50 protein-coding genes are annotated in these 48,533 nt (G+C 61.0%); 13 read left to right on the forward strand and 37 right to left on the reverse strand.

The window, feature by feature from the left end; translation table 11 throughout:
* Window positions 1-191: 191 nt before the first annotated feature.
* Window positions 192-449 (reverse strand): hypothetical protein, encoded by a 258-nt coding sequence (locus HMPREF3172_RS08625; protein ID WP_070516819.1) that lies wholly within the window; start codon window positions 447-449, stop codon window positions 192-194.
* Between the two features lie 94 nt (window positions 450-543).
* Here HMPREF3172_RS08625 and HMPREF3172_RS08630 point away from each other — a divergent pair, with 94 nt between their 5' ends.
* On the forward strand, window positions 544-1,521 hold the full coding sequence (locus HMPREF3172_RS08630) for a potassium channel beta subunit family protein (protein ID WP_256173371.1): 978 nt from the start codon (window positions 544-546) through the stop codon (window positions 1,519-1,521).
* Between the two features lie 107 nt (window positions 1,522-1,628).
* Here HMPREF3172_RS08630 and HMPREF3172_RS08635 read toward each other — a convergent pair whose 3' ends face one another.
* The 18 genes from HMPREF3172_RS08635 to HMPREF3172_RS08720 all read right to left on the reverse strand — a co-directional run bounded on the left by HMPREF3172_RS08635 (window position 1,629) and on the right by HMPREF3172_RS08720 (window position 20,167).
* Entirely contained in the window at window positions 1,629-2,465 is an 837-nt protein-coding gene (locus tag HMPREF3172_RS08635; protein ID WP_070516823.1) for a poly(ethylene terephthalate) hydrolase family protein, read from the reverse strand.
* Between the two features lie 104 nt (window positions 2,466-2,569).
* A complete protein-coding gene (locus HMPREF3172_RS08640) occupies window positions 2,570-3,220 on the reverse strand; it encodes a phosphoribosylanthranilate isomerase (RefSeq protein WP_070516825.1) in 651 nt (216 codons plus the stop codon).
* Window positions 3,221-3,225: 5 nt separating this feature from the next.
* Window positions 3,226-3,639: a YchJ family protein gene (locus tag HMPREF3172_RS08645; RefSeq protein ID WP_070516828.1), complete on the reverse strand. Its 414-nt coding sequence runs from the start codon at window positions 3,637-3,639 to the stop codon at window positions 3,226-3,228.
* On the reverse strand, window positions 3,639-4,919 hold the full coding sequence (locus HMPREF3172_RS08650) for a dicarboxylate/amino acid:cation symporter (RefSeq protein WP_070516830.1): 1,281 nt from the start codon (window positions 4,917-4,919) through the stop codon (window positions 3,639-3,641). Before HMPREF3172_RS08650 ends, HMPREF3172_RS08645 begins: the two co-directional genes overlap by 1 nt.
* A gap of 179 nt (window positions 4,920-5,098) precedes the next feature.
* Window positions 5,099-6,604 (reverse strand): MFS transporter, encoded by a 1,506-nt coding sequence (locus HMPREF3172_RS08655; protein ID WP_070516832.1) that lies wholly within the window; start codon window positions 6,602-6,604, stop codon window positions 5,099-5,101.
* A 70-nt stretch (window positions 6,605-6,674) separates the two neighbouring features.
* Window positions 6,675-7,586, reverse strand: a complete 912-nt coding sequence (locus HMPREF3172_RS08660; protein WP_070424413.1) for a sensor histidine kinase — start codon at window positions 7,584-7,586, stop codon at window positions 6,675-6,677.
* The gene (locus HMPREF3172_RS08665; RefSeq protein ID WP_019175534.1) at window positions 7,583-8,302 is read right to left on the reverse strand and encodes a response regulator transcription factor; all 720 of its coding nucleotides are present in this window, start codon (window positions 8,300-8,302) and stop codon (window positions 7,583-7,585) included. Before HMPREF3172_RS08665 ends, HMPREF3172_RS08660 begins: the two co-directional genes overlap by 4 nt.
* Before the next feature lie 17 nt (window positions 8,303-8,319).
* The gene (locus HMPREF3172_RS08670) at window positions 8,320-8,835 is read right to left on the reverse strand and encodes an OmpA family protein (RefSeq protein WP_141741619.1); all 516 of its coding nucleotides are present in this window, start codon (window positions 8,833-8,835) and stop codon (window positions 8,320-8,322) included.
* On the reverse strand, window positions 8,835-9,470 hold the full coding sequence (locus HMPREF3172_RS08675; protein ID WP_061944227.1) for a hypothetical protein: 636 nt from the start codon (window positions 9,468-9,470) through the stop codon (window positions 8,835-8,837). Before HMPREF3172_RS08675 ends, HMPREF3172_RS08670 begins: the two co-directional genes overlap by 1 nt.
* 163 nt (window positions 9,471-9,633) lie before the next feature.
* On the reverse strand, window positions 9,634-10,362 hold the full coding sequence (locus HMPREF3172_RS08680; protein WP_070516836.1) for a type 1 glutamine amidotransferase: 729 nt from the start codon (window positions 10,360-10,362) through the stop codon (window positions 9,634-9,636).
* 5 nt (window positions 10,363-10,367) lie between these two features.
* On the reverse strand, window positions 10,368-11,408 hold the full coding sequence (locus tag HMPREF3172_RS08685) for a dipeptidase (protein WP_070516837.1): 1,041 nt from the start codon (window positions 11,406-11,408) through the stop codon (window positions 10,368-10,370).
* Between the two features lie 33 nt (window positions 11,409-11,441).
* A complete protein-coding gene (locus HMPREF3172_RS08690) occupies window positions 11,442-12,248 on the reverse strand; it encodes a serine hydrolase (RefSeq protein ID WP_019175539.1) in 807 nt (268 codons plus the stop codon).
* A 54-nt stretch (window positions 12,249-12,302) separates the two neighbouring features.
* Complete coding sequence (locus HMPREF3172_RS08695; protein ID WP_070516840.1) at window positions 12,303-13,478, reverse strand: DUF819 family protein; 1,176 nt, start codon at window positions 13,476-13,478, stop codon at window positions 12,303-12,305.
* A gap of 14 nt (window positions 13,479-13,492) precedes the next feature.
* Entirely contained in the window at window positions 13,493-14,464 is a 972-nt protein-coding gene (locus HMPREF3172_RS08700) for a S66 peptidase family protein (protein ID WP_070516842.1), read from the reverse strand.
* Window positions 14,457-16,214 (reverse strand): ABC transporter ATP-binding protein, encoded by a 1,758-nt coding sequence (locus HMPREF3172_RS08705; protein WP_070516844.1) that lies wholly within the window; start codon window positions 16,212-16,214, stop codon window positions 14,457-14,459. Before HMPREF3172_RS08705 ends, HMPREF3172_RS08700 begins: the two co-directional genes overlap by 8 nt.
* Complete coding sequence (locus HMPREF3172_RS08710) at window positions 16,214-17,176, reverse strand: ABC transporter permease (protein WP_083281488.1); 963 nt, start codon at window positions 17,174-17,176, stop codon at window positions 16,214-16,216. The genes HMPREF3172_RS08705 and HMPREF3172_RS08710 overlap by 1 nt, the downstream gene beginning before the upstream one ends.
* Window positions 17,177-18,241 (reverse strand): ABC transporter permease, encoded by a 1,065-nt coding sequence (locus HMPREF3172_RS08715; protein ID WP_141741620.1) that lies wholly within the window; start codon window positions 18,239-18,241, stop codon window positions 17,177-17,179.
* 117 nt (window positions 18,242-18,358) lie between these two features.
* On the reverse strand, window positions 18,359-20,167 hold the full coding sequence (locus HMPREF3172_RS08720) for an ABC transporter substrate-binding protein (protein ID WP_083281489.1): 1,809 nt from the start codon (window positions 20,165-20,167) through the stop codon (window positions 18,359-18,361).
* A gap of 330 nt (window positions 20,168-20,497) precedes the next feature.
* On the opposite strand from HMPREF3172_RS08720, the gene HMPREF3172_RS08725 reads away from it, so the two are divergent.
* Complete coding sequence (locus HMPREF3172_RS08725) at window positions 20,498-21,559, forward strand: 2,3-butanediol dehydrogenase (protein ID WP_070516846.1); 1,062 nt, start codon at window positions 20,498-20,500, stop codon at window positions 21,557-21,559.
* 107 nt (window positions 21,560-21,666) lie between these two features.
* Here the strand turns inward: HMPREF3172_RS08725 and HMPREF3172_RS08730 are convergent, their stop codons facing one another.
* Genes HMPREF3172_RS08730 through HMPREF3172_RS08745 form a run of 4 tightly spaced genes read right to left on the reverse strand, consistent with a single transcriptional unit; the run spans window position 21,667 to window position 26,965 of the window.
* Window positions 21,667-22,320, reverse strand: coding sequence for a sarcosine oxidase subunit gamma (locus HMPREF3172_RS08730; protein WP_070516848.1), 654 nt, complete (start codon window positions 22,318-22,320; stop codon window positions 21,667-21,669).
* Window positions 22,313-25,351 carry a 2Fe-2S iron-sulfur cluster-binding protein gene (locus HMPREF3172_RS08735; protein WP_070516850.1) on the reverse strand — a complete coding sequence of 1,013 codons (3,039 nt, stop codon included), beginning with the start codon at window positions 25,349-25,351 and terminating at the stop codon, window positions 22,313-22,315. The genes HMPREF3172_RS08730 and HMPREF3172_RS08735 overlap by 8 nt, the downstream gene beginning before the upstream one ends.
* Window positions 25,344-25,697 carry a sarcosine oxidase subunit delta gene (locus HMPREF3172_RS08740; RefSeq protein ID WP_061944200.1) on the reverse strand — a complete coding sequence of 118 codons (354 nt, stop codon included), beginning with the start codon at window positions 25,695-25,697 and terminating at the stop codon, window positions 25,344-25,346. Before HMPREF3172_RS08740 ends, HMPREF3172_RS08735 begins: the two co-directional genes overlap by 8 nt.
* 11 nt (window positions 25,698-25,708) lie before the next feature.
* Entirely contained in the window at window positions 25,709-26,965 is a 1,257-nt protein-coding gene (locus HMPREF3172_RS08745) for a sarcosine oxidase subunit beta family protein (protein WP_070516852.1), read from the reverse strand.
* Between the two features lie 190 nt (window positions 26,966-27,155).
* Between HMPREF3172_RS08745 and HMPREF3172_RS08750 the strand changes: the two genes are divergently transcribed.
* Window positions 27,156-27,854 (forward strand): GntR family transcriptional regulator, encoded by a 699-nt coding sequence (locus tag HMPREF3172_RS08750; RefSeq protein WP_070516854.1) that lies wholly within the window; start codon window positions 27,156-27,158, stop codon window positions 27,852-27,854.
* Between the two features lie 106 nt (window positions 27,855-27,960).
* Entirely contained in the window at window positions 27,961-28,803 is an 843-nt protein-coding gene (purU, locus tag HMPREF3172_RS08755) for a formyltetrahydrofolate deformylase (protein ID WP_070516856.1), read from the forward strand.
* A 275-nt stretch (window positions 28,804-29,078) separates the two neighbouring features.
* On the opposite strand, the gene HMPREF3172_RS08760 is transcribed toward purU, so the two are convergent.
* The gene (locus HMPREF3172_RS08760) at window positions 29,079-30,011 is read right to left on the reverse strand and encodes an acetamidase/formamidase family protein (RefSeq protein WP_070428584.1); all 933 of its coding nucleotides are present in this window, start codon (window positions 30,009-30,011) and stop codon (window positions 29,079-29,081) included.
* Window positions 30,012-30,068: 57 nt separating this feature from the next.
* Window positions 30,069-30,653, reverse strand: a complete 585-nt coding sequence (locus tag HMPREF3172_RS08765; protein ID WP_070516913.1) for a TetR/AcrR family transcriptional regulator — start codon at window positions 30,651-30,653, stop codon at window positions 30,069-30,071.
* Between the two features lie 107 nt (window positions 30,654-30,760).
* Between HMPREF3172_RS08765 and HMPREF3172_RS08770 the strand changes: the two genes are divergently transcribed.
* From HMPREF3172_RS08770 to HMPREF3172_RS08780, 3 genes are all read left to right on the forward strand, one after another.
* On the forward strand, window positions 30,761-31,222 hold the full coding sequence (locus HMPREF3172_RS08770) for a hypothetical protein (protein WP_070516858.1): 462 nt from the start codon (window positions 30,761-30,763) through the stop codon (window positions 31,220-31,222).
* 189 nt (window positions 31,223-31,411) lie between these two features.
* Window positions 31,412-31,756 carry a hypothetical protein gene (locus HMPREF3172_RS08775; protein ID WP_070516860.1) on the forward strand — a complete coding sequence of 115 codons (345 nt, stop codon included), beginning with the start codon at window positions 31,412-31,414 and terminating at the stop codon, window positions 31,754-31,756.
* 162 nt (window positions 31,757-31,918) lie between these two features.
* Window positions 31,919-33,832, forward strand: a complete 1,914-nt coding sequence (locus HMPREF3172_RS08780; protein WP_070516862.1) for an alkaline phosphatase — start codon at window positions 31,919-31,921, stop codon at window positions 33,830-33,832.
* Between the two features lie 121 nt (window positions 33,833-33,953).
* Here HMPREF3172_RS08780 and HMPREF3172_RS08785 read toward each other — a convergent pair whose 3' ends face one another.
* The 3 genes from HMPREF3172_RS08785 to HMPREF3172_RS08795 all read right to left on the reverse strand — a co-directional run bounded on the left by HMPREF3172_RS08785 (window position 33,954) and on the right by HMPREF3172_RS08795 (window position 37,386).
* Window positions 33,954-35,882 carry a heavy metal translocating P-type ATPase gene (locus HMPREF3172_RS08785; protein ID WP_070516864.1) on the reverse strand — a complete coding sequence of 643 codons (1,929 nt, stop codon included), beginning with the start codon at window positions 35,880-35,882 and terminating at the stop codon, window positions 33,954-33,956.
* Between the two features lie 98 nt (window positions 35,883-35,980).
* Entirely contained in the window at window positions 35,981-36,685 is a 705-nt protein-coding gene (locus HMPREF3172_RS08790; RefSeq protein WP_070516866.1) for an LptM family lipoprotein, read from the reverse strand.
* A 77-nt stretch (window positions 36,686-36,762) separates the two neighbouring features.
* Window positions 36,763-37,386 carry a hypothetical protein gene (locus HMPREF3172_RS08795; protein WP_061944155.1) on the reverse strand — a complete coding sequence of 208 codons (624 nt, stop codon included), beginning with the start codon at window positions 37,384-37,386 and terminating at the stop codon, window positions 36,763-36,765.
* A gap of 175 nt (window positions 37,387-37,561) precedes the next feature.
* On the opposite strand from HMPREF3172_RS08795, the gene HMPREF3172_RS08800 reads away from it, so the two are divergent.
* A complete protein-coding gene (locus HMPREF3172_RS08800) occupies window positions 37,562-37,879 on the forward strand; it encodes an amphi-Trp domain-containing protein (RefSeq protein ID WP_061944151.1) in 318 nt (105 codons plus the stop codon).
* Between the two features lie 312 nt (window positions 37,880-38,191).
* Window positions 38,192-39,601 carry an ATP-binding protein gene (locus HMPREF3172_RS08805; protein ID WP_061944146.1) on the forward strand — a complete coding sequence of 470 codons (1,410 nt, stop codon included), beginning with the start codon at window positions 38,192-38,194 and terminating at the stop codon, window positions 39,599-39,601.
* A gap of 114 nt (window positions 39,602-39,715) precedes the next feature.
* Here the strand turns inward: HMPREF3172_RS08805 and HMPREF3172_RS08810 are convergent, their stop codons facing one another.
* A complete protein-coding gene (locus tag HMPREF3172_RS08810; RefSeq protein WP_070516870.1) occupies window positions 39,716-40,294 on the reverse strand; it encodes a DNA-3-methyladenine glycosylase I in 579 nt (192 codons plus the stop codon).
* A 185-nt stretch (window positions 40,295-40,479) separates the two neighbouring features.
* On the opposite strand from HMPREF3172_RS08810, the gene HMPREF3172_RS10545 reads away from it, so the two are divergent.
* Window positions 40,480-41,268: a hypothetical protein gene (locus HMPREF3172_RS10545; RefSeq protein ID WP_070516872.1), complete on the forward strand. Its 789-nt coding sequence runs from the start codon at window positions 40,480-40,482 to the stop codon at window positions 41,266-41,268.
* A 117-nt stretch (window positions 41,269-41,385) separates the two neighbouring features.
* On the opposite strand, the gene HMPREF3172_RS08820 is transcribed toward HMPREF3172_RS10545, so the two are convergent.
* A complete protein-coding gene (locus HMPREF3172_RS08820) occupies window positions 41,386-41,715 on the reverse strand; it encodes an XRE family transcriptional regulator (protein WP_070516874.1) in 330 nt (109 codons plus the stop codon).
* A 175-nt stretch (window positions 41,716-41,890) separates the two neighbouring features.
* On the opposite strand from HMPREF3172_RS08820, the gene HMPREF3172_RS08825 reads away from it, so the two are divergent.
* Window positions 41,891-42,136: a ribbon-helix-helix domain-containing protein gene (locus HMPREF3172_RS08825; protein ID WP_070516876.1), complete on the forward strand. Its 246-nt coding sequence runs from the start codon at window positions 41,891-41,893 to the stop codon at window positions 42,134-42,136.
* A gap of 339 nt (window positions 42,137-42,475) precedes the next feature.
* On the opposite strand, the gene HMPREF3172_RS08830 is transcribed toward HMPREF3172_RS08825, so the two are convergent.
* From HMPREF3172_RS08830 to ychF, 7 genes are all read right to left on the reverse strand, one after another.
* On the reverse strand, window positions 42,476-42,730 hold the full coding sequence (locus HMPREF3172_RS08830) for a HigA family addiction module antitoxin (RefSeq protein ID WP_070516878.1): 255 nt from the start codon (window positions 42,728-42,730) through the stop codon (window positions 42,476-42,478).
* Window positions 42,731-43,024: 294 nt separating this feature from the next.
* Window positions 43,025-43,297: a hypothetical protein gene (locus HMPREF3172_RS10590; RefSeq protein WP_070516880.1), complete on the reverse strand. Its 273-nt coding sequence runs from the start codon at window positions 43,295-43,297 to the stop codon at window positions 43,025-43,027.
* A 67-nt stretch (window positions 43,298-43,364) separates the two neighbouring features.
* Window positions 43,365-43,592 (reverse strand): serine hydrolase, encoded by a 228-nt coding sequence (locus HMPREF3172_RS10785; protein ID WP_070516882.1) that lies wholly within the window; start codon window positions 43,590-43,592, stop codon window positions 43,365-43,367.
* On the reverse strand, window positions 43,502-44,449 hold the full coding sequence (locus HMPREF3172_RS10790) for a serine hydrolase domain-containing protein (RefSeq protein WP_083281491.1): 948 nt from the start codon (window positions 44,447-44,449) through the stop codon (window positions 43,502-43,504). The genes HMPREF3172_RS10785 and HMPREF3172_RS10790 overlap by 91 nt, the downstream gene beginning before the upstream one ends.
* Window positions 44,446-44,745, reverse strand: coding sequence for a HigA family addiction module antitoxin (locus HMPREF3172_RS08845; protein ID WP_070516915.1), 300 nt, complete (start codon window positions 44,743-44,745; stop codon window positions 44,446-44,448). Before HMPREF3172_RS08845 ends, HMPREF3172_RS10790 begins: the two co-directional genes overlap by 4 nt.
* Before the next feature lie 8 nt (window positions 44,746-44,753).
* A complete protein-coding gene (locus HMPREF3172_RS08850) occupies window positions 44,754-45,035 on the reverse strand; it encodes a type II toxin-antitoxin system RelE/ParE family toxin (protein WP_070516884.1) in 282 nt (93 codons plus the stop codon).
* A 40-nt stretch (window positions 45,036-45,075) separates the two neighbouring features.
* Window positions 45,076-46,161, reverse strand: a complete 1,086-nt coding sequence (ychF, locus tag HMPREF3172_RS08855; protein ID WP_070516886.1) for a redox-regulated ATPase YchF — start codon at window positions 46,159-46,161, stop codon at window positions 45,076-45,078.
* Window positions 46,162-46,241: 80 nt separating this feature from the next.
* Between ychF and HMPREF3172_RS08860 the strand changes: the two genes are divergently transcribed.
* Window positions 46,242-47,390, forward strand: coding sequence for a helix-turn-helix domain-containing protein (locus HMPREF3172_RS08860; protein WP_070428046.1), 1,149 nt, complete (start codon window positions 46,242-46,244; stop codon window positions 47,388-47,390).
* A 122-nt stretch (window positions 47,391-47,512) separates the two neighbouring features.
* Window positions 47,513-48,533, forward strand: a 1,021-nt coding sequence (locus HMPREF3172_RS08865) for a TIGR00366 family protein (RefSeq protein ID WP_256173373.1), incomplete at its 3' end; no start/stop codon positions are given.

A 48,533-nucleotide genomic window follows, 5' to 3' on the forward strand; every position in this document is an offset into this window, starting at 1 on the left:
TAATGCAGCGCATTAAAGCGCAAAGCTGCATTAAAGCGTGAGTCTGCGTTCAGGCGGCGCAGCGAGCGAAGCGCACATCGACGACTGACCGGCGCACCCCACAACACAAACGCGCAAGAGGAAATGAAAACAAAAGCACGAGGCGGAAATCGCCTTCCGCCTCGTGCCTTTGGTTTGTGGGCTGAGCCGACTCAGACAGCTGCCGCTGTCTGGCGGGCCCGGTTGTAGTTGAGGAGACCGCGCACCCAGGGTGCGTAGTCTTCGCGCGGGGTCTTTTCGGCAAAGACGTCCAGCTGCGCGTCATAGGAAAAGCTGTCGTTGAGAACAGCCAGGCGAATGAACTCTTCGCAGGCGCTCTCCGGGATGCCGAAATCTTCGGCGAACTGCTCAGAAGTGAGCGTTACGGGCGTGGTTTCGGTGAACGGGCGGATGTTTACATCTGTCTTCATCACCCCTCTATTGAAGCAAACAGCTTCAGCGAGCGTCCCAGCACCCCCGCTTTTGGGGCTGACATCCGCCCCGGCGCGGTCCTAGGCTGGGGGCATGAGTGAGAACACGCAGATGCAGTACAACCGTCTGGGCCGCGCGGGCCTCAAAGTGAGCGAACTGTCGTTCGGTTCGTGGGTCACGTTCGGCGATTCCATTGACACCGGTCTTGCCAAGGAGTGCATGCAGACCGCTGCCGAAGCCGGTGTCAACTTCTTCGACAACGCCGAGGTCTACGCCGGCGGGAAGTCCGAAGAGATCATGGGACAGGCCATTGAAGAGCTCGGCTGGAAGCGCAATTCCTATGTCATTTCGACCAAGCTGTTCTGGGGAATTGAGGACAACGTCAACCTCAAGAACACCCTCAACCGCAAGTACCTGATGCAGGGAATCGACGGTTCGCTTGAGCGTTTGGGCCTCGACTTCGTTGACCTCGTGTTCTGCCACCGTCCGGACCCGGACACCACGCTGGAGGAAACCGTGTGGGCGATGAGCGACATCGTCTCCAGCGGCAAGGCCCTGTACTGGGGAACCTCCGAATGGTCAGCCGAGGAGATCCGCGGCGCCTATGAGATCGCGGAGCGGCACCACCTGCACAAGCCGTATATGGAACAGCCGCAGTACAACCTGCTCAACCGCACCCGCGTGGAAGACGAATACGCGCGCCTTTACGAGGACATCGGCCTGGGTCTGACCACGTGGAGTCCGTTGGCCGGCGGGATCCTCACCGGCAAGTACCTCGACGGCGTCCCCGAAGGTTCACGTGCGACGGCAAAGGGCCACGGCCACTTGGCGGAGGAATCCACCAAACCGGAAACCGCTGACCGTGTGTGCCGCGTGGTCGACATGGCCCGCGACCTCGACGTGACTCCAGCACAGCTGTCGCTTGCGTGGCTGCTGAAGAACCCACACGTGTCGACGGTCATCACAGGCGCAAGCTCAGTTGCTCAGGTCAAGGACAACATGGGTGCGCTGATTGCCAAGGAGCGTTTGGACGACGGCCTCAAGGCCCAGCTGGACGAGATCTTCAGCTGACGACCCGCGTATCGAATCCCTGACTGAATCCACACGCGGGGCGGGCGGCACATACAGCCGCTCGCCCCGCTGTTTTCTGGGCCTTGGCACTCAAACGCTAGAAGCGTTTATGCCCCCGGTGCAGGGTCCATTTGCCAGCGAATCAGCGGCTCCGCTTGGGCCTTCAGCGCTGGCTGGTAGGCGGCTTCACCGGCGGCGTGGACTTTGATGAACGCCGTAATGCGCGAAAGGATGAGCGGGTCGTCGATGATTCCGCTGTTATGTCGACCGGCAATCCGTGTGAGCATTGCCCGCTGCCGCGACTTCTTCATGCTGGTGTAGATGGGTCGGGCGTGTTCGCTCATGGGCGCGACCGTGTCGTTGCTGCCGCCCACAATGAGCACCGGTGATGTGACTTTGCTGAAGCCGCGCTGTGCCCAGGGGTTGAGGGCAACAACAGCGGACACGTTTTCGCGCTCCGCAGCGGTAAGCGCCCCTCCGCCGCCCATGGAGTAGCCGACCAGCGCGGTTTTCGCCGGGTCGATGACGCTTGCCCATTCACCGCGACCGCGGACGTCATCGAGTGCCGCGAGCATCTGCTTGGCCCGGTACTCCGGAAATGCCTTCGGTTCGATTGATCCTGCGGCCAGAACAGCGCAGCCGTGGGTGGCGAGTCGCTTGGCGATCGTGTGCATTTCCTCGGCTTTGCCCGTATAGCCGGGGAATGTGACGACAACGGGGCAGCGCGCCTGCGGTTCGCGCGGCCAGAACAGGGTTGCGGCACCGTAGCCGGGGGTTCTGACCAGGCGCGACTGGAGGAGTTTGTGGGGTCCGGGAAGGCGGACGTCAGCGGCTGAAGCACTGACCGCACCGTACTGGGTGCGGGCCGCGGGCATGACGGTCAGAGCGGCGGCTGCGAGGCTGCCGAGCGCAAATGATCGTCGACTGACGAACCTGCCTGACATGGCACTCCTGGAATGTGGGGAAGACTCATTCAATGTACCGCCGCACAGCCCGTTTTCGGCTCAGGTGCCGACCGCGTGTTGGCTCCCCAGCGGTGCTGGGAGGCTCAGGACTGACGAGGTGCCGCCGGCTTCCGCACGGACCGCACCTTTTCGATGAAGGTCCGGATGAGGGCGTGGTCCTTCACTCCCCGACTGAATTCCACACCGGATGACACGTCGACGCCGATTGCCCCCGAGGATTCGGCGGCCTGGGCGACGTTGTCGGGGTTGAGGCCGCCGGCGAGGACAAACGGTCCTCGGTCGCGTTCGTGCAGCTGGGTTTGGTCCCACCGCTGACCTGCGCCCGGCGCGGGAGCATCAAGCAGCAGGAGGTCGTCGCCGAATGCGCCGGCGTGGGCTTCAGGGTCGTGGGCCAGAGACACAGCACGCCATAGCTTCAAGCCCGGTGCCGCAGCACGTGCAGCGGTGAAATCGGAGTGCTCGTAGTGGCCGTGCAGCTGCAGGGCATCAGCACCGATCCGCTGAGCCATGGAAGCAGCATCAGCCGCGTCCATGTCGAAGACCACAAGAACCGCGAGCGCTGACCCCGCCTCGTGAATCCAGGTGACAAGCTGTTCCGCGGCGTCTGCGTCGACGTGCCGCGGCGATGGCTCGTAGTGCATGATGCCCAGCGCGTCAGCGCCTGCATCGACGGCAGCCCGCACGTCGTCGCGCGTTCGGACACCGCATACTTTGACGAAAAGAGAGTCAGTCACTGTACTCAGCCTGCGCTTTCGTGTTCACCGTCAACGTAGAACCAGCGGCCGGCCCGGACAGCAAAAGACGAGCGCTCCCGCATGGTGCCGGTCTCGCCGCCAACACGATAGTGAGCCGCGAACTCGACGACCCCAGTCGTATCGCCCACTCCCCCATCGACCGTGTCGAGGATGTCAAGAGAAGTCCACTCCACCTCGGCATCCGGCTGTGTATCAGCCGGTCGCGTACGGGGATGCCACGTGCGGAACAGATAATCGGCGTTGCCTAAGGCAAAAGCCGTAAACCGCGAGCGCATGAGCGCCTCAGCTGTGTCGGCTGTGCGTGTGCCTTCCAGCAGCGGCAGGCAGCAGTCGCCCAGGCCGGCACCGGAAGGAAGGCCGCCGCAGGGGCACGTGTCAGAGGCTCTGCGGGGAATCATCAGGTCGCTTCGATGATGCGGTCGTTTTCGTCCTGCCCGGAGCCCTCCGCGGGACGGCCGCCGATCTTGTCGACGATCATGGCAATCGCGCCATCACCGGTGACGTTGGCGGCCGTGCCGAAGCTGTCGAGCGCAATGTAGGCGGCGAACATGAGGCCCACTTCCACCTCGCCAAAGCCGAGCATCTGCGTGAGCAGACCGGCCGCGGCGGCAATTGCGCCGCCGGGAACACCCGGTGCGGCAATCATCATGACGCCGAGCATGAGGATGAACGGCAGGTACGTCAGGAACGATGTGTCACCGCCGGTGATCATGAGGACGGCCATCGAGAAGCACGTGATCTTGATCATCGAACCCGACAGGTGGACGGTGGCACACAGGGGAACAACGAAGCCGGCCACGGTGTCGGATACGCCGTTTTTCTTGGCTGAGCGCAGGGTGACCGGGATCGTCGCGGCAGACGATGCCGTGCCAAGTGCGGTGAAGTAGGCATCGCGCATGTTCCACAGCGACTTCACGGGGTTGCGTCCGGCAATTGCTCCGGCCGCCGTGTACTGGATGAGCAACATGAAGAGGGTCAGCGCGAACGACACTATGACCACCAGCAGGAACTTCTGCACGACGATGACAGCCGCACCGCTGTGGGCAAGCTCTGCAAAGATCCCGAAGATGAACAGCGGCAGAGCTGGCACGATGACGTTGCGGATGAGGCTTTCGACAATTGAGCGGAACTCGATGGCTCCTCGGAAAAGAACACGGCTGCGGAACGCCGTCAGGCCCGCGCCGATGATGATGGCCAGAACGAGGGCGCTCATGACGCCGATGACGGGCTCCAGCACGATTTCGGTAGCCACGTCGGCCGCGGCCAGCGGGTCGTCGGGGTCAATCTCAGTGGCCTCGCTGACCACGGTGAAGAACGGGGCGAAGCCCTCGCCCTCCGCATCGGCGATGCCCTTGATGTCGGTGCCCTCAAGTGAGGAGCGGAACAGCCAGCTGGAGGTGAAATAGGCCAGCAGACCCGCAAGCAGGGTCGAGGTGTAGGAGATGCCCGCGGTCACGCCCAGCTGTTTGCCTCCCCCTTTGCCGAGTTCTGCAATTGCCGGTGCGACAAGACCGAAGATGATGAGCGGCACAACGAACGACAGCAGACCGGAGAACACGGAATTGTAGGTGGCGAAAACTCCGCCGAGCCAGGCCGGCAGGATCGGGCCGACGAGGATTCCGAGGACGATCGCGATGACGATCCACACCAGAAGCGGGAGTGAACGGATCAGCTTCATGAGTTGTTGTGCTTTCTGCGGTGAACAAAGAATGGCATTAAGGGAATACACAGGATTCTAGGGAAGCCCGGGGATGCCCGTGCACGCGGCGCACGAATAGGGGCCTTCGGTTCACTCCGGAGAGTGGACCGAACGCCCCTGTGCCGCCGAGGTGCCGTGCGGCTTTACGGCCTGTGAGCTCAGGTGTCGCTGGATTCGTCTTCTTCTGCGACCCGTTCAGCCTTTTCGACCATTTCGTCGTGTGTCATGCCGCGCTGGCCGGGCTGACGGCGCTCAGCCAGTGCCTTGTCCGTCGGCGACTGCGGCATAACGCGGGTGCCGACGGTGCCGGGCTGCTGGCGGCCGTGAATCGATGCACCAGCGGTTTCTGGCATGAACCATGTGGCCACCAGACCGATGACGCAGGCGAGGATCATGTAGTACGCCGGGAACAGGAGGTCGCCTGTTGCTTTGACGCCGGCTTCGTTGATCAGTCCGGCAGTGCCGCCGAGAGCCGACACGGACAGGTTGTAGGTGACCGAGAAGCCCAGCAGGCGCACGTGTGCGGGGAACATCGCCGGGAAAGTCGCCGAAATCGTCGCGAGCATCGGCACGTAGGCGATGCCGAGCACTGCGAAGCCCACGAGGGCAAAGCCGAAGCCGAGCGACATCATCTTGAACATGGGGATCGCGAGAACACCCACGGCGATCGTGGTGAAGAACCACAGCGGCCGACGACCGAACTTATCGGAAGCCGCACCGAAGATCGGCATGAACAGCACGATGAACAGCTCGCCGACGAGGATCACGATGAGCGAGGTCTGCGAATCCATGCCGATCTGCGCTTCGAAGTAGGACGGCATGTAGGTCAGCAGCGTGTAATTGACCATGTTGACGGTTGCGACCAGCGCAAACAGGATGATGACGTCGCGGCGGTACTCCTTGAACACCGCGCGGAAGCGGTCCATTGTCGAGGTGTCGTCCTCTTCCGGGTCTTCCTGGATTTCATTGAACACCGGGGTGTCTTCAAGCTTCGAGCGCAGGTACCAGCCGATGAAGCCCATGGGAAGTGCGATGAGGAACGGGATCCTCCAGCCGAAGGAGTCCATCTGCTCAGGGGTCACGGTGAACTGGATGATGAGCATGAGTGCCGCACCGATGACGTAGCCGGTCAGCGAGCTCGCCTCGAGGAACGAACCGAAGAAGCCGCGGCGACGGTTGGGCGCGTACTCAGCCATGTAGGTGGCGGCACCGCCGTACTCACCGCCGGTGGAAAAGCCCTGCACCAGGCGCAGGACAATGAGCAAAATGGGTGCCCAGATGCCGATCGTCTGATAGGTCGGCAGCAGTCCGATGAGGGTTGTTGCCCCGGCCATGAGCAGGATTGTGGCGGCCAGCACGCCCTTGCGGCCGATCTTGTCGCCCATGGGACCCCAGAAGAACCCACCCAGGGGTCTCGCCAAGAAGGAAATGGCGTACGTCGCCATGGTGGCCATGATCTGGTACTCGCCGAGTGCATCGAAGAAGTGATGGGCGATATACGTTGCGGCGATCGCGTAGACGCCGTAGTCGTACCACTCGGTCATATTGCCGATGGCCGATGCAGCTGTTGCCCGGCGGACAACTTTCGGATCAGCCGCGTGGTCTTCGGCTTCGCGTGCGTAGTCTGATGCGAGCAATTCTTCTGAGCTGCTGTCAGAACTCATACAAACCTTCCTGTTTCGAGACATCAATCACTGTAACGAAGAGCAGTGAGGATGGCTAAAACAGGAAAACCTACATGGCCGGCAGGCGCAGTGTGACGGTTGAGCCCTGGCCGTACCAGGACTGCAGCGAAGCGGTGCCGCCGTGGCGTTCGATGATGGCGCGGACCATCGGCAAGCCGAGCCCGCTGCCCTCAGTGCCGCGGACTTCGCGTGAACGGCCGAGCTCTTCCCACACGGTTTCGATCTCATCCGGCGCTATTCCGCGGCCGGTATCGGCGCACTCGATGACAACCCAACCACTCTCTTCGCGGCCGCGAACCTCAATGTGCGCTCCCGGCGGCGAGTACTTCACCGCGTTGCTCAGCACATTCGACACGGCCAAGAACAGCAGGTCTGAGTCACCCCGAACGTGCGGCAGGGGGCGCGGTGCCTGGGGCAGCGACACTTGGAACCTGCGTTCCCGGGCCCCCGGAATTTCAAGAACCGTCTGCACCGCCTCGTGAACGAGAGCGCCGATGTTGACCGCGGAGGGTTCGAGTTCAGCGTGTTCGACTTCGCTGATCTTGCGCAGGTTGCTGAGCAGACTGCTCAGACGCACGGCCTGAGCATCGATGCTGTCGCGCTGCCGCTGGGACGGTTCGTCGGCCAGGGCTGCACGAATGCCCTGAATGGGGTTCTTCAGTTCGTGGTCCAGACGGGCCAGCAGGCGCTGGCGGCGGCGAGTCTGCTCATCGCGCACCTGCGCTGAGGCCTTGACGGCACCGCGCCTGGCAAGGACGACAGCGGCGAAACCAGCCGCGAACAGGCCAGACAGCAGCAGGCCGAAAACGAGGGGCGCCCACGCTACCCGGGCCGTGATGACCGCTTGGGTTCGTGAGTCGACGAACAGCCACCCCACCGTCACGATCAGCCCGATGAGCAGGGGCGCAAGCAGCGCAGAGGCGATGACCAGCGGCGTGCGCTGCTGTTTCTGTTCGCTCATCCGCGATCCACTGCTCCAAGAAATCGATATCCTGCACCCGACACCGTCTCAATGTAAGCGGGATCGCTCGAATCGTCACCCAATTCCCTGCGGATTTCGGCAATTCTGTGATCAACCGCGCGTGTGGTCACAATCGCCTCGAAACCCCACACGGTTTCCAGCAGACGCTGGCGAGAGAACACCTCGTCGGGGTGGCTCATAAGGAATTCCAGAAGAGCAAAGGCCCGCGGTGTCAGCTGCCGTTCGCTTCCGTCGACAAAAAGTCTCCGGGCAGGCCGGTCCAGACGCAGCTCGCCCGATACAAGAGCTTGGGCTGCGCTCAGCGGCGTCTGGCCCCGCTGCGTGCGGCGCAGAACGGCACGGACGCGCGCCATGAGCTCAACCGGGTCAAACGGCTTGGTCATGTAATCATCCGCACCGTCATCAAGGGCGGCTGCCCGTTCGAAGGTCTCCCCCACCTCGGTCAAGAGGATGACGGGCAGCCATTCGTCGTCAGCCCTGATGCGGCGCAGGACCTCGCGGCCGTCGAGATTCGGCATGAGCACATCAAGGATGACCAGGTCCGGGCGGCGGGCCTCGATGGCCCGCAGCGCCTCGACACCGTCAGCTGCGGTTTCAGTGTCGAGGCCGCTGCGGCGCAGCACGGGGGCCAAGTGCTCGCGGATCGTGGAGTCATCATCGACGAGCAGCACATGCGGTCGTGTCTGGGCGGACATTGTGTTCCTTCGCGGGCTCAGCCGTCGTAGCGGATTTCAACCCGTCGGTTCTTTTCGCGACCCTCGGGGTTGTCTTTGCCGCCCTTTTCATTCGGTTCGACCGGCTTGCTGTCGCCAAAGCCCTTGACTTCGGTCTTGATGTCAGACCGGGCTTCCTTAATAGCCTTGGACACGGCTTCAGCGCGGCGCTTAGACAGAACGTCGTTGCCTTCCTTGTAGGGCAGATTGTCCGTGTGACCTTCAACCCGGACGGTGGCGTTCTGCGGCACCTTCTTGACCAGTTCGGCGATCTTCTTCTTCGCACCGTCAGACAGGTCCCATTTGCCGAGGTCGAACAGCACGTCTGAGGACAGCGTGACGACTTTTTCGCCGGCGTCTTCGCGCGTGTCATCCATCGGCTCGATGTTGTCTTTAAGCGGGATGATCTCGGCCTTGATCGGATTGATTTCCGCTTTCACGGCAGCTGCTGCGGGAGCGGCACCGAACGCCATGAGTCCGACCAAGCCGACGGCTGCGAGCTTGGTGCGGGCCATCACTGGATCTTCACGCCCTTAACCAGCGGCTCACCTTCCCACAGGAAGACGTCCATCGTGTCAACGTCTTCCGGCGGAGCACCGAAAGCGGCCTTGCTCCGAGCTTCCGTCCCCGGAGTCAATTTAATGTCGAAGTACGAATCACTGAGATCTCTGATCATCTTGTGCTTGTTGAAGTTCTTCGTATCTACCGCGTAAGGCTGAAAACCGGTACCGCGGGCACTATACAAATCGATCTGCTTATCGATCTGAGTTTCCAGGGTGAAGCCGTAGACTGCTTCTACCGTCTGCTGGTTGCGCTTGACGCTGATCAGTCGGACTTTGAGCTTGGCATCTTTATCCCCGTCCACCTTCGCCGGAACTTCGACTTCGGCCAGGACGTCACCCGAAGCAGCCGCTTCCGAACCGCTGCCGGAGTCCTCGGAGTCTGCAGTGTCTGAGTCCCCATCGCTCTGGGACGCCGCTTCGCCAGAACCGCTGCCGGAGCTGTCCGAACTGTCATTCTGCTCTGACTGTTCAGACGTTTCCTTTTTGTCGTCAGACCCGGTGTTGAAGTCAACCGAGCACCCCGTCAGACCCAGGGATGCAGCCACGGCCGCCGCGGCGATGACTGTTCGTACTTTTGTCGTGCGCATGTGAAACCTTTCGGTAGCGGACCGGGTGGGCCCTGTCGTGCTTGCTGACTCAAGACTACGAACGCGCAAAGCCCTGTTCGTCGCACAGAAGTCGCAAGAGTCCGGAAACTTGTACCAGCTTCGCGACATTCTGAGACACACAGGTGAACTCAGCGTGTACGCATCAGCGACGGCTTGCCTCAATCACCTCGCGTGCAAAGCCGTCGAACAGCGCCTGGGCATTGCGCCCGCTGTCCTCTTCAACCCGGTCCGCGTGTTCGACAAGCGTGTCCTTGTCAAAGCCCAGTTTGGCCAGGCCGTCGGCTTCCCAGCCGCGCACGGAATCAGCAGACGCTTCGGGGTGGAACTGCATGCCCCACGACCGACCGATGCGGAACGCCTGGATTTCGCACAGTTCGCTGCTGCCCAGCAGCTGGGCCGATTCCGGCAGTTGAGTGATGCGATCCACGTGGCTCTCAATGAAGTGGGTTTTCGGACCCACCTTGCCGAACACGGGGTCAGCAGCGGCATCCGCGGTGAACGTGATCTCGGTTGCGCCCTTTTCGGGTGCACCCGTTTTGGCTTTCACGGTGCCGCCGGCCACGTGGGCCAGCAGCTGTCCGCCCAGGCAGATGCCCAGCTGCGGTTTGTCGGCATCCCATGCGGCCCGCACGAGTTCCGCCTCGCGTTCCAGCCAGGGCGCCCGGTCGGTTTCATCCGGCATGTAGCCGCCGCCCAGGTAGACGAAGCCGTCGTAGTCGTCAACGACGTCCGGACCTGGGATGTCATTGAACGTGCCGTCCGGTCCCGGCCCAATGCGCAGGTCGAACTCGATGTGGTGGTCAATCAGGCGCGGCAGCAGTCGCCTGGGCTGTGAATCAACGTCATTGACGATGATGAGGATGCGGGCCATGGTTCTTACTCTCCTGAGCGCAGGAAACTGCGATAGCGGTCGTCGTGGGCTTCCAGCACGCGCAGCGCGTTGTCGAAGCCGAGTTTCTCAAGGTCGTCTTCCGACCACGAACGCGAGCGCAGTTCGTCAATGAGAGCCGGATAGGTGCTCGCATTGTCCAGTCCCGTGGGGAACGAGTCCGTTCCGCAGAAGTCCGATCCGATGCCCACGTGGTCAATGCCGATGCGTTCGCGCACGTAGTCGATGTGGTCGGCAACATCGCTGATGGTGACTTCTGGGGCTGTGCCTTCTTCTCCGTTTTTAACCCAGTCGTAGCGTTCCTGCGACACGAATGAGGGCACGAAGGTCAGCATGTGCACTCCCCCGTTTGCCGGCAGACGGTCGATGATGTCATCGGGCACATTGCGCGGGTGCGAGCACAGGTTCAGCGCGTTCGAGTGGGTGAAGAGCACCGGCAGGTCGGTCATGCCGAGCACCTGGTCCATAACGCTGGGGGCCACGTGAGACAGGTCCGGGATCATGCCGATCCGGTTCATCTCCTTGACCACTTCCCGACCGAAGTCGCTCAGACCGCCGTGCACTTCCTCGTCAGTTGCCGAGTCAGCCCAGCTGTGGGTGGTCGACCACGTCAACGTCATGTAGCGAGCGCCGAGCTTGGCGAACATCCGCAGCGCGCCGAGTGATTCGTTGATCTGGTTGCCGCCCTCAACACCCAGCAGACCGCCGATGCGCCCGGCAGCTCGCTCGGCACGGATCGCTTCCGCGGTTGTAGCCCAGGCGAGGTCATTCGGGTAGGTGCTGATCAGGCGGTCGACGAGGTCGATCTGTTCGAGCGTCCAGCGGACAGCTTCGTCGCCCTTGATCGCCGAGTCGACGAAGACCGACCAGAACTGTGCGGCCACTCCGCCGTCGCGCAGCTGCGGAATGTTGGTTTCGACAACCCCGTCGGGGCGGTCGAGGTCAGCGACGGAAGAGCTGCAGGTTTCGCGCAGCAGGTAAGGGAGGTCATTGTGGCCATCGAAAATGGGGATGAGTGGAGACGGCATCGCCGGTCCTTTCTTCAGTCCGGTTGGGGTGTGTCAGGCGTGCAGGTGGGCGCTGATGAGGCCGCCGGCTTCGCGCATTATCGGCATGACTTCGAGAACGCGGTCTTCGTCTGCGGCCCAGTTGGCGAAGACTGCGTAGGCCACGCGGCGTTCGCGTGTGAAGGCGATGCCGGTGTCGGCACGGACGCTGGAGTCGGTACCGGTCTTGTTCACAATCCATTCGCCGCGCGTGTAGTAGTAGTGCGCCAGAGGGTCTGGTTCGAAGTAGGAAGCCACCATCGAGGTGTCGGCTCCCGCACCGAGCCAGCGGCGCATCATTTCCGAGGTCATCGGGTCGAACAGTTCGTCGCGGGACAGCCGCGCCATGTAGTCGCTCAGTTCGTAGGCGGTGCCCGATGACAGGCGGCGGGGTGCTCCTGCTGGGCGCGGCCAGCGCAGGAAGTCGTGCAGCGCGGAGTCCTTGTAGCCCAGCGCTTCGACTTCTTTGGCTACGCGGTCCAGGCCGACACGGGAGATGAGCACGTTCGTGGCGAAGTTGTCGCTGAAGGCGCCGATCAGCATGCCGACGTCGTGGATTGTCAGATCCGGCTGGTCAAGCAGGTACCAGATGCCGGATTCGTCGACGCGCTCTGCCGCGTTGCGGGTCAGCCGCTCATCCAGGCGCAGTTCACCGTTGTTCTTCATCTTCAGCGCTGCGTGCAGCAGGAAGATCTTGGCGATCGATGCGGTGGAGAGCACGCGGTCGGGTTCGTGGCTGAACACCTCTTCGCCCGTGTCGATGTCGATTGCGCGTGCCGAGAATTCAACTCCGTCGAGACGTGTGAACAGGTCAGCTGTCATTGTTCTGCCTTTCTCCGGCGTTGTTCGCGGCCGGCTTCTGTTGCGAGATCAAATCTATGCGAAGAGGCTCATCACCTGGCCGGCGGCCAGACCGAAGAACGTACCGGCGAATGCGCCGATGAGCGCAAAGAGAACTCCCACGGGCACGAGCTCTCGGTTGAAGGCACCGGCGACCACGGGTGCGGAGGCAACACCGCCGATGTTCGCGGTCGAAGCGACAGCCAGGCTGAACAGCTCCGTTTTTGTGAGCTTGGCGTAGATGACCATGAGGACGAAGTGGATGGTGACAACCATGAGCCCGGCAAGCAGGTAGATCGGCGCTTCGACAAGCGATGTGAAGTCAGAACCTGCCGCAATGACTCCGATGATGATGTACAGCATGATGTACGCGACATCCGATGCGCCGGCCATCTTTCCGTACTTGGTCGAACCGATGATCAGGCCCACGATGCTGACGATGAGGATGGTCCAGGTTGTCGAGTTCACGACGACCCCGATTTCCGGCAGTTTTCCGCCGATCACGGTGGCCAGTGCTGAACCGAACAGGCCGATGGCCAGAACCCGGAACAGCGCCACGAGGCCCATTTTCTCTTCATCAGCGGAGCGCTTTTCGCCGCCTTCACCAGTCGAGGCTGCACGCGAAGACAGGGCCGAAGTGTCGGCTTTTGTCCACGCGTTGAATTTGTCAGAGATGCCGACGGACGAGAACATCACCAGCAGCCACACGGAGTACACGATGGTGTCGACGATGAGAACGTGACCGAAGATGTTCTCCGGCGGGTTGAGGATTCCCTGCACGGCCGCCATGTTCGCCGAACCGCCGGTCCACGAAGCTGCGAGCGCTGCCAGACCCTTCCACGCTTCGGCATCGAGAACCCCCTTGAGCACGGCGAATGTGATGATGAATCCCAGCATGATCGAAACGGCGGTGGCCGCGTAGGTCAGCAGCAGCTTTGGGCCCAGTTTGATGATCTTGCGGACATCGCACTGGAACAGCAGAAGCATGATCATTGCCGGCAGCAGAGCATCTTTCACTCCCCCGCCGACAGCATCGATTGAATCGGATTCGCCGAATACTCCGACGGTGTTGAGCAGCGCCGCTATCAGGTAGAGGAAGACGAAGCCGGGAACGTACCTGAAGACTGGCAGCCCACGGGCTTTGTCCAGGTAGACGAGTATCGCGGCTATTGCGATGAGCAGGCTGATGAACAGAAAACCGTCGGTGATCATAACTGTTTAGGGGTTCACTCCTCGTTCGGTTCGATTGTCACTGTCGGTGCGGTGCCGTCTGCCGGTGCGCTCAGTGTGGCGCGCACGCCGAAGGGCACTGAACCGGCGTGCGGGTGGTGGCCCAGTTCGACTTCCCACACGACCGGCACCTGGGCGTCGCCGAAGTATTCGCGCAGAAGCGCCCTGCGGTCGTCGTCTTCACCGCAGCTCTCCCACGAGCCCAGGACGACGGCGCCGGCCCGTTCGAGCCAGCCGATCCGTTTGAGCTGCAGCAGCAGATTGTCCAGCCGGTACACATCCTCGTCGACGTCTTCCAAGAAGAGGATGCCCGGCTCCTCGGGTGCTCCCGGCTGGAATTCCGGCGCCCCAACACCGGCGGCGAGCAGACTGAGGTTGCCTCCATAGGTGATTCCCGTGAACTCACCGGCAGTGAGAGTCTGCGCCGGTTCACCCAGACGCGCCTGTTCGTCTGACCACGGTGAGAACAGCCAGCGCTTGATGTCAGTGCGCACGCGCTCACTATCGCCGAAAACGGCGTTGCCGACCATGGGGCAGAACAGCGTGGGCACTCCTACGTGGTGCGCCCACGCCTGGTGCAGGGCGGTGATGTCACTCGAACCCGTCAGCAGCTTGGGACGGCCGTCAGGACGCAGCGCGTTCTCCGCCATGGAACCGAAGTCGATGCCGTCCAGCAGGCGCATGGCCCCGTAGCCGCCGCGCAGAGCAATGACAGCGGAGGCCTCGGGGTCGCACCAGGCGTTGACCAGGTCGCTGCGGCGTTCGTCATCGCTGCCGGCCAGGTACGAGGCGCGGGCATCGACTTTGCGAAGGTTCTCTCCGACCTGCACGTCGAGTCCCCACTCTTCCAGCGCGGCGATTGCCGGTTCAACAGTTCCCTTGGGTGCTGGTCCCGAGGGGGCTACGAGCCACACGCGGTCGCCCGGGGCCAGTGGGGCCTGCTGTGCGTAGGGGTTGCGGTCAGTCATTGACGGCGCCTCCGGTTTCTTTTGCGTCTGTTCTTCCGGCCTGTGTGGTGGTCGCCTGCGCAGCCTGACCCGGTACGGCCCGTTCTGAGCGGAAGCCGGGCACTGCGGCCAGCAGCTTGCGCGTGTAGTCGTGTTGAGGGTTCAGAAGAACATCCTCAACCGGACCGTGTTCAACGATTTCACCGCGGTACATGACGGCCACCGTGTCGGCGATGTTCCACGCCAGACCGAGGTCGTGGGTGATGACGAGTGCCGTGAGCCCAATGTTCTTCTTCAAAGCCAGGAACAGCGACAGGATCTCACCGCGCACCGAAGCGTCGAGTGAGGCCACGGGTTCGTCGGCAATGAGAACATCAGGTTCGAGCGCGAGCGCGCTGGCAATGACAACGCGCTGACGCTGCCCACCGGAAAGCTCCTGCGGGATCGGCTCAAAGAAGTCCTCGGCGGGAATCAGCTCCGCAGCTTCCAGGCTTTCACTCACACGCGCCCGTTCGTCGCCGGTGAACTTCTGCACGCGCAGGCCTTCTGCCACGGACTCATAGACCGAGCGCGAAGGGTTGAGCGAACCTGACGGGTCCTGCAGGATCATCTGCACATCGCGCCGGAATTTGCGCAGGCCCCGCTTGCTGGTCGGCAGAGGCTCACCCTGGAACAGCAGTTCGGATCCGGCGTCTGGCTGCTGCAGGCCAAGCAGCGTTCGCGCAAGCGTTGTCTTGCCCGAACCGGACTGTCCGACAACCGCAAGAACCTCCGAGCGGTGCAGTTTGAGATCAACGTTGTTGACGGCCTTTGTCAGCCGTCCCCGCGCCTTAAAGGTGACGTTGAGGTTCCGTGCCTCCAGCACCACCTCGTCAGTCATGGTGTGCGGAGTTTCAATATCTACGCGAGCTGGGTTGCGAGTGATCGGGTTGAGACGCGATTCAGGGTCGCCGATGGTGGGGAACGCATCCGCAAGCTGCTGAGTGTAGGGCTCCTCCGGCTGGGTGCAGATCTTTTCGGCCGGCCCGATTTCGACGATCTTGCCGTGCTTCATGATCGCAATCCGCTCACACGCTGTGGCCAGCACCGAAAGGTCGTGCGAAATCATCAGCAGCGAAATGCCGCGCGCCTCAACGAGCTCCCGCAGGCGGGTGAGGATCTGCTCCTGCACGATGACGTCAAGGGCTGTGGTCGGTTCGTCGGCGATGATGATGTCGGGGTCACAGGCCAGGGCCATGGCGATCATGACGCGCTGCTTCTGCCCACCGGAAAGTTCGTGCGGATACGCCTGCGCGATCTGCGCGTCGAGGTCCACCTGCTCCAGCAGGCTGAGAACTCGAGCTTTGCGATCAGCTTCGGAGCGCCATTCGTCTTTCACGTGCAGGTTGAGTGCTTCGAGGATCTGCTTGCCCACCGGGCGCACTGGGTTGAGTGAGTGCAGGGCACCCTGGAACACGATCGCGGCTTCCGACCAGCGGACCGCGCGCATCTGGCCGAAGTTCAGTTCGGCAATGTCGGTGCCGCCCAACAGCACGCGCCCGGTCAGCGTCGCGTTGTCCGGCAGCAGGCGCAGCACAGAGAGGATGAGCGTGGACTTGCCCGAACCGGATTCACCGGCGATGCCCAGTGTGCCGCCGGCTGGCAGTTCGAGGTTGACGTTCGACACCGCGGGGATGTCGCCTCGGGAGGTTCGCGACGAGTACGTGATCGAAACGTCGTCGAAGACAAGATCCTTGCCCGCGGCAGCGGCAGCTTTTTCTGCTGTACTCATCAGCGGCTCCTGAGGGTCGGATTGGCAATTGCTTCGATAGCCCGGCCCACCAGCGTAAACGCAAGAACCACAGCGACGATCGCAAGGCCCGGGGTGAGGATGAACCACCAGTAGCCGGAGGTTGCCGCCGAAACATCCATCGAGTTCTTCAGGATGGTTCCCCAGGACTGCTGAGTCGTATCACCCAGGCCCAGGAACGCGAGTGTTGATTCAGCGATGATCGCACCACCCACAGTCAGCGTCGTGTTGGCCAGCACGAGCGGCATGACAGCCGGAAGCAGGTGCGAGGTGATGATGTGCCAGTGACCGGCACCGAGGACTTTCGCGCGCTCAATGTAGAGGCGCGATTCCGCCGACAGCGTCTGCGCGCGAACAATGCGGGCCGTACCCGCCCACGAGGTCACACCGATCGCAATGACGATTGTGAAGACTCCGCGCTCAAGAACAGAGGACAGCACAATTGCCAGCAGCAGCGACGGCAGGACCAGGAAGAAGTCGATGACGCGCATGATCAGTCCGCCGACCCAGCCGGTGAAGTGGCCTGCGGCGATGCCCATGATCGTTCCGATGATCATCGACATGGCCGTGGCGGCCACACCGACGATGAGCGAAACTCGGGCACCCCACACCAGGCGCGCCCACAGTTCGCGGCCGTAGTTGTCTGTGCCCAGCGGGTGCTCCGCACTCGGCGGTGCGTAGCGCGGATTGTCGAGGTTCTGGGTGACGTCGAGCATGGAGCGGTCTGCAATGAGCGGAGCGAACACGGCTACGAGGATCACCAGGATGAGAACGATCGCACCGGCAACGCCCGCGCGGTCTTCCAGGAAGATCTTCCAGTTCTTCTTCCAGGCTTCTGCACGCCGGCTCCATGTGAGAGCGCGGGCGCTCGAGGGAACAGCCGTGCCCTGGTTTTCGCGGCCGGCAGCCGTCTGCTTTTCGGAGGAGGTGTTGTGGGAAGTCATTCAGGCCCTCCTGACGCGCGGGTCGAGCTGGCGGTACACAAGGTCAGCCAGCAGGTTCATGATGATGATGGCCGCTGAGAAGACCACGAACGTGCCCTGCAGCAGCGGGAGGTCGGGACCGGAGATCGCCTCGAAGGTCAGCTTGCCCAGACCAGGCCACGAGAACACGGTTTCGACCGTGAGGGCACCGGCAATGAGACCGCCGATGTGCATGAAGACGAGTGTCACGGTCGGCAGCAGTGCGTTGGGCACAGCGTGCTTAAGCCGGACGTCGTCTTCGCGCAGGCCCTTGGCGCGTGCGGTGGTCAGGTAGTCGGCGCTCATCTCCCCCAGCAGAGATGCGCGCATCACCATGAGGTACTGCGCGTAGATGACCGCGGTCATGGTGATGACGGGAAGAATGAGGTGCTTGGCTACATCGACCACGTATGTGAAGCTGCCCGGCTCAATCCCGGGTGAAACCATGCCGCCGGTGGGCAGCCACTGCAGCTTTCCGGCAAACACCATGAGCAGCAGAAGAGCAAGCCAGAAGGTCGGCACAGACCAGAAGACGAGGCTTGTGGAGGTTGTCAGCTTGTCGAAGAGGGAACCGCGCTTCCACGCGGCCAGCTGACCCATCCAGAGGCCCAGGGTGATGGCCAGAATCGCCGATGTGCCCGTCAGCAGCAGGGTCGGCCACGCGTATTCGGCGATGAGGCTGGCTACGGACTGCTTGTAGACGTAGCTGGTGCCGAAGTTGCCGCTGAAGATGCCCACCAGATAGTCCCAGAACTGGACGAGCACGGGCTTGTCGAGACCGTATTCGGCGCGTAGCTGAGCCATCTGCTCGGGGCTCATCTGCCTTTCGCGAGCGATCTTCTGCACCGGGTCACCCGGCAGAATCCGGAAGGCGAAGAAGCCCAGCACAACAACCATGAGCAGGCTGATGAGCGCTCCGCCCACTTTTCTCAGCAGGTAGCTGAGATAGGACTGGCCCGCCGGGGGCGCATCGATTTCCTCTGAACCGCCGGAAGCCTGATGTTTGAGCTTCTTGTTGGCGGGCTGTGTCTCTGCGTTCACAGACATTTTTCTGCTTTCTACGTACTGCTGAGGTTCTTCGGCAGTGCGTTAAAGGTGCTCGAGGCGCCGGTCACCACTCGTGTGTCCGGCGCCTCGAATCTGTGGGCTAGGTGTTTCGTGGTCTCACGCTCGGTCGTCGGCGCTTCGGCGGCGCAGGACGAGCGGGATGGCAACAGCGGCGATCACGACGACCGCACCGATGCCGATCCACAGGCCGGCCGAGGAGCCGCCCTTGCCGCCGTCCGCCTCGTCAGCGGGAGCCGCCGTGAGGAAGCCCCAGTAGCCTGACTGGTTGCCGATCACACCGCCGTCTTCGGGCTGCGTGGTGAAGCCGGCGAAGCGGTCAGAACGGTAGGCCTCGAGCTGCTTGGGGTACCACAGGGTGATCTGCGGAGCGTCGTCGTAGTGCTGCTGCAGTGCCTGGTGGACGAGTTCCTGGCGCTTGCCTTCGTCGAGTTCGGTGTGCTGCTTCTTGTACAGTTCGTCGAACGCCTTGTTGCAGTAGCCGTCCTGCGAGGTCGGGCCGTTGCCCTCCGAGTCAGGACGCGAAGCGCAGGTGTTGATCGACAGCTGGTATTCCGGGTCGGGAGTAACCGACCAGCCGGTCACGTAGATGTCGAAGTCGCCCTTCATCGTGCGGTCGGAAATCGTGTCGGAGTCACTGGACTCGGCCTTGATTTCAACGCCGATGTCCTTCAGCCACGGGGTGATGAACTCTGCGATGGACTGTTCCGTCGGGGTCTGGGCATCGATCAGCAGACGCAGGGAGAGCTTCTTGCCGTCCTTTTCGCGGATGCCGTCGGAGCCTTCTTTCCAACCGGCCTCATCGAGCAGCTTCTTGGCGGCTTCGGGGTCGTGGGAGACGATCTTGTCGGACTTCGGCAGGTGCCACTTCTCAAAGGACTCCGGAACGAAGCTCGTTGCTTCTGTCGCGTAGTCCTGCATGACCTGTTCACGCAGGGTCTTCATGTCGATGCCCAGGCGGAGAGCCTGGCGGACCTTGACGTCCTTCAGCGCTTCATTGCCGGTTCCGTAGGCTTCGCCCTCCGGGGTTTCAAAGCCGGGGTTGACGCCAAGGGCCGTGAAGCGGCGGGATTCACCGACATTGGTTTCGATGTTGTCGGCGTTTTCCAGTGCCTTCATCTGTTCGGGGCTCAGCCCGGTCACGAAGTCGACATCACCGGCACGCAGCGCCTGCACCATGGCGTCGCTGTTCGTGTAGTAGGTGTACTGGATGGTGTCGACCTTCGGCTTGCCCTTCCAGAAGTTCGGGTTGGCCTTCAGCGTGATCGACTGGTTGGCCTTGTAGCTGTCAAGCACGTAGGGGCCGGAGCCGACAACCTCAGAGTCGTTGTCGTCCTTCGCCGGGTCGTCCTTCTTTGACCACACGTGTTCGGGAACAACCGGAATTTCAACACCGGGGTTCGGCGCCTGCGGCGACTTGAGCTTGATGACGACGGTGGTGTCGTCGGGAGCTTCAACAGATTCGAAGTTCTCCACGAGCGATCCGTTTGCGGCACCCATCGCGGGGTCTTCCATCATCTGCGTGTAGGTGTAGACGACGTCCTTAGCAGAGATCGGTTCGCCATCAGACCACTTCATGCCGTCGCGAATGGTGAATGTCCATTCATCACCGGTGTCGTTGACGTCCCATTTCTCTGCCAGGCCTTCGGTCGGGCCGAAGTCCTTGGAGTCGTACTGCACGAGGTTTTCGTACACGTAGCGGTTGATGGCCGTTGGTGTGAGGTAGATCGAGGTGAACGGGTTGAAGTTGTCGACAAGACCCGAGGTGGCAATCCGCATGGTCGTGTCTGACGCCGCCTGTTCGGTCGACTGGGCTGCCGCGGGCAGCGCCGCACCGGTCGCCCCGAGGATCGTCATAGCGGTGGCAGCGGCCGCTGCCGTGCACCTCTTGAGAGCTGATCTGAACATATCTTCCTTCCGCCTGGCCTCTTGCCGCACCAGCCCCGTCGCGTGGTGCGTGGGACACGTCGAACGTGTGCCGATGCGACCGCCCCGCAGAAGCTGTTTCTGTAAGTTACATCACAAGCTCTTGTGTGTTCAAAACCACACGCTGAACTGTCTCAAAAGCAGCGGAAGACGAGTTCCCCATCATGCGCTCAAAACCCCCTCACCCACCCCTTATGGCCAGCAAACACGGGGAGTAACCTGGTAGTGAGAACGGCAGAGATTAAGGAGTCACAAGCCCCGATTCTCGAAAGTTCTCGCACATATACACCAAAGTGCTTGAGGAGCAGTGGTATGAAAGCCGCACGCTTTTATGACCGTAAAGACATCCGCATCGAAGACATCCCCGAACCGGAACTGAAGCCAGGCACCGTTGCCATTGACGTCGCGTGGTGCGGCATCTGCGGCACGGACCTCCACGAATACCTCGAAGGCCCCATCTTCGTGCCGCCGAAGGGCCACCCGCACCCCATTTCCGGCGAAGAGGCGCCGGTCACCATGGGCCACGAATTCTCCGGCACCATCACCGCCCTCGGTGAAGGCGTCACCGGCCTCGAAGTCGGCCAGAACGTCATCGTTGAGCCCTACATCATCGGCGAAGACGTCGACACGAGCGAAGGCCAGAACTACCACCTCTCCGAGAACATGAACTTCATCGGTCTGGGCGGCCGAGGCGGTGGCCTGTCCGAAAAGATCGTCGTCGAACAGCGCTGGGTCCACCCCATCGGCGACGTCCCGCTGGACGAAGCCGCTCTCATTGAGCCGCTGTCCGTTGGCCACCACGCATTCGTCCGCTCCGGCGCCAAGGCCGGCGACGTCGCAATCGTCGGCGGTGCGGGCCCCATCGGCCTGCTGACCGCAGCCGTTCTCAAGGCTGAAGGCCTGACCGTCTACAGTTCGGAGCTGTCGGAAGCCCGCAAGGAAATGGCCCGGAGCACCGGCGTGGCAGACGAGGTCTTCGACCCCCGCGAAGTCGATGTCGCAGCCAAGGTCAAGGAACTCACCGGCGGCAAGGGCGCAGACGTGGGCTTTGAGTGCTCGTCCGTCCCGGTCGTTCTCGACATGCTCATGGATGCTGTTCGCCCCGCCGGCGTCATCGTCAACGTGTCGATCTGGGGCTACAAGCCCGAGGTCGATCTGCCGAAGCTGGTTCTCAAGGAAATCGACCTGCGCGGAACCATCGGCTACGCCAGCGACCACCCCGCCACCATCAAGCTGGTGCAGGAAGGCAAGCTCGACCTGTCGAAGTTCATCACCGCTCGCATCAAGCTTGACGAACTGGTCGACAAGGGCTTCGAGCAGCTCATCAACAACAACGAGCAGCACGTGAAGATCCTCGTGAACCCCAACGCCTGATCAATTCACGGCTGAGCGGAGCTCAGACAGAAGATCCGGCCCGGTGGGAACCTCTGCGGTTTCCACCGGGCCGGATCTTTGTGTCAGGACTCCCGACGGCTTATCGGCTAGCCGCGGTCAGCAAACTCCCGCATAGCGTCGAGCAGCCAGTTGGCGGTGTGATCGGCAAAGGATGCCCGCGGCATAATCCAGTACGAATCCTCACCCGTTCGCCACAGAGCGGCCGAGGACCCTGCGACGAGTGTGAGGATCGCACTGCCGACCGGGAAGAAGTCCGGGTGCACGTCCACTTCGACCATTCTGCAGAGAACGTCGACGGCGTTCGGTCCCGACAGCTCGAGCACGGTCCGGTTACCTGAAAGGTCGACGGCCTGCCCGCGGTGTTCCCCTACCGCCTCGGCGAGGATCCCGGCTAGAGCGGAACACGACAGCTCCCTTTCCGCCTCGTCACCTGCAACCAGCAGGAAGTCATCCGGACCGAACCACAGCACGTACCCGGTGACCGGCGCCTCGACCTCGGAAACCTGGCCCACCTTCCGCGGAAGTGGTGCACCGAGCACGTTCTCCAGCCCGTCGGCGGCCGGCCCGCCCGGTTCGGCGCGCAGGCTGATCTGCGTGCGGAACGGAACTTCGCGCAGCCGCACCCGCGGCCCGCCAGCGGCGTCGAGTTCGGCGGCGCGTTCGGCAAGCGGGCTGCGGCGCAGACTGAGGACGTCCTGTCGCGAAACTTCGGCCTGAGAAACAGCGGTGTTGTCAGCCATCTCGGCGTTCTCCTTCCGGATCGAACAGTACGGTCGGCCCGACTTCGACTTCGGCGAAGCCGCCGTCGCACGTGGCCATGAGCTTCTGACCGATGAGCGACGGCCCGTTTTTGATCAGCGCAAGCCCGAACGTACGGCCCAGGGCCTGCGAATCGTAGCTGGAGGTCACGTGCCCCTGCATGGGAATCGGCGCCTTCGGCAGACCTTCGCCCGTGTAGTCGCCCAGGTCATCGGGGAATACCAGCTGGCTGCCCTCCGGCAGGCGCAGCTTGGGGTCGGTCGGCAGGACGCTCACCAGCTGTTTGCGGTTCTCATCGACGTTGGCAAGCCGTGAGTACGACCGCTTGCCGATGAAGTCCTTCTTCAGCTTCGATACGACCCAGTCCATGCCGAGGTCCTGCGGTGTGACGGTCCCGTCGGTGTCTTGGCCGACCACGATGTAGGCCTTTTCGGCTCGCAGCACGTGCATGGTTTCCGTGCCGTAGGGCGTGATGTTGAACTCCGCGCCGGCGTCGGCAACGTCTTCCCACACCTTGAGTCCGTAGTAGGTGGGCACGTTGATCTCATAGGCCAGTTCACCGGAGAAGGTAATGCGCACGACCCGGGCGTCGATGCCGGAGGCGAGTGTCGTGTTGCGGTATTCCATGAACCCGAATCCCTCTTTCGACACATCGAGGTCCGGGGCCATTTTGCGCATGACGTCGCGGGATTTCGGGCCGACAACAGCGATTGTGCTGTACTCCTCGGTCGCCGAGGTGAACACCACGTCCAGTTCCGGCCATTCCGTCTGCGACCAGTCTTCGAGCCATTCGAGGACATCGGCGGCTCCGCCGGTTGTGGTGGTCATGAAGAAGTGGTCGTCTGCCAAACGCAGGGTCACACCGTCGTCGAACACCATGCCGTCGGGAGTGCACATAACCCCGTAGCGGGCCTTGCCGACCTTGAGCTTGAGATAGCCGTTGGTGTAGATCCGGTTGATGAACTCCGCGGCATCCTTGCCCTTGATTTCGATTTTGCCGAGTGTTGTGGCATCCAGGAAGCCCACGGATTCGCGTACTGCCCGGCATTCGCGGGCAACTGCTGCGTCCATGTCCTCCCCGTCTTGCGGGTAGTACCACGGGCGCTTCCACTGGCCGACGTCTTCGAACACCGCGCCGCGGGCCACGTGCCACGGGTGAATGTTCGTCTGCCGGGCGGCGTCGTAGAGTTTGCCGACGCCACGCCCGGCAAGTGCCGCAAACGCCACCGGGGTGTAGGGGGCTCGGAAGGTTGTTGTGCCGATCTGCCCGGGGGTGATCCGCCTGTTTTCTCCCGAGGTGCCGCTCATCACAGTGTTGATCGGCTTCTGACCGGGCTGGCCGGTTGCCAGGGCGCTGACTTCAGCACCCGTGAGAGCTTCCGCGATGAGGCCGATGGTGTTGACTCCGCCGATCTTCCCCTGGTCCACACCCGTGGAGATCGAGGTGTAGCGCTTGATGTGCTCAACGGACAGCATGCCTGCACCGGAGGCTCGGATGATGTCGCGGACGGTGTTGTCGCGCTGGAAGTCGACGAAGTATTCAGCCAGTGCGGACAGCTGTTCGGGCTCAGTGCCCAGTTGCTGTTCGGCGTCTGGGCCGGGAATGAACCACAGCTGGTCAGCCTGGCCGGTCTCAGTCACGCGCGCGGCTGCCGTTTCGGGGTCGTAGAAGGAGCTGGCCTCCCCCGCTGCGGCTGCTGCTCCGGCGGCGGTTCCCTCGGCGAGCGCACGGGCCAGACTGTAGCTTCCGTTGAGGGCGCCGACGGTGTGCTGGCGTTCGACGGCGGCGGCCGGGATGAATCCGGCCAGCTGGTCGTCCCAGTACATGCGGCCCTGCCGCTGGGAGTGCAGGTGGACGTTGGGCGACAGTCCACCGGAGACTGCGAGCAGGTCGGCCTCTACGCGTTCCGCCTGGTGTTCCTGACCGCGCGGGGCGATCCACACGGCTTCGAGGCGGTCTTCACCTTCCGCTTGGACCACAGCACTGCCGGGGCGCACCTCGACACCGGCGGCTCGTGCCGTATCAGCCTGCGCGGAGTCGGCTCGAGAATCGACAATGGTGACCTCTGCTCCAGCACGTGCCGCATCGACTGCAGTGCGATAGGGGGTGTCGTGGGTGGTGAACAGAACAATCTTCTGTCCCGCCAGCACCCCGTAGCGACCCAGGTACCGCTGGACCGCGGAGGCGAGCATGATTCCGGGAAGGTCGTTGTCTGCAAAGACCAGCGGGCGGTCAAACGCTCCGGTGGCGAGCACGACTTCCCCGGCCACCACGTGCCACAGCCTTTGGCGCGACACTCCGTCATGGCGGGTTTCGCCCGCAGCCTTGTATGCCGAGTCGCGGTCCTCGAGCGCCACGAGGTAGTTGTTGTCATAGGAGCCGACAACAGTTGTGCGCGACAGCAGGCGGACATTGCCTGAGTCTCGCAGCTCCTGCACTGTCCGTTCGACCCACAGGGCTGCCGGCAGGCCGTCGATGACGCTGGTTTCATCATCCGGCGCGCAGTCCAGCAGGGTTCCCCCGAAGGCGTGGTCCTGTTCGAACAGCACGACGCGCTTGCCGGAGACCGCGGCGGCCTGCGCTGCGGCAAGGCCCGCGGGTCCGGACCCGATGACTGCGACTTCGGCGAAGATTGTGCTCTTGTCGTATTCGTCTTCATCCGGCCTCGGATCCAGCTGGCCGATGCCTTCGAGCAGCTCCACGGACATGCCCTCGGAGATTTCCACCCGCGTTGCCGGGAGCATGGATTCATTGTGTTCGCCTTCGACCATCACGAAGGCGTTCGGCTCTTCCGCACCGGCTGAGAGAATGCCGCGGGGGCGCCGCCGGTAGATGGAGTCACCCACGCGGATCCGCCCGTTCGCCAGCAGGGCCGAGGCAATCGTGTCGCCTGCCTGCCCGGTGCAGGTCTGGCCGTCAACGGTGAAGGTGATGGTTCGATCGGATGTGATTGAACCGGTGCGCACCCGGTGCGACGTGTGTGTCTGCTCAGCGTGGTTCTGCTCAGTCATTGTTCTTCCCTCCAGCAGTGTGCGGGCCGGATTCCTGCGGGGCAGCCATGGGAGTTACGGCCGGCGGCTGCGGAAGTTCGGGTTTGGGGTCCGTCAGACGGTAGGTGGTGGAAATCGTGTAGCTCTGGGTGTCGCGCAGGACGTTGAACCATTTGCGGCAGCCGGCGGTGTGCGCCCAGCGTTCGTAGAACGAGCCTTTGGGGTTGTCCCGATAGAACACATATTCGGCCCACTGTTCGTCAGTGAGCGCCTGGGGGTCTTCCGGGTAGTTCACGTGGGCTTGACCGCCGTAGGTGTATTCGGTTTCAGCGCGGGGCCCGCAGTACGGGCAGTCGATCATGAGCATGATGACTCCTCTCAGTGGGCGACGGCGGCAGCGCCGTGTTCGTCGATGAGCTGGCCGGTGACAAAGCGCTCAAGACTGAAGGGGGCGTTGAGCGGGTGAGGTTCGTCTTCGGCGATGGTGTGTGCGTAGGTCAGGCCGGCTGCGGGGGCGCCTTTGAAGCCGCCGGTCCCCCAGCCGCAGTTGATGTAGAGCTGGTCGACCTCGGTTTTCGACACGATCGGCGAGGCGTCGAGTGTCACGTCGACGATCCCTCCCCAGGTGCGCAGCAGGTGGGCGCGGGCGAAGATGGGGAACAGCTCAACAGCTGCTGACATCTGGTTTTCGATCACGTGGAATGAGCCGCGTTGGCCGTAGCCGTTGTAGGAGTCCACACCGGCTCCCATGACGAGTTCGCCCTTGTGAGCCTGGGACACGTACACGTGCACGTGATTGCTCATCACGACATTGGGGTGGACCTGTTCGTGCAGTTCGGACACGAGTGCCTGTAGCGGGTGAGACTGGATTGGCACTCGGATGCCGGCGAGCTCGGCCAGCACCGATGTGTGTCCGGCTGCGCACATGGCGACTTTGCCGGCTACGATTGTGCCGCGGGTCGTCTGCACTCCCGTCACCCTGTTGCCGTCGAAGAGGAAGCCGGTGACTTCGCAGTTCTGAATGAGGTCCACGCCGAGCTCGGCGGCGCGCTTGGCATAGCCCCAGGCCACCCAGTCGTGTTTGGCGATGCCGCCGCGCGGCTGGTAGGTCGCGCCCATGACGGGGTACCGAATGTCGTCGCTGATGTTGATGATGGGGCAGGCTTCTTTCACCTGCTGCGGATCGAGCCATTCGGAGTCGATTCCGTTGAGGCGGTTGGCTTCGACCCGGCGGATGGATTCGCGCATATCCCCCAGCGTGTGGGCCAGGTTGAGAACTCCGCGCTGCGAAAAGAACAGGGTGCAGTCGAGCTCTTCTTCCAGCCCCTCCCACAGTTTCAGCGAGTGTTCGTAGATCGCTGCGGATTCATCCCACAGGTAGTTCGACCGGATGATGGTGGTGTTGCGGGCCATGTTGCCGCCTGCCAGCCATCCTTTTTCCACGACGGCGACATTCGTGATGCCGTGGTTCTTCGCCAGGTAGTAGGCGGTGGCCAGACCGTGTCCGCCGCCTCCGATGATGACGACGTCATAAGACTTTTTGGGCTCCGGATTTCCCCACATGAAATCGGGGTGCTCCGGCAGTTCCCGCTGATTCGCAGTCAGAACACCGGTGTCGATGCGCTTAATGCTCATGGGCGGCTCCTTGCTATCGGCTCTGATGAGCAGGAATCGTTAAACGACGACTGATATATAAGTGTCATAGTAGAGTTGCTGAAGAGGTCAGGTCAAGAGAACCGCACACCGATTTTTACCTGATTTCTGCCAAGCCCAGACCGATCTCAACGCCACAGCGAGAAGACTCAACCACTGAAGGAGCCACACCATGAGTTCAGCCCCAGCCGAACTCCCCCAGTGGGGGCCGACCGGCACCTCGTTAGCCCAGACTGCCTATGAGGCGATCAAAGAGAAGCTCATCCTGCTGCGCATCGGCCCCGGTGAGCCGATCAGCGAAACCGAGCTCGCAGACGAACTGGGAGTCGGCCGGACGCCCATACGGGAAGCGCTCAAACGCCTGGAAGGCGACCACCTGGTGGTGAGTTACCCGCGGCGCGGGACTTTTGCAGCGGGCGTCGACATTGCCGAACTCGCAGCCGTGACAGAGCTGCGCAGAGCACTCGAACCCGTCGCGGCCAGCGCAGCCGCTGAACGCGCCAACGCGCAGCAGCGGGACGATCTGCGTGCCGCCATCGAGCGCATCCGCAGCTTTGTCGCAGAAGTCCCCGAGGATTCCGCCGGAGACGGCGGGGCCGCAGAAGCGTTTCTACGGCTGGACACTCTGGTCCACCACACCATTTATCAGGCCTGCGGCAATGCGCACATTGCCGACATCCTGGCCCGCTATCACTACCTGGCCATGCGGATCTGGGCGCTCGCCGCACACCGCCTGCCTGGAATCATTGAGCACGCCGAAGATCACATTCCGCTGCTGGAGGCCATTGTCGACGGCCAAGCCGATAAGGCTGCAACCATGACGGTTGAACACATCGACGAATTCGAGCGCAGCCTGCGCGCCATGTTCTGACGCTGACCGCCACCTTCGGGAAGCGCCCAAACAGGGGCGCTGACCTGATGCAATGCCAGTACTGGTTCAATAGCTCCAGCCGATTTCACCAAACAAAGTGAGAGCCATGGAGCGCTTCATCATCACCGTCGCCTGCGCAGACGCGCCGGGCATCGTCCACGCCGTCACGGAAGTCCTCGTCCGCCTCGGTGGGAACATCGTCGAATCCCAGCAGTTCACCTCGCCGGACTCCGGGACGTTCTTCTTGCGCATCGAGGTTGATGCACCGTGCGACCGTGAACAACTGGAAGCCGCAATGGCGCCCGTCAAGGAACGCTTCAGCATGGAGCTGGGCCTGCACCGCAGTGCCGACAGGGTGCGCACCCTCATCATGGGATCAAAAGATCCGCGGACCCTCAACGAGGTTCTGTTCGACCATCACCTGGGCCAGCTCAACATCGATGTGCCGCTGGTGGTGTCCAATCACATGGACCTGAAGAAGCACGCAGACTTCTACGGCGTGGCCTACGAGCACGTCCCGATCACCAAGGACACGAAAACCGAAGCAGAAGCCCGACTGCTGGAGCTCATCGAGGAACACGACATCGAACTGGTGGTGCTTGCCCGCTACATGCAGATCCTGTCGGACGAACTGGCTGAAAAGCTGGCCGGGCGAGCCATCAACATCCACCACTCGTTCCTGCCTGCGTTCAAGGGCGCACGCCCCTACCACCAGGCGCACAGCCGCGGCGTGAAGCTCATCGGCGCCACGGCTCACTACGTGACGGCTGACCTCGATGAGGGGCCGATCATCGAGCAGAACGTCGTACGGGTCGACCACACGAAGTCACCGGATGAGCTCATTGCGATCGGGCGCAATGTTGAGGGCCGGACACTGGCCCAGGCGGTGCGCTGGCATGCCGAGCACCGCGTGCTGATGGACGGGACCCGCACCGTCGTGTTCAGCTGACCCACACTTCCTGCAGGCCTCGCCGGGAAACTAGAACTCCAGTTTTCCGGCGACGAAACCGCACTTCCGGTCACTGCTATGCGGCGCCTGCTCGTTCAGGGGGGGGGCGTGGAGTCCCTCGCCAGTGCGTGTCGTTCATGGGCTACTGGAAGAAGGGCGTTGCCCACAAGGGGTGAGGAAGGCACTCACGGTTTGCACAGCACAGCGGCCGGGCTCTGGAAATCCAGAACCCGGCCGCTGGCTTATTCACGCTGGATGCAGCGCTCACCTTGGGGTCATGTGAGCAGTGACTTCGGCAGGCGGTGGACCGTCACTGCGCCGATTGCTGTGAACGGGTGCAGCGGGTCGGGATCTTCCGAACCGGTGGGGCCGCCCAGCTCTGAATGTGCAAGAGCGCTCATAACGACGTAGGCGTCTTCACGCGAATAGCCGTTGTCTTCAACAAGCAAGTCGAAGATGTCTTCGTAGCCGCGCTGGATGGATTCCTGTACGGGATTGCCCAGGCCGATGAAGATCCATTCGTCCTCTGTTTCAATTCGCGGAGCGCGGTGCTTCACACCCTTGATGAGGTCGACGGACACGATGGCCGTGCCCTGCGCTTCGATTGCGACGAAGCTGGATTCACCGCGGGACATGATGGCGTGGATGTCGCCGATTGACAGCAGCGCTCCGGGCACGTCGACAGGCAAGTAGACGGTCGAGCCGGGCTTGGCATCCGTGAGGTCCATGTTTCCGCCGTTTGCGAAGCTCGGCATGACGACCGAGCCTTCACCTGCGGCAGGGGCGGTGCCGATGCAGCCGATCATCGGCAGAGCATCGACCTCCACACCGTCGAGCAGCGCGACCCTGCCGTCTTTCACTGGGATGCGGCGAGCCATCTGATCTTCACCCATACGCCCGGCCAACGCTCCGGCACCGGGCAGGTACACCGAGTAGCCGAACTCGGTCAGCTCGATGTCGTGGATGTGGACGGCCAGGGTGTCGCCGGGCTCTGCGCCTTCGACGTAGACCGGTCCGGTGACGGGGTTGATCTGTGCTGTGATCTGGTCGAGGGTTTTGCCTTCGTACAGCTGGTCATAGACCTCGTCGTCAGTTTCAAAGCCGATGGTCTCACCGGTTCCCGGCTTGATCCTGAGGACGGGTTCGATGTCGGCGCTGAAGGAGCCTTTGCCGTTTTCGTTGGAGAGGAAGTGGTCAATCGTTGTCATGGCCCAATCTTCTCCGATTTCACAGCAGTACGGCCTGTGAAATCGCCATACGGGCCGTCAATGCTCACCGGGCACAATCAGAGCGCACAGCCTTTCCAGGCGCGAGCGCACCTGCTCAAGATCAGCCTCCCCGGCTGCCAGCTGGAGCATGAAGCCGTCACAGGCAGCTGAGAGGATCGAAGCCGCTTCGGCAACCTCGCCTTCATCCAGGTGCCCTTCTGAGGCAAGGACACCCAACCAGGCCTCAAAACGACCAATACCCAGCCGATACAGCCGCTCCAAAAGGTGCCTCGAAGTCTCGTCTGCACCGAGCCCGAATCCCGCGCCGATCTGCTCCGCCCAGACGCTGACCAGATACGGAACCTCGTCAGCACTCGGCGGCAGAAACTGCATCGCACACTCCACGAGTCGCTGTTGCGGGGGCAATGACGAATCTTCGATGTTGAGGTCGGGAACCGTGTGCAGCTTCATTCGCTCCGATACGGCAAACGCAAGATCGCTCTGCGCTGGAAAGTAGTAGCGAAGAGTGCTTGCCCCGATCCCTGCGCGCTCGGCTACCGCACGCACGCTGAGCGCCCCAGGCCCGCTCTCGTTCGCCAACTGCAGGGCCGCTTCGAGAATCTGCTCACGCCGATCGCTCATTCCAACTCCCATCCCTTGCCTGAAGCACTGCCCCATTCAACCCTTGACAGTCTAGTACATCGTGCTAGTACACTGAACTAGTACGCCGTACCACATACGGAGGAACCATGATCGAGACACTTCAGAACTTCACGCAGTCACTGCCCGAATGGGCGCGGTGGGCCGGCGTTATCCTCATTGCCGCACTGCCTTTCGTCGAGTCATATTTCGGGTCCGCGATTGGAATCATTGCCGGAGTCCACCCTGTTGTTGCAGTGATTGCCGCGGTTATCGGCAACACTGCATCGATGCTTCTGCTGGTCTTCGGTGCGCACAAACTGCGCAGCCGCTTTGCCAAGCGTGAGCCCAAACGCAGCACGCAGCGCCTGAGAAAAATGTTCGACCGCTGGGGCGTGCCCGGTGTCAGCCTCCTGGGACAGACGGTTCTGCCCAGCCAGATCACATCGATGGCAATGGTGTCTTTTGGCGCCTCCCGCAACGCTGTTGCCGGATGGCAGATTGTCTCCATCGTCATGTGGGGCACGCTATTCGGAACTCTTACAGTCGCAGGCTTCAACTTTCTGGGCTGAATTTCCACCCAAGAAGCCCTACAGCCGTGACAGGCCCGAGGTGAACGTACGGTATTGTCCGTGCGTTCACCTCGGGCTTGCCGCCGGTCCAACCACCGGCCAGCATCCCGCCACTCTTTGGGAGTGCAATAGGTCCGGCGCCTTCGCGCCGCCTCTCCCTTTCACATACGGAGCCCCGAGGAGTGCTGCATGAGCTTTGCGAACACCGCCCGCCAGATCACTGTCGGCACGGCTGTTTTTGCTGCCCTGACCATCACCGGTTTTGCCGCACCCGCAGCAGCGGCACCGGACCAGACGGAGCAGATCACGGCAAGCGGCACCTCGGCAGCGGAGGCCGAGGCGAGCGTTACCAAGCTCTACGGAAACGCGCCCGATGTCGAAAGCGTTCGCGCTGTCTACGACCGCAGTGGGAGCTCGCTGCCGCAGACGACAACCGAACTCGCAGTTGCGGCCGCCGTCGCCGGCGGCCTGCTGACGACAGCGGCCGCGGCGGTGGTTGCGGGCAGGCGTGAGCCCGAAGCGGTTGAAGCCTGAACAGCACACCAAAGCGTTCTTTCAGTGAATCCCTGTCAGCGATGGATTCGTTGACCCGAAGTTAACTTTGCGCTCGCTTCGCACATAACCCGAGGTCAGAGGCCTGCAACTCGCGTTCGATGTGGTTGTTGAGTCACACAACAACCACGTCGAAGGAACGCAATGAGCTTCGCATCAACCGCTCGCAGAGCACTGGGCGGCGCAGTCGCCGCCGCTGCGGTCGGCTCCATGGGCTTCGCAGCGCCCGGCATGGCCGAACCGCAGACCGAACCGCGCAACGTGATCATCATGATCGGCGACGGCATGGGCTTCAACCACGTTGACGCATCCAGCCTCTACAACAACGGCAAGACCAACTGGCAGATTGAAGGCAAGCCCGGCGCTGGTGACAAGATCACGAAGCAGGACGGCTACGGGGAAACGCCGTCACAGGTCTATGAGAACTTCGACGTGCAGCTTTCCATGAAGCACCCCTCACTCGACTCCCCCGAGTACAAGAGCGAGGACGCCTGGGGTGATTTCGACTGGGCTAATAACAAGCCCACCGACTCGGCTGCATCGGGTACCGCACTGGCCACCGGCCAGAAGACCCACAACGGCTACCTGGGCGTTGACGGAGACAAGAACCCCATCAAGAACGCAGCTGAGCACGCTCACGAAACCGGACGCGCAACCGGTGTCGTGTCCTCGGTGCCCTTCGGCCACGCAACCCCCGCCGCATGGGGCGCTCACGTTGAAAGCCGCAAGGAAAACCACAAGATCGCCCAGCAGATGATCGACGGTTCGCTTGACGTCATTATGGGTGCCGGCCACCCGAAGTTCGACGATGACGCCCAACCTCGCGAGGCGGAATGGGCCTGGCTGACGGAAGAGCAGTACGCAGGTCTCCAGAAGGACGGTTCGGGACGAACCTTCGTTGAAGACACCAAGGGCATTGAAGCCATTGCTCGCGGTGAAAATGTTCCCGAACGCCTCTTCGGACTTGCTCCGGTTGCCGAAACCCTGCAGTTCAACCGGTCAAGCTTCGAAGAAGCTGAGCCGCGCAACAGCAACGAGGGCCGCACCGACGGTCAGCCGATCGAGGGCGAAGCTCCCCTGCCAGGCGAAGCAAAGAAGAACGACGTCGTGTCGCTCGAGGACATGACCAAGGCGGCCCTGAATGTCCTGTCACAGGACGAAGACGGCTTCTTCACCATGATCGAAGGCGGCGCAATCGACTGGGCCGGCCACGCCAACGCCACCGTCGGCAACATTGAAGAGATGGACGACTTCAACAAGTCGGTCGAAGCTGTCACCGAATGGGTCGAAAAGAACTCCAGCTGGGAAGAAACCCTTGTGATCGTCACTGCTGACCACGAAACCGGCTACCTCAACGGTGCGGTGAACGGCACGGCTGACGAAGGCGCAACTGATGGCGCGACCGACGGTGCGACTGATGGCGCTGTCGACGAAGGCGCAACCGAAGGCGCAGCTGACGAAGGCAATGCTGCTCCCGCAGCTGCCGCTCCCGCACAGGCTGAAGAAGGCACCGCTTCCACCAAGCAGTGGGCTCCGATGACCGATACGAAGGGCACGCTCCCCATCGACAGCTGGAACTCGCCCCAGCACACCAACCACCTGGTTCCGTTCTTCGCCAAGGGAGCAGGGGCTGACACCATCAACGGCCACGTCAAGGGCACTGACCCCGTGCGCGGTGACTACATCGACAACACCGACGTCGCGAAGCTTTCCTTCGACCTTATGAAGGAAGCAAGCGACGACCCGTCCGACAAGCCCGGCGAAAAGCCTGAAGACGGCGGCGCCGACCAGCCCGCGGAAGAACCGGGCAAGGAAGAACAGCCAGGCGACGACGAACAGGGCCGCGAGCAGACCGAAAACGACGACGCATCGGCTGACTCGGACGACGACCCTTCAGAGGCACCTGCCGCTGCGGGCAGCAGCTCGAACACTGGCGGTTCACTCCCCCGCACGGGTACTGAAATCGGCACGGCTGCCGCAATTGCGGCAGGCCTGCTGGCAGCCGGTACCGCCGCTGTCGTCGCAGGTCGACGCAAGCGCGAAACGACGGATGCCTGAAACCAGGTTGATCTGACAGCATACTGACAGACAGTCACACGGTGGGCCCCGGAAACATTCCGGGGCCCACGTGCTTGCGCTCCACCTCGTCAGTCAATCCAACAGGAGCCGAACCTGCGCGTTACTGCGCAGCGATGCCGCGGTACTTCCGACCCACGCGAGCAGCTCGCACACCGTTGAGAATGACGATGATCTCAACGAGTTCGTGAACCAGCACCACCCCGGCGAGGTTGAGCACACCAAAGACAGCGATCGGGAACAGCGCAAGGACAGTCGCCAGCGACAGGGCGATGTTGACAGTCATAATCTTCCGGCCGCGGCGGGCATGTGCGAGGGCTGCCGGAATCAGCCGAAGGTCGCGCCCCGTCAGTGCGATGTCAGCTGACTCCACCGCTGCAGCCGAACCGGTGGCGCCCATCGCGATGCCGACCGTTGCGGTGGCGAGCGCAGGAGCATCGTTGATGCCATCGCCGACCATCGCGGTTGGCCGCCCTTCATTCAGCCCGGCAATAGCTGCCGCCTTATCGGCCGGAAGCTGTTCAGCACGCACTTCGTCAATGCCTGCGGCCGCAGCAATCGCCTGGGCGGTGCGACGGTTATCGCCGGTGAGCATGATTGTATTGATGCCCTCTTCGGCAAGCATCGCGATTGTCTCTTTCGCTTCCGACCGCAGCTCATCACGGGCACCGATAAGTCCGGCAACCTCACCGTCAGCTTCAACAACCACAACCGTCATACCGGCTTCGGCGAGCTCTTCAGCATCAGCGCTGAGGCCGCCCGGGTTGATCCAGCGCGGGCTGCCCACACGAACAGCTGTGCCCTGGACGGTCCCGCGAATGCCATGGCCTGCTTCTTCAATGATGTCAGCGGCCGCAGGAGCAGCGGGCACCGCCGCAGCGATTGCTTCGGCCAGTGGGTGTGTGCTTGTCGCCTCGACGCCGGCAGCCCACGCCACAACCTGAGCCTCGGTGATTTCCCCGGCCGTGCGGACCTCCGCAACCTCCGGGTGTCCGTTGGTCAGAGTGCCGGTCTTGTCGAAGGCCACCTGTTCCACAGCGCCGAAGCGTTCAAAGGCCGCACCGGATTTGATGACGATGCCGAATTTTGATGCCGAGCCGATGGCGCTGATGACGGTCACCGGCACCGCAATGGCGAGCGCACACGGCGAGGCAGCGACAAGCACAATGAGTGCGCGCTCAACCCATGTCCACGGGTCTCCGATGATGAAGCCGAACACTGCGACGAAGGCCGCGGCAATGAGTGAAATCGTCACAAGCGGACGGGCGATTCGGTCTGCCAACCGGGCTCGTGAGCCCTTGCGGGCATGTGCCTGCTCAACAAGAGCAACGATCTGCGTAAGCGAGTTGTCCCGACCATCCGCAGTTGCCCTGACCACGAGCGAACCCGAGCCGTTGACGGTGCCGGCCGCCACCTCGTCACCTGGTGCTGCCGCTACCGGGATTGACTCACCGGTAACGGCCGAGGTGTCAATGTGCGACTGGCCTTCAACGATCACGCCGTCGGTTGCGATCCGATCACCAGCACCGATGATCAGGCGGTCGTCTTCACGAAGGTTTGCCACGGGAACCGTGTGGACTTCTTCGCCGTGCATCACCCGGGCGGTCTGCGGAACCAGGGAAAGCAGTTCCCGCAGTCCCGCTTTGGCGCGGTCCATCGCGCGGTCTTCCAACGCCTCTGCAAGGGAGAAGAGGAACGCCAGCGCAGCCGCCTCGGCAACATGACCAAGTGCAACGGCACCGACCGCTGCGATCGTCATGAGCAGGCTGACGCCGATCTTGCCGCGCGCCACTCCCCTCAGGGCTCCCGGCACGAAAGTCCACGCGCCAGCCAGCAGAGCAATGGATTCGAGGATGGTCGCAATCAGCGTGTGGCCGGCAATGCCGAAGGCAAAGCCGCCGAGGAGGAACGCACCCGAAATTGCCGACGGCAGCAAGGCCGGGTCGCGCCACCACACGGGGGCTGTCTCAATTTCTTCGCCGGGAACGATGGGGCGGGTGGGGGCTTCTGCTGCACAGCACGCGGCGCTCATCAGGCACTCCTCAAAAAGGTGGACATATAAGCAACTGATTATATGTCCACCTTACAACATATAAGCGGCAGCTAATATGTTGGGGTATTGAGGTGACGTCAGAGGATCTTGTGCTTCTTCGACGAGAACTGGAAGCCGTGGGAGCCCTGCACGCAGATCACACCGGAATCGACGTTCGTGGTGCACTTAAAACCGTAGGCCTCGAGGACCTGACCGTACTGAAGGACAACCGTCGAGCCACTGTAGTTGTTGATATACGCAGTGTCGGTGAGCCCCTGAAACGCAGGCCCACTCCCCTGTTCCATGACGATGCCGTTCGGCTTGCCGTGCTCGCCGTCCGCATACTGAACCGAAGGAGCATTCGCCGGCGGGTTGCTCGACTGACAGCCGACATAGTCCTTCGAAATCATGCAGAAGTGCACTTTGGAAGGCGCCTGGAAGTAGTACGCGTCACCGATATATCCGGTTGCTTCGCGGAATGGTTCAGTCCCGACTTTTTTACCGCCCTTGAAGTAGCTGTTCAAGGAATTGCCCTCACTGCTGGAGCCGCCACTGCCGGAGCTCTTCGATTTCTTTGGAGCCTGTTTCTGGTCCTGCTGCTTAGGCGCGGGAGCACCACCGGTTGGGCGAATCGGCTCGTTGGGATCAGATTGCTCCTGACCGGAGTCTGATTCTTGACCGCTTTCAGTCTGGCTCGTCTCGGCTTGCTCTGGCTGGGCAATTTCAACTGACGGCTGGCTCGAACCGCAGCCAGCAAGGGCAAACACGGCAAGAACAGCACCCGCGGTGCGCAGAATCTTCATGGTGCAATTCTATCCGTTCACAATTCGCAATTCTTTGTCCTCACACGCTATGAAACCGCACGCACCCCCTGCCGAAATCAGCGAAGCGTGTACTTCTGCGAAGACACCTGCAACCCGTGTTCGCCCTGAATGCAGATGACGCCGAGTTCCATGTCCGTAGTGCACTTGAAGCCTTTGACATCAAGCACTTCGCCGTAGCCCAAAACCTTTGCCTGGCCGTCCTGCTTCAGGAAGGTCGTATCGCTCATTCCGAACATTTCAGCCTTTTTGCCGGCGTACATACGGGAAGCATTAGCAGGCCCATAACCGCCATCCGCCTGCTGGACTTCAGGAGCATTGGGCGGCGCAGCCATGTGCACACAGCCAACGAATTCAGCAGTGATCACACACTGGTGCTTACCCGACTGAGTCTGGAAGTAGTACCCGCCGTCAGCAAACACTGCTGTGGATTTGAATCCCTCGGGGTCGACTTTCTTGCCATCGAAGGATGCGCCCATCGCGCTTTCACCCGCGGGCTTCTCTTCTTCCTTCGGCTTTTGCGGCTCGTCAGAGTCCTGTGCTGGAGCGCTCTCCGTGGCCGCTTCACTCGGCGCTTCTTGCGCTGGGGTGTTGTCGCCAGTTGATACCGACGGCCCATCTGAGCCGCAGCCGGCAAGGGTCAGTGCAGCGGCAACAGCAATGGCAATGCGAACAGTCTTCATGCATTCATCCCTTATGAACTTTCCACGACTTTCGTACAGAATACGCACCCGCGGTCACTTCTGGTAGACCAGCCAACAACGCCCAGCGACAGTTTCATATAATGAGATGGTGGCTGCACAAGCCAGGGCTCGAGCACTTATCGAAGCCGCCCCTGCTGACATAGAGAGGACCGCAATGACGCAGACTCCAAACACACCCAAGAGAAACCAGAAGCTGCTCAAGAGCAAAGGCGACTTCAGCCGCGAGGAACTGGCCGCCTTCTTTGAAAGCCTTGCTGAGCGTGTCCGTGCCGGCGATATGACACTAGGCACCGGCGACAACGCTCTCGCCATGGATCTTCCCGGCGCGTTCCGCACGACAATGGAAGTCACCGACTCCCGTAAGCGCCGCGGAATTGAGCGTGAACTCGAAATCGAGATCGACTGGTACGTCGACGAAAACGGAAAGCCGATCGCGGAAGCCGGCCCCGCCTCGGGCTTCACAATCTCCTAACCCAGACTCACAATCGACCCCCTCAGCAATGCGCTGAGGGGCAACGCAGAGCCTCATGCAGACTCCCTTGCTTTCCCAAACCCTCGCCAGTGAAAGGGAGGGTTGGGCCAAAGCACCGACAGCAGAATCAGGCAACCCTCTACCTAATTGCCAACACTATAAGTAAGACTGCAAATTTTGCAGTCTTACTTATAGTGTTGAGCCATGACTTGGAGTCCTGAAACTCTCAACGCCACGCTTGCGCAGTTACGCGCCCGTCGTGGTGATAGCACCTCGATTGAAGTCAAACGCGGCACAGGCGGAGTACCCAGTATGGCTGAGACTCTGTGCGCCTTTGCAAATATGCCAAACGGTGGAACTGTAATACTCGGGGTGGACGAAGGCGATGCAGAGTTCACAGTTGTTGGTGTACAGGACATCGCGCAGTTAGAAGCTGGCCTGGTGAGTTCCGCAAGACACCGTGTCCGACCTGAACCGCATATCGAGTTCCAAACCGTTGAGATCGAGAAGAAACATGTCCTCATCGCAGCAGTATCACCTCTGCCTTTAGCTGACAAACCCGCAAGAGTCGGCGACAGAGCGTACCTTCGACAAGCCGATGGCGATTATCCGATGCACGCGCACGAAGAAAGGATGATCGAAGTTGCACGGCTGCACAGTGACGAGCAGGTCAACTACGACCTAGAACCAGCGAAGGGCCGCGACCGTGACGATCTGAACAGTGACCTCACGGACTTGTACGTGAATCAGGTCCGCTCCCGAGACCGACGGTTAGCTGACGAGTCCGACGGGCAGGTTCTGCGGCGCACTAACGTACTGACTGCGTCTGGCGAGCCCACTCTTGCAGGGCTGTACGCGCTCGGCGAGTACCCGCAGGGGCAATATCCGGCCCTGACAGTAACCGCGGCAGTACAGCTGGCGGGTGGTGAAGGACAGGCTCGAAACCGTAACCTCCAAGACTTCACCGGACCACTCCCAGTCCTGCTGGATGAGCTTCTTCAATGGGTTGAATCCAACCTGAACACCGATCACGTTTACCGTGGAGACGGTCATATGGAAACTGTTTCCGAGTTACCCCTGAACGCAATACGGGAATTACTCGCAAATGCCTTGGTCCACCGTGACCTTGGGCCGAACACGTTGGGCACTGGAAAACAGGTTCAAGTAAGGCTGACTGACAGAAGCCTGTTCATCCAAAGCCCCGGCGGCCTTAGGGGCGTTTCTTTGTCTCAGCTGGAAAGCGTCGAACACGCTCAAGCGGCTGTCAACCAGCGGTTGTACCACATTGCAAAACGCCTAACCACGCAAAACGGCGCATCGATAATCGAAGGAGAAGGCGGCGGCATTCGCGAGGTCTTTCGAACTACCAAGCAACGTGGACTGAGAGACCCCCAGCTCATTGATACCGGCGTCCAGTTCAAAGCTCTCCTGTGGCGGCCAACCAACAACCCGTGTTCTCCGGAAGTAGAAACCAGAAGAGACCCAAACGACATTTCTCGCGTTCTGGCAGCGACCCCGCTGAGCTCATCACCGACCAAAAATGAAGCTGACGTTCTCGGCGCTCTAGCGACTCGTGGTCCTCTTGACATTCATGAGCTGTCTGCAGCCACGAAACTGACAATAGGGCAGGTTCGCTACGCGCTGCGCAGGCCACTTCAGGAGGGCATCGTCACCATGGAAGGGCGCCAGGGCGTCAAGTCCACCCGCTACAGCCTCAACTGAGCTCAAAAGACTGCAGACTGTAAATCACACTTTAAATCTTTGCAGTGTGACTTACAGCCTAATTGCAGTCGAACTTCCAGAATAGAAAACGGCTCATTCAGGCCCCTCAGAGTGTCATCTGGGTCGCGCTGTCGAGCCGACCAGGTGGGTGTTGACGATGCCGACGGCTTCCATGAGCGCAAACATGGTCGTGGGTCCGACGAACACGAACCCTTTCTTGCGCAGTGCTGTGGCGAGGGCTTTCGATTCTGGTGAGGTGGTGGGCACCTCGTCTGCTGTTCTCGGGGTGGGGTGCTCCTCAGGCTGGTGGGCCCAGATGAGGTCAGCAAGTCCGCCATCGGCACGCAACGCCAGCGTTGCCTGCGCGTTGGTGATCGTGGCGTCGATTTTGCGTCGATTGCGCACAATACCGGCGTCTGCCATCAGGCGGTCCCGGCCTGCATCCGTGTAGGCGGCAACGACTTCAGGATCGAAACCGTCGAAAGCGGCGCGGAAGTTCTCGCGTTTGCGCAGAATCGTCAGCCATGAAAGGCCCGACTGAAACGCCTCTAAACTGAGCCGCTCAAACAGGCCCCGTTCATCCCGGACCGGCCGGCCCCATTCAGTGTCGTAGTAATCACGCAGCAGAGGGTCCGAGGCTGCCCACGCCGGTCGGATGACACCATCGTCGCCTGTGACGAGCGATTCATTCATGTGCCTGCCCCTCCTCAGCAACCCAACCCGGAAACCGCGCATACGGGCCTACCACCTCGAACAATGATATTCTGCTCGTTCATTCGAAAACTCAATGACGCGAACCGAACTATTCACGAAAGCAACCAAGTATGTCCGTTACCCCGAACCCCGATGAATCACATAACTCACCGGGGAATCAGCAGATGAACCAGCCATCGGCACAGGGGCACAGTCAGTACGAACAGCAGGGCTACCAGCAGCCTCAGCACGGCCAGCCCGGCTCAGGGCAGCACCAGCAACACGGCCACCAGCAGCCGCAGTACGGGCAGCAGGGCTACCAGCATCACGGTGCCAACGGCGGCGCCGCGCACGCATCTGCGCAGAAAAACCCGTACTTTGACTTCACCGGATACAAAACTCGGATGCCCAAGTCGTGGCCAAAATCAGCAGGTGAAGCGCTGCCGTCACTGCGCGGCGGATTCACCCAGATCTTCAAGACCGCCCACATGCCCATGGACGCCAAAATCGGCTACTGGATCTGGCTCTTGGGCTGTGCCGGCGCCATCGTCGCCTGGTGCTTCGCCGTCATCGCGATCCTGTTGGGTATTCTCATTAGCCCGTTGGTCCTCATTGGATCGGGAATGATGACTCTGTTCGGCGAATTCCGCTGGGGCGTCATCATCGCCTACTTCGCGACGATGATCCTGCAGCTGGTCATGATACTTCTGCAGCTGGCACTCACGCTGAAACTCCGCGAAGGCTCCGAATGGGCGCGAGCAGGACTGACAGCCGTCACTTTGCTCACCGTGGTCTATGGCATCATCCTCACCGTCACAGGGCTTGAGTCCGGTGGGGCCGACACGATTGCAGTGGCCATCATCTCGATCCTTCTGCTGGCGTTCTTCTGGATGCCGCAGGCCAACGCATGGTTCATCAGAACCACCGATGAAGCTGACCGGGCATCGGGCATGAACCCTTCGATGCACAGCTGATTCCAGCTTCGCAAAGCATTATTCGCCTCGCCTGAAGCGAGATACCGCATTCGGCTCATGTGCCTCTGATTCAGAGGAGCACGAGCCGAACTGCGTTTCAGAATTGTCCGACGGCAACTAGTCGAAAACCAGGGAGCGTTCTTCGGCCACAACCAGCACCTCGGCGCCCTTGAGAGCTTCACCGAGGACGTCATTGACCGCCCACTCGAGCGAGTCAAGGGCGTCTTCTCCCCCGCTGATGGCATCGACCTCGTGATCGTTCACTCGGATGAGCGCAGCCCCGCCGATGGGCACAACGCCATCATCGTCAGAGCCATGTTCTTCAACGATGCGCGCCCACGCTGAATCCAGCACGTTCGGCGTGATGACACGCACCCTGACGCGGTAAGCAAGGTCTTGAGTTGTGTGCCGATCAAACCAGTCGTCGGATACTTTCCAGATTGTCATGCCTCAAGTATCAGGCCGGACAGCAGACACTGCAATGAGCGTGGAGCTTCACCGTTCAATAGGAACAAGCCTCACAGACCGCTCAGCACAATATGCCGTGGCTATCAGTCGGCCGAATTCCACCAAAAACCCGTTACACCTAGCCCCTAACCTAATTTCGTATAACGATTAAGGCATGAAGACCATCAAAGGAAAGCCAGTCAGCGAAAAGCAGATCGAGGCTTGGGCGGCCGAAGCAGAACGCGGCTATGGCGTGGAGACCCTGCGCACTCGGGGGCGGAAACCTCGTGACGAGGCGGCGGCAAAGGTTGTCTCCATTCGCCTTTCGCCCAGCGAAATTTCTGATTTGGATAACTATGCCGCCGCCCACGGCTGGTCGAGGTCTCAAGCAATCCGCGAAGTATTGAAAAACGCAATCTAAGGTGGAAGTTCACCGGAGCGCAACCAAGCACGGCATAAAGCCGGAAGATTCTGTGATTGCAGCAACGTCAGGCGCGCCTTTAAAGCTCCGCTTGACGACGAGAACCCTCAACGGGAACTTCGCCTCGGATTCGACAGCTCAACACGACTGCTCGAGCTGGTTGTCCTTATTTGGGACGACGGCTCAGAAACCGCCATTCACTCGATGAAGGCTCGAAAACAGTACCGCACCCTGCCCGACTAATCGCCAAGATCGAGCCCTAAGAGTGATCGCGGCTGTTAATCAATGGAAAACCTCCAGCCCGCAATCATTGTCGAGTACTCTCACTCGGACCTATCGTCAGGCAACGTTGATGGTTTGAATCTGCTCAAGTTCGGAGAAGACCTTATCTTCTGCCACATCAAGGTCATACTGGGTCTGCAGCCCAAGCCAGAACTGAGGGCTCATACCAAAGAACTTCGCCAGTCGAAGGGCAGTGTCAGCAGTTATCGCACGCTTACCGTGAACGATCTCGTTGATTCGCCGAGGCGGGACTCCGATTGAGACCGCGAGCTTGTGCTGTGTAATGCCCAGGTCTTTAAGAAAGTCCTCCATGAGGACTTCTCCCGGGTGAACCGGAGGGAGCTTGTCAGTGGTAGCCAACGATCTCAACTTCTTCTGACCCCGCCTATCCCGCAAAGCGCGAAGCGCCAATAGCGCTGCACATTAAACCGGAATTCCACTGCGCTCTGTACCCGAACAACTTTTGGATCCGCGTCGTCAGTCGGTGACAACATGTTCATGCAGTGCCTCGGCCAGAGGAGGCAGATGAGCCTCAACGACATCGCGGACTACCTCGATGTCGACGCCGAACTACTGGTGCACCAGGATGTTCCGGAATCCCCGACTCTACGGCCAGGGGATCTCAGGGTGCGTGCCGGTGATCTCATCGGGAAGGTGGTTCACTGCTTCACCGATGATCTGGAGGTTCCGCTCAGCGGGGTCCATCTCGACGAGGATGTCGATGCCTGATCCAGCGGACGCGATGCCACAGGCCACGGATCCGAACGGCTTCGGGTTGGTCGCGCTGTACCGGTCGAGGAGCACCTGGAACTCGTCACAACGGGCAACGAGGAGCTCGCGCAGTGCGAGCGTCTCGGGCGTCATGACGGTCTCAGACATGGCGCTCTACACGTTCAACCTGAACTCCACCGAGTTCCGGTGGGTACAACCATACAGCGAACGGCTCCTACCTAACTGATGCTTCAAAGGACGAGCCAGCTAGTCCCATCCCAAGGTCATCAACTGAGTTCATCGTGTTGCTAAGCACGACCACCCCCTGCCCACGGCCGGGTTGGAGACTCATCCAGCTGCTGAAGCCACCGGTCATCCCGTTGTGCCACACCAGTGAGTCCTGGTCGATATGCCAGCCGTAGCCGATGTCCAGACCGTCTCTGGCAACGGCCGCCTGGTCCATCGCGGCCAAGCCCGGCGCGGTGCCGTCCAGCAGAGCCTGAAGGTATGCGTCATGTCAGCAAGGGTCGATCGAACACTGCCACTGGGTGCTTCAGCACCCAACGTCCATGGCGCGGATCGCCTCCCCCACATGACCGAGTAACCGCGAGGCGCATCTACTCCGAGCGACGTCGGATCTGTTGGAACGAACGTGTCGTTCATCCCCAAGGGTGCGAACAACCGTTCTTCAAGCAGTCGCGGAACACTCGTCCCCGCGTGGCGAGCCAGCGCCTGCCCGAGTAAGGAGTAGCCGAGATTGGAGTATGCGTATTTCTTTGGCCCCAGGCGAGACCGGCTCGCATCCGCAGTCAGACGCTCGAGATTCACCGACGAACTTGGGTCATGCACGAGCAACGGCCAGAGAGCAAGACCAGCGACGTTGCGGCATGTGCTCGCCATATTCGGCAGGCCGCTTGTGTGAGTGGCAAGCTCTTCAAGCTCAATGGCAGCCGCCTCGCTGTCCGCCAGATCAAAGAAGGCCCCCAGAGGGGTTCGCCGACCTATTTCACCGCGCTCCAGCATGTCAGCAAAGACCGCAGCCGTCATAGTCTTGGTGATCGAACCGATCTCGTACTGTGTATGACGATCTGCACCGAAATGAGCTTCACGGAGTACACCGTTGTCGATGACCGCGATACTGGCCCAGTCTCGAGGCCCTCGCGAACGTCGAAGAATCGCCTCGGCTTTACGAACGAGCCAAGGGTCGCCAGACGACTCGCGACACAAGCTCGGAGTTCTCACTCGGGCGAAGGCCTCAACAGCCACTACTCCCGCGACCACCAGACCGGACCCGATAGCCAGCCGCCTGCGAGAGCTCATGCGACCTCTAGGGGTTTGATCTTGGTTATCTGATCAGCCACACGCTCCTGCGCCAGCTCAAGCTCATAGCGACTCTGCAGATTAAGCCAGAACTGTGGCTCCACTCCAAAGTATCGCCCCAAACGCAACGCCGTGTCAGCAGTGATGGCGCGCTTGCCATGCACTATCTCGTTGATCCGCCGCGGGGGAACACCGATAGACACAGCGAGCTTGTGCTGCGTGATGCCGAATCCCTCAATGAAGTCTTCCATCAGAACCTCGCCAGGGTGAATCGGCGCGTAAAGCTTCTCAGTCATCATGCACCTCACTGGTAGTCCTCGATGATCACATTCTCCGGGCCGGCCTCGGTCCACACGAAGCAGATCCGCCATTGGCTGTTAATCCGAATGCTGTGCTGACCCTTACGGTTGCCCTTCAACGCTTCGAGCCGATTTCCCGGCGGAATGCGAAGCGAGTTGAGCGACACCGCGGCATCAAGCAGATGCAACTTCCTGTTCGCCGACTTGTGAATCCGCGGATCGATCCGAGGTGCCGGTTCACGCAACCACACGAGCTCCGTGTCACGGTCGCCGAAAGATCTGATCACATTTTAAGAGTGCAAGACATGACGCGGTGCGTCAATAGCGCTATACGTTAAACCGGAACTCCACAACATCGCCGTCAGCCATAACGTAGTCCTTGCCTTCCATGCGGACCTTGCCGGCTGCCTTCGCCTCGTTCATCGAACCGAGTTCATCGAGGTCCTCAAAAGACACGATCTCAGCCTTGATGAAGCCCTTCTGGAAGTCGGTGTGGATGACGCCTGCCGCCTCGGGAGCGGTCCAGCCCTTGCGGATGGTCCACGCACGAGCCTCCTTCGGCCCGGCAGTCAGGTACGTCTGCAGACCGAGAGTGTCGAAGCCAACGCGCGCCAGCTTGTCCAGACCGGGTTCGTCCTGACCGGTGGATTCAAGCATTTCGGCGGCTTCTTCAGGATCAAGCTCAATGAGTTCAGCTTCGAACTTCGCGTCGAGGAAAATCGCCTCAGCCGGGGCCACGAGTTCACGCAGCTGCTTCTGCATGTCCTCATCAGCCAGGCCCTCTTCATCAGTGTTGAACACATAGATGAAGGGCTTAGCCGTCATGAGCTGCAGCTCACTCAGCAGCGAAACATCAATCCCGGCCTCCTCTGCTCCCTGGAACAGAGTGGTGCCGTCCTCAAGAAGAGCCGCGGCCTCGTCCATGGCCTCGAGCACCGCTCCGTCAATGAGCTTGCGCTTGACGTCCTTTTCGATGCGCGGACGGGCGTTCTCCAGCGTCTGCAGGTCAGCCAGAATCAGCTCAGTCGAAATCGTGTCGAGGTCACCGGCCGGGGTCTCTGAGCCTTCAACCCGGGTGACATCCGGGTCGGAGAAGGCGCGGGTCACCTGGCAGATGGCATCGGCTTCGCGAATATTGGCCAGAAACTTATTCCCCAGTCCCTCACCTTCCGAGGCGCCCTTGACGATGCCCGCAATGTCCACGAAGCTCACGGTCGCCGGCAGGATCTTCTCGGAACCGAAGATCTCCGACAGGCGGTTCAGCCGCGGGTCGGGCAGCGGAACAACACCCACGTTCGGGTCAATCGTTGCGAACGGGTAGTTCGCCGCGAGAACTTCAGCACGGGTCAAAGCGTTAAACAGGGTCGACTTGCCCACATTGGGCAGTCCCACAATTCCAATAGTCAAAGCCACGCGGACATTTTAGCCCGCGACCGGCTCACGGTCGCCTCCGGGCGGCAAACGAGGCGAGAGGCCAATGGCACAATCTCCTCATGGCTTCCCAGGTCTCCCATGAACAGCTCGCCAACGCACTTCGCGAACAAGGTATGCGACTTCTGCCGGAAATCATCGCCTACGTGCGGCGTGAGTCTCCGATGTACATCGACGTCACCGATACCGAGATCGAAGACTCACTCAAGCAGAACGTAGAAATGTGCATACGCTCAATCGGCCCCAACAGCGGAAACTCAGATTCATACTTTATGAGGTGGGCACAGATCTCACGTTCGCGATTTGAAAAAGGAGTCCCTCTTGAAGAGATCTTTCAGACCTATCGCCACAGCGTCGAACGACTCGTAGAGATACTCATAAAACTGCTTGACCAAGGCGGATGCTCTGCGCGCGAACAAGCCGAAGCCATCAGCAGCGTGTGGAAGTCAGCAAATGCCTACACCGTCAAACTGGCAAACGTTTATAACCATCATCAGCAGCTTCAGGCGTCCCAGAGCCAGGCACAAAAAGAGATCATCTTCGACACGGTCAAAAACGGCTCCCCATTCGGTCCCAGCGCCTATGCAGCTGCCCAGTTCTTCCACCTGAACGAACGGGCGGAGTACAGCTATTTCATTGCCGCGTTTTCTCCCGAGGCTTCGCTTCCAACATACGAATCATTGCGCATGGTGGAAGCTCGTTTGACCAACGGGCGTGGAGTCTGCACCGCCACAGCTTTCACGATCGAAGGATTCTCTACGGAGCATCTGACTTTTCCCGAGGCAAGCATGTCGGTAGGGCCACCCAGGCTTCTCCCCTACCTCCACGAGTCGTTCCGCACCGCGGAGCAGATCACTCGCACGTCCAAGGCCCGCAAACCGGGACTGCATCGCCTGAGCGATGTTGGATGGCGACTTGCTGTACGCGCGTACCCTGATGTCCTCCACCTTTATGAGAAGAAATACATCACCCCCCTCCGGCGAGGGAAAGCCGATGTCAAATCTCTTCTTGACTCACTCGATGCTTATCTGATTCACAACGCGAGCGTGACTGCCGCAGCAGCCACCCTTCATTGCCACCCCAATACTCTTCGCTACCGACTGTCGCGCTTCGAAGAGCTCACCTCGTGTTCCATTGAACACACCGAAACTCGCATAGAACTTGCTTGGCTGCTCGAATCGATGAAGGCGAAAGACCAGCCGATCAACTGAACGTTGTCTTCTCCCACAAGACAGTGCAGGAACTTATGTAGCAACAACCAATACTGTATTCGCGGCAAATCTCTAGCATTGTCCCAGCGTGGCGTTGCGCTGTCGATTGCAAAGGAGCAACCGTGAAGTTTTTGTCTAAGAGCCTCAACATACTAGTGGAGAGGTACCTGCCTAGCGCCTACCTATTCGCTCTCATCCTCACCATCGTGGCTGTAGCCATGGGCATGACCTTAGGCGGCGCGAGCCTTCCAGAGATAGCGGAGATGTGGTACGGGGGCTTCTGGAACTTCCTCGAATTCGGTATGCAGATGGTGATCGTGCTTGTAACCGGATACGCGCTGGCGCAAGCACCACTGGCTAAGCGCCTTCTAACTAAATTCGCTGAAGTTCCGAAAACGCAGTTCGCAGCCCTCACCGTGGTCATAGTTGTGTCTGCTGGGCTTGGAATCATCAGCTGGGGTTTGGGCTTCGTAGCCGGCACTATTGTTTCGATCGAAGTTGCTCGTCGTACACAGACCGCAGATTTTCGTCTGCTTGTAGCCTCATCCTATTCAGCGGTGATCGCCACCCAGCCTATGTCGCTTGCACTTACTGCCCCGCTTTTGGTGAACACTCCCGAACACCCGCTGGAGGACAAGATCGGTCTGATTCCCGTCACACAGACAATTTTCAGTCCGACCATGCTCACCATCTCGATCCTCGGGTTCATCGGCGTTTACATCGCTTTTGCTCTCATGGCCCCGCGAGCAGAAGAAGTGGTCCCCTTTAAGGGCCGTCCCGCAGACGTCACAGAACAAAGCAAGCCGGATACCGCCGCTGAAAAAATCGATAACAGCATCATCATCAACACTGCTGTCGTCATACTCGGGATCACCGCAATTGCTCTCTATTTCATTGCGAACGGGTTCAATCTCGAACTCAACATCATGAACTTCATTTTTCTGATTGCGGGAATCTGTCTGCACGGGAGCCCAGCGAAGTATGCCAAGTGCATTACCGACGGGATTCCGGCAGCCTCTGGCATCGTGCTTCAGTTCCCTTTCTACGCCGGGATCATCGGAATTATGGCCGGGTCCGGGCTGATTGTGCTCATCGGTCAGTGGTTTGCTGGCTCTTCCGGTTTCAGAGTGCGTGACGCGGTCT

This window comes from Brevibacterium sp. HMSC08F02 (genome assembly GCF_001807555.1).
GTDB lineage: Bacteria > Actinomycetota > Actinomycetes > Actinomycetales > Brevibacteriaceae > Brevibacterium > Brevibacterium ravenspurgense.

Coding starts and splice junctions, on each gene's coding strand:
- HMPREF3172_RS08690 (WP_019175539.1), bottom strand. CDS start 12,248: ATGACAGCTGACCTGTTCACACGTCTCGACGGAGTTGAATTCTCGGCA.
- HMPREF3172_RS08725 (WP_070516846.1), top strand. CDS start 20,498: ATGAAAGCCGCACGCTTTTATGACCGTAAAGACATCCGCATCGAAGAC.
- HMPREF3172_RS08760 (WP_070428584.1), bottom strand. CDS start 30,011: ATGACAACGATTGACCACTTCCTCTCCAACGAAAACGGCAAAGGCTCC.
- HMPREF3172_RS08650 (WP_070516830.1), bottom strand. CDS start 4,919: ATGAAGCTGATCCGTTCACTCCCGCTTCTGGTGTGGATCGTCATCGCG.
- HMPREF3172_RS08820 (WP_070516874.1), bottom strand. CDS start 41,715: ATGACAATCTGGAAAGTATCCGACGACTGGTTTGATCGGCACACAACT.
- HMPREF3172_RS08860 (WP_070428046.1), top strand. CDS start 46,242: ATGGCTTCCCAGGTCTCCCATGAACAGCTCGCCAACGCACTTCGCGAA.
- HMPREF3172_RS08710 (WP_083281488.1), bottom strand. CDS start 17,176: ATGACTTCCCACAACACCTCCTCCGAAAAGCAGACGGCTGCCGGCCGC.
- HMPREF3172_RS08770 (WP_070516858.1), top strand. CDS start 30,761: ATGATCGAGACACTTCAGAACTTCACGCAGTCACTGCCCGAATGGGCG.
- HMPREF3172_RS08705 (WP_070516844.1), bottom strand. CDS start 16,214: ATGAGTACAGCAGAAAAAGCTGCCGCTGCCGCGGGCAAGGATCTTGTC.
- HMPREF3172_RS08795 (WP_061944155.1), bottom strand. CDS start 37,386: ATGAAGACTGTTCGCATTGCCATTGCTGTTGCCGCTGCACTGACCCTT.
- HMPREF3172_RS08845 (WP_070516915.1), bottom strand. CDS start 44,745: ATGACTGAGAAGCTTTACGCGCCGATTCACCCTGGCGAGGTTCTGATG.
- HMPREF3172_RS08750 (WP_070516854.1), top strand. CDS start 27,156: ATGAGTTCAGCCCCAGCCGAACTCCCCCAGTGGGGGCCGACCGGCACC.
- HMPREF3172_RS08730 (WP_070516848.1), bottom strand. CDS start 22,320: ATGGCTGACAACACCGCTGTTTCTCAGGCCGAAGTTTCGCGACAGGAC.
- purU (WP_070516856.1), top strand. CDS start 27,961: ATGGAGCGCTTCATCATCACCGTCGCCTGCGCAGACGCGCCGGGCATC.
- HMPREF3172_RS08765 (WP_070516913.1), bottom strand. CDS start 30,653: ATGAGCGATCGGCGTGAGCAGATTCTCGAAGCGGCCCTGCAGTTGGCG.
- HMPREF3172_RS08635 (WP_070516823.1), bottom strand. CDS start 2,465: ATGTCAGGCAGGTTCGTCAGTCGACGATCATTTGCGCTCGGCAGCCTC.
- HMPREF3172_RS08775 (WP_070516860.1), top strand. CDS start 31,412: ATGAGCTTTGCGAACACCGCCCGCCAGATCACTGTCGGCACGGCTGTT.
- HMPREF3172_RS08830 (WP_070516878.1), bottom strand. CDS start 42,730: ATGGAGGACTTTCTTAAAGACCTGGGCATTACACAGCACAAGCTCGCG.
- HMPREF3172_RS10545 (WP_070516872.1), top strand. CDS start 40,480: ATGAACCAGCCATCGGCACAGGGGCACAGTCAGTACGAACAGCAGGGC.
- HMPREF3172_RS08745 (WP_070516852.1), bottom strand. CDS start 26,965: ATGAGCATTAAGCGCATCGACACCGGTGTTCTGACTGCGAATCAGCGG.
- HMPREF3172_RS08665 (WP_019175534.1), bottom strand. CDS start 8,302: ATGTCCGCCCAGACACGACCGCATGTGCTGCTCGTCGATGATGACTCC.
- HMPREF3172_RS08670 (WP_141741619.1), bottom strand. CDS start 8,835: ATGGCCCGCACCAAGCTCGCAGCCGTCGGCTTGGTCGGACTCATGGCG.
- HMPREF3172_RS08645 (WP_070516828.1), bottom strand. CDS start 3,639: ATGATTCCCCGCAGAGCCTCTGACACGTGCCCCTGCGGCGGCCTTCCT.
- HMPREF3172_RS08660 (WP_070424413.1), bottom strand. CDS start 7,586: ATGAGCGAACAGAAACAGCAGCGCACGCCGCTGGTCATCGCCTCTGCG.
- HMPREF3172_RS08625 (WP_070516819.1), bottom strand. CDS start 449: ATGAAGACAGATGTAAACATCCGCCCGTTCACCGAAACCACGCCCGTA.
- HMPREF3172_RS08655 (WP_070516832.1), bottom strand. CDS start 6,604: ATGAGTTCTGACAGCAGCTCAGAAGAATTGCTCGCATCAGACTACGCA.
- HMPREF3172_RS08810 (WP_070516870.1), bottom strand. CDS start 40,294: ATGAATGAATCGCTCGTCACAGGCGACGATGGTGTCATCCGACCGGCG.
- HMPREF3172_RS08700 (WP_070516842.1), bottom strand. CDS start 14,464: ATGACTGACCGCAACCCCTACGCACAGCAGGCCCCACTGGCCCCGGGC.
- HMPREF3172_RS08805 (WP_061944146.1), top strand. CDS start 38,192: ATGGCTGAGACTCTGTGCGCCTTTGCAAATATGCCAAACGGTGGAACT.
- HMPREF3172_RS08740 (WP_061944200.1), bottom strand. CDS start 25,697: ATGCTCATGATCGACTGCCCGTACTGCGGGCCCCGCGCTGAAACCGAA.
- HMPREF3172_RS08735 (WP_070516850.1), bottom strand. CDS start 25,351: ATGACTGAGCAGAACCACGCTGAGCAGACACACACGTCGCACCGGGTG.
- HMPREF3172_RS08825 (WP_070516876.1), top strand. CDS start 41,891: ATGAAGACCATCAAAGGAAAGCCAGTCAGCGAAAAGCAGATCGAGGCT.
- HMPREF3172_RS08685 (WP_070516837.1), bottom strand. CDS start 11,408: ATGCCGTCTCCACTCATCCCCATTTTCGATGGCCACAATGACCTCCCT.
- HMPREF3172_RS08675 (WP_061944227.1), bottom strand. CDS start 9,470: ATGCGCACGACAAAAGTACGAACAGTCATCGCCGCGGCGGCCGTGGCT.
- HMPREF3172_RS08785 (WP_070516864.1), bottom strand. CDS start 35,882: ATGAGCGCCGCGTGCTGTGCAGCAGAAGCCCCCACCCGCCCCATCGTT.
- HMPREF3172_RS08715 (WP_141741620.1), bottom strand. CDS start 18,241: ATGTCTGTGAACGCAGAGACACAGCCCGCCAACAAGAAGCTCAAACAT.
- HMPREF3172_RS10590 (WP_070516880.1), bottom strand. CDS start 43,297: ATGTCTGAGACCGTCATGACGCCCGAGACGCTCGCACTGCGCGAGCTC.
- HMPREF3172_RS08720 (WP_083281489.1), bottom strand. CDS start 20,167: ATGTTCAGATCAGCTCTCAAGAGGTGCACGGCAGCGGCCGCTGCCACC.
- HMPREF3172_RS10785 (WP_070516882.1), bottom strand. CDS start 43,592: ATGGACCAGGCGGCCGTTGCCAGAGACGGTCTGGACATCGGCTACGGC.
- HMPREF3172_RS08630 (WP_256173371.1), top strand. CDS start 544: ATGAGTGAGAACACGCAGATGCAGTACAACCGTCTGGGCCGCGCGGGC.
- HMPREF3172_RS08695 (WP_070516840.1), bottom strand. CDS start 13,478: ATGATCACCGACGGTTTTCTGTTCATCAGCCTGCTCATCGCAATAGCC.
- HMPREF3172_RS08800 (WP_061944151.1), top strand. CDS start 37,562: ATGACGCAGACTCCAAACACACCCAAGAGAAACCAGAAGCTGCTCAAG.
- HMPREF3172_RS08680 (WP_070516836.1), bottom strand. CDS start 10,362: ATGGCCCGCATCCTCATCATCGTCAATGACGTTGATTCACAGCCCAGG.
- HMPREF3172_RS10790 (WP_083281491.1), bottom strand. CDS start 44,449: ATGAGCTCTCGCAGGCGGCTGGCTATCGGGTCCGGTCTGGTGGTCGCG.
- HMPREF3172_RS08780 (WP_070516862.1), top strand. CDS start 31,919: ATGAGCTTCGCATCAACCGCTCGCAGAGCACTGGGCGGCGCAGTCGCC.
- HMPREF3172_RS08790 (WP_070516866.1), bottom strand. CDS start 36,685: ATGAAGATTCTGCGCACCGCGGGTGCTGTTCTTGCCGTGTTTGCCCTT.